General features: G+C 45.1%; 55 protein-coding genes and 1 tRNA gene (2 of these 56 running past the window's edge). 27 read left to right on the top strand and 29 right to left on the bottom strand.

The window, feature by feature from the left end; all coding sequences use genetic code 11:
- On the bottom strand, positions 1 to 245 hold the 5' end (the start) of the coding sequence (locus B5D42_RS09490) for a TerC family protein (protein WP_078831238.1). The gene continues 556 nt to the left of window position 1, outside the view; the window shows 245 of its 801 coding nt (coding positions 1-245); the start codon lies at positions 243 to 245; its stop codon lies beyond the left edge, outside the window.
- A 37-nt stretch (positions 246 to 282) separates the two neighbouring features.
- On the bottom strand, positions 283 to 1329 hold the full coding sequence (locus tag B5D42_RS09485) for a quinone-dependent dihydroorotate dehydrogenase (RefSeq protein ID WP_245825639.1): 1047 nt from the start codon (positions 1327 to 1329) through the stop codon (positions 283 to 285).
- A gap of 118 nt (positions 1330 to 1447) precedes the next feature.
- On the opposite strand from B5D42_RS09485, the gene B5D42_RS09480 reads away from it, so the two are divergent.
- Both B5D42_RS09480 and B5D42_RS09475 read left to right on the top strand, forming a co-directional pair.
- Entirely contained in the window at positions 1448 to 2623 is a 1176-nt protein-coding gene (locus tag B5D42_RS09480) for an acetyl-CoA C-acyltransferase (RefSeq protein ID WP_078831329.1), read from the top strand.
- Between the two features lie 91 nt (positions 2624 to 2714).
- Positions 2715 to 3551, top strand: a complete 837-nt coding sequence (locus B5D42_RS09475; RefSeq protein WP_078831237.1) for a universal stress protein — start codon at positions 2715 to 2717, stop codon at positions 3549 to 3551.
- 1 nt (position 3552) lies between these two features.
- Here B5D42_RS09475 and B5D42_RS09470 read toward each other — a convergent pair whose 3' ends face one another.
- Entirely contained in the window at positions 3553 to 5235 is a 1683-nt protein-coding gene (locus B5D42_RS09470) for an NAD+ synthase (protein ID WP_078831328.1), read from the bottom strand.
- 93 nt (positions 5236 to 5328) lie between these two features.
- On the opposite strand from B5D42_RS09470, the gene gldB reads away from it, so the two are divergent.
- The gene (gene gldB, locus B5D42_RS09465) at positions 5329 to 6330 is read left to right on the top strand and encodes a gliding motility lipoprotein GldB (protein WP_245825637.1); all 1002 of its coding nucleotides are present in this window, start codon (positions 5329 to 5331) and stop codon (positions 6328 to 6330) included.
- Here gldB and apaG read toward each other — a convergent pair.
- Positions 6327 to 6713: a Co2+/Mg2+ efflux facilitator ApaG/CorD gene (gene apaG, locus B5D42_RS09460; RefSeq protein ID WP_078831326.1), complete on the bottom strand. Its 387-nt coding sequence runs from the start codon at positions 6711 to 6713 to the stop codon at positions 6327 to 6329. The two genes, gldB and apaG, sit on opposite strands and share 4 nt — an antisense overlap.
- Positions 6714 to 6871: 158 nt before the next feature.
- Here apaG and B5D42_RS09455 point away from each other — a divergent pair, with 158 nt between their 5' ends.
- A complete protein-coding gene (locus B5D42_RS09455) occupies positions 6872 to 8326 on the top strand; it encodes an NADP-dependent isocitrate dehydrogenase (RefSeq protein WP_078831236.1) in 1455 nt (484 codons plus the stop codon).
- A 188-nt stretch (positions 8327 to 8514) separates the two neighbouring features.
- On the top strand, positions 8515 to 10194 hold the full coding sequence (locus tag B5D42_RS09450) for a pyruvate dehydrogenase complex dihydrolipoamide acetyltransferase (protein ID WP_078831234.1): 1680 nt from the start codon (positions 8515 to 8517) through the stop codon (positions 10192 to 10194).
- A gap of 69 nt (positions 10195 to 10263) precedes the next feature.
- Here the strand turns inward: B5D42_RS09450 and B5D42_RS09445 are convergent, their stop codons facing one another.
- From B5D42_RS09445 to B5D42_RS09430, 4 genes are all read right to left on the bottom strand, one after another.
- Complete coding sequence (locus B5D42_RS09445; protein WP_139367078.1) at positions 10264 to 12669, bottom strand: zinc-dependent metalloprotease; 2406 nt, start codon at positions 12667 to 12669, stop codon at positions 10264 to 10266.
- A 105-nt stretch (positions 12670 to 12774) separates the two neighbouring features.
- Positions 12775 to 13308: a hypothetical protein gene (locus B5D42_RS18300; protein WP_394333293.1), complete on the bottom strand. Its 534-nt coding sequence runs from the start codon at positions 13306 to 13308 to the stop codon at positions 12775 to 12777.
- Between the two features lie 124 nt (positions 13309 to 13432).
- Positions 13433 to 14287 carry an alpha/beta hydrolase gene (locus B5D42_RS09435; protein WP_176112958.1) on the bottom strand — a complete coding sequence of 285 codons (855 nt, stop codon included), beginning with the start codon at positions 14285 to 14287 and terminating at the stop codon, positions 13433 to 13435.
- A gap of 11 nt (positions 14288 to 14298) precedes the next feature.
- Positions 14299 to 16149, bottom strand: a complete 1851-nt coding sequence (locus B5D42_RS09430; RefSeq protein ID WP_078831230.1) for an outer membrane protein assembly factor BamB family protein — start codon at positions 16147 to 16149, stop codon at positions 14299 to 14301.
- Positions 16150 to 16251: 102 nt separating this feature from the next.
- Here B5D42_RS09430 and B5D42_RS09425 point away from each other — a divergent pair, with 102 nt between their 5' ends.
- The 5 genes from B5D42_RS09425 to B5D42_RS09405 all read left to right on the top strand — a co-directional run bounded on the left by B5D42_RS09425 (position 16252) and on the right by B5D42_RS09405 (position 19025).
- Positions 16252 to 16758, top strand: coding sequence for a GbsR/MarR family transcriptional regulator (locus tag B5D42_RS09425; RefSeq protein WP_078831229.1), 507 nt, complete (start codon positions 16252 to 16254; stop codon positions 16756 to 16758).
- Between the two features lie 99 nt (positions 16759 to 16857).
- The gene (locus tag B5D42_RS09420; protein WP_078831228.1) at positions 16858 to 17238 is read left to right on the top strand and encodes a hypothetical protein; all 381 of its coding nucleotides are present in this window, start codon (positions 16858 to 16860) and stop codon (positions 17236 to 17238) included.
- Positions 17239 to 17277: 39 nt separating this feature from the next.
- Entirely contained in the window at positions 17278 to 17658 is a 381-nt protein-coding gene (locus B5D42_RS09415) for a hypothetical protein (RefSeq protein ID WP_078831227.1), read from the top strand.
- Positions 17659 to 17664: 6 nt separating this feature from the next.
- Positions 17665 to 18609: a TIGR01777 family oxidoreductase gene (locus B5D42_RS09410; protein WP_078831226.1), complete on the top strand. Its 945-nt coding sequence runs from the start codon at positions 17665 to 17667 to the stop codon at positions 18607 to 18609.
- A gap of 50 nt (positions 18610 to 18659) precedes the next feature.
- Positions 18660 to 19025 carry a CoA-binding protein gene (locus B5D42_RS09405; RefSeq protein ID WP_078831225.1) on the top strand — a complete coding sequence of 122 codons (366 nt, stop codon included), beginning with the start codon at positions 18660 to 18662 and terminating at the stop codon, positions 19023 to 19025.
- A 509-nt stretch (positions 19026 to 19534) separates the two neighbouring features.
- Here the strand turns inward: B5D42_RS09405 and B5D42_RS09400 are convergent.
- On the bottom strand, positions 19535 to 19756 hold the full coding sequence (locus B5D42_RS09400) for a hypothetical protein (RefSeq protein ID WP_078831223.1): 222 nt from the start codon (positions 19754 to 19756) through the stop codon (positions 19535 to 19537).
- 179 nt (positions 19757 to 19935) lie between these two features.
- Between B5D42_RS09400 and B5D42_RS09395 the strand changes: the two genes are divergently transcribed.
- On the top strand, positions 19936 to 20592 hold the full coding sequence (locus B5D42_RS09395) for a hypothetical protein (RefSeq protein ID WP_078831222.1): 657 nt from the start codon (positions 19936 to 19938) through the stop codon (positions 20590 to 20592).
- A 239-nt stretch (positions 20593 to 20831) separates the two neighbouring features.
- Here the strand turns inward: B5D42_RS09395 and B5D42_RS09390 are convergent, their stop codons facing one another.
- Together B5D42_RS09390 and B5D42_RS09385 are read right to left on the bottom strand one after the other, a co-directional pair.
- On the bottom strand, positions 20832 to 21212 hold the full coding sequence (locus B5D42_RS09390; RefSeq protein ID WP_078831221.1) for a hypothetical protein: 381 nt from the start codon (positions 21210 to 21212) through the stop codon (positions 20832 to 20834).
- A gap of 315 nt (positions 21213 to 21527) precedes the next feature.
- Entirely contained in the window at positions 21528 to 22988 is a 1461-nt protein-coding gene (locus B5D42_RS09385; protein WP_078831220.1) for an alpha/beta hydrolase-fold protein, read from the bottom strand.
- Between the two features lie 674 nt (positions 22989 to 23662).
- Here B5D42_RS09385 and B5D42_RS09380 point away from each other — a divergent pair.
- Complete coding sequence (locus B5D42_RS09380) at positions 23663 to 24709, top strand: hypothetical protein (RefSeq protein WP_078831219.1); 1047 nt, start codon at positions 23663 to 23665, stop codon at positions 24707 to 24709.
- Between the two features lie 9 nt (positions 24710 to 24718).
- On the top strand, positions 24719 to 25480 hold the full coding sequence (locus tag B5D42_RS09375; protein ID WP_078831218.1) for a hypothetical protein: 762 nt from the start codon (positions 24719 to 24721) through the stop codon (positions 25478 to 25480).
- Positions 25481 to 25545: 65 nt separating this feature from the next.
- Here the strand turns inward: B5D42_RS09375 and B5D42_RS18295 are convergent, their stop codons facing one another.
- A complete protein-coding gene (locus B5D42_RS18295) occupies positions 25546 to 25923 on the bottom strand; it encodes a hypothetical protein (protein WP_245825633.1) in 378 nt (125 codons plus the stop codon).
- 314 nt (positions 25924 to 26237) lie between these two features.
- A complete protein-coding gene (locus B5D42_RS09365) occupies positions 26238 to 26609 on the bottom strand; it encodes a magnesium chelatase subunit ChlI family protein (protein WP_245825631.1) in 372 nt (123 codons plus the stop codon).
- Positions 26610 to 26722: 113 nt separating this feature from the next.
- Between B5D42_RS09365 and B5D42_RS09360 the strand changes: the two genes are divergently transcribed.
- Complete coding sequence (locus B5D42_RS09360) at positions 26723 to 27169, top strand: helix-turn-helix domain-containing protein (RefSeq protein WP_078831216.1); 447 nt, start codon at positions 26723 to 26725, stop codon at positions 27167 to 27169.
- Positions 27170 to 27246: 77 nt separating this feature from the next.
- On the opposite strand, the gene B5D42_RS09355 is transcribed toward B5D42_RS09360, so the two are convergent.
- From B5D42_RS09355 to B5D42_RS09345, 3 genes are all read right to left on the bottom strand, one after another.
- On the bottom strand, positions 27247 to 27555 hold the full coding sequence (locus tag B5D42_RS09355) for a hypothetical protein (RefSeq protein ID WP_078831215.1): 309 nt from the start codon (positions 27553 to 27555) through the stop codon (positions 27247 to 27249).
- Between the two features lie 66 nt (positions 27556 to 27621).
- Positions 27622 to 27697: transfer RNA gene (locus B5D42_RS09350), tRNA-Ile, on the bottom strand.
- 101 nt (positions 27698 to 27798) lie between these two features.
- Entirely contained in the window at positions 27799 to 28590 is a 792-nt protein-coding gene (locus B5D42_RS09345; RefSeq protein WP_078831214.1) for a DUF3825 domain-containing protein, read from the bottom strand.
- Positions 28591 to 28877: 287 nt separating this feature from the next.
- On the opposite strand from B5D42_RS09345, the gene B5D42_RS09340 reads away from it, so the two are divergent.
- Entirely contained in the window at positions 28878 to 29204 is a 327-nt protein-coding gene (locus tag B5D42_RS09340; protein ID WP_139367076.1) for a hypothetical protein, read from the top strand.
- A 15-nt stretch (positions 29205 to 29219) separates the two neighbouring features.
- On the opposite strand, the gene B5D42_RS09335 is transcribed toward B5D42_RS09340, so the two are convergent.
- Positions 29220 to 29735 (bottom strand): hypothetical protein, encoded by a 516-nt coding sequence (locus B5D42_RS09335; protein WP_139367075.1) that lies wholly within the window; start codon positions 29733 to 29735, stop codon positions 29220 to 29222.
- Between the two features lie 353 nt (positions 29736 to 30088).
- On the opposite strand from B5D42_RS09335, the gene B5D42_RS09330 reads away from it, so the two are divergent.
- The gene (locus B5D42_RS09330; protein WP_078831325.1) at positions 30089 to 30316 is read left to right on the top strand and encodes a helix-turn-helix domain-containing protein; all 228 of its coding nucleotides are present in this window, start codon (positions 30089 to 30091) and stop codon (positions 30314 to 30316) included.
- Here B5D42_RS09330 and B5D42_RS09325 read toward each other — a convergent pair.
- Genes B5D42_RS09325 through B5D42_RS09315 form a run of 3 tightly spaced genes read right to left on the bottom strand, consistent with a single transcriptional unit; the run spans position 30313 to position 34465 of the window.
- Positions 30313 to 30888 (bottom strand): hypothetical protein, encoded by a 576-nt coding sequence (locus B5D42_RS09325; protein ID WP_139367074.1) that lies wholly within the window; start codon positions 30886 to 30888, stop codon positions 30313 to 30315. The two genes, B5D42_RS09330 and B5D42_RS09325, sit on opposite strands and share 4 nt — an antisense overlap.
- A 17-nt stretch (positions 30889 to 30905) precedes the next feature.
- Positions 30906 to 33848, bottom strand: coding sequence for a type IV secretory system conjugative DNA transfer family protein (locus B5D42_RS09320; protein ID WP_078831210.1), 2943 nt, complete (start codon positions 33846 to 33848; stop codon positions 30906 to 30908).
- Positions 33848 to 34465, bottom strand: a complete 618-nt coding sequence (locus B5D42_RS09315; protein ID WP_078831209.1) for a hypothetical protein — start codon at positions 34463 to 34465, stop codon at positions 33848 to 33850. The genes B5D42_RS09320 and B5D42_RS09315 overlap by 1 nt, the downstream gene beginning before the upstream one ends.
- Before the next feature lie 327 nt (positions 34466 to 34792).
- Here B5D42_RS09315 and B5D42_RS09310 point away from each other — a divergent pair, with 327 nt between their 5' ends.
- Positions 34793 to 35944 carry a hypothetical protein gene (locus B5D42_RS09310; protein WP_078831208.1) on the top strand — a complete coding sequence of 384 codons (1152 nt, stop codon included), beginning with the start codon at positions 34793 to 34795 and terminating at the stop codon, positions 35942 to 35944.
- Positions 35945 to 36669: 725 nt separating this feature from the next.
- Here B5D42_RS09310 and B5D42_RS09305 read toward each other — a convergent pair.
- Together B5D42_RS09305 and B5D42_RS09300 are read right to left on the bottom strand one after the other, a co-directional pair.
- A complete protein-coding gene (locus tag B5D42_RS09305) occupies positions 36670 to 37134 on the bottom strand; it encodes a JAB domain-containing protein (RefSeq protein ID WP_078831205.1) in 465 nt (154 codons plus the stop codon).
- A 61-nt stretch (positions 37135 to 37195) separates the two neighbouring features.
- Positions 37196 to 38368, bottom strand: a complete 1173-nt coding sequence (locus B5D42_RS09300; RefSeq protein ID WP_078831204.1) for a type IV secretory system conjugative DNA transfer family protein — start codon at positions 38366 to 38368, stop codon at positions 37196 to 37198.
- Between the two features lie 156 nt (positions 38369 to 38524).
- On the opposite strand from B5D42_RS09300, the gene B5D42_RS09295 reads away from it, so the two are divergent.
- The 8 genes from B5D42_RS09295 to B5D42_RS09265 all read left to right on the top strand — a co-directional run bounded on the left by B5D42_RS09295 (position 38525) and on the right by B5D42_RS09265 (position 48417).
- A complete protein-coding gene (locus tag B5D42_RS09295) occupies positions 38525 to 39505 on the top strand; it encodes a hypothetical protein (protein ID WP_078831203.1) in 981 nt (326 codons plus the stop codon).
- Positions 39506 to 39607: 102 nt separating this feature from the next.
- The gene (locus B5D42_RS09290; RefSeq protein WP_078831202.1) at positions 39608 to 40543 is read left to right on the top strand and encodes a tyrosine-type recombinase/integrase; all 936 of its coding nucleotides are present in this window, start codon (positions 39608 to 39610) and stop codon (positions 40541 to 40543) included.
- A 140-nt stretch (positions 40544 to 40683) separates the two neighbouring features.
- Positions 40684 to 42441: an ATP-dependent nuclease gene (locus B5D42_RS09285; protein ID WP_078831201.1), complete on the top strand. Its 1758-nt coding sequence runs from the start codon at positions 40684 to 40686 to the stop codon at positions 42439 to 42441.
- Positions 42422 to 44137, top strand: a complete 1716-nt coding sequence (locus B5D42_RS09280) for a UvrD-helicase domain-containing protein (protein ID WP_078831200.1) — start codon at positions 42422 to 42424, stop codon at positions 44135 to 44137. Before B5D42_RS09285 ends, B5D42_RS09280 begins: the two co-directional genes overlap by 20 nt.
- A gap of 370 nt (positions 44138 to 44507) precedes the next feature.
- Positions 44508 to 45404, top strand: a complete 897-nt coding sequence (locus tag B5D42_RS09275; protein WP_078831199.1) for a tyrosine-type recombinase/integrase — start codon at positions 44508 to 44510, stop codon at positions 45402 to 45404.
- A gap of 184 nt (positions 45405 to 45588) precedes the next feature.
- A complete protein-coding gene (locus B5D42_RS18290; RefSeq protein ID WP_078831198.1) occupies positions 45589 to 45858 on the top strand; it encodes a helix-turn-helix domain-containing protein in 270 nt (89 codons plus the stop codon).
- 135 nt (positions 45859 to 45993) lie between these two features.
- Complete coding sequence (locus B5D42_RS17855) at positions 45994 to 46152, top strand: hypothetical protein (protein ID WP_176112957.1); 159 nt, start codon at positions 45994 to 45996, stop codon at positions 46150 to 46152.
- Positions 46153 to 46920: 768 nt separating this feature from the next.
- A complete protein-coding gene (locus tag B5D42_RS09265) occupies positions 46921 to 48417 on the top strand; it encodes a recombinase family protein (RefSeq protein WP_078831195.1) in 1497 nt (498 codons plus the stop codon).
- On the opposite strand, the gene B5D42_RS09260 is transcribed toward B5D42_RS09265, so the two are convergent.
- From B5D42_RS09260 to ubiE, 5 genes are all read right to left on the bottom strand, one after another.
- Entirely contained in the window at positions 48308 to 49447 is a 1140-nt protein-coding gene (locus B5D42_RS09260) for a YifB family Mg chelatase-like AAA ATPase (RefSeq protein ID WP_245825630.1), read from the bottom strand. The two genes, B5D42_RS09265 and B5D42_RS09260, sit on opposite strands and share 110 nt — an antisense overlap.
- A 454-nt stretch (positions 49448 to 49901) precedes the next feature.
- Entirely contained in the window at positions 49902 to 51215 is a 1314-nt protein-coding gene (locus B5D42_RS09255) for a MutS-related protein (protein ID WP_078831194.1), read from the bottom strand.
- Between the two features lie 59 nt (positions 51216 to 51274).
- Positions 51275 to 52630 carry a dihydroorotase gene (locus B5D42_RS09250; RefSeq protein WP_078831193.1) on the bottom strand — a complete coding sequence of 452 codons (1356 nt, stop codon included), beginning with the start codon at positions 52628 to 52630 and terminating at the stop codon, positions 51275 to 51277.
- Between the two features lie 59 nt (positions 52631 to 52689).
- The gene (gene porT / locus B5D42_RS09245) at positions 52690 to 53454 is read right to left on the bottom strand and encodes a type IX secretion/gliding motility protein PorT/SprT (protein ID WP_245825628.1); all 765 of its coding nucleotides are present in this window, start codon (positions 53452 to 53454) and stop codon (positions 52690 to 52692) included.
- A gap of 127 nt (positions 53455 to 53581) precedes the next feature.
- Positions 53582 to 54367, bottom strand: a complete 786-nt coding sequence (gene ubiE / locus B5D42_RS09240; RefSeq protein ID WP_245825627.1) for a bifunctional demethylmenaquinone methyltransferase/2-methoxy-6-polyprenyl-1,4-benzoquinol methylase UbiE — start codon at positions 54365 to 54367, stop codon at positions 53582 to 53584.
- Here ubiE and rsgA point away from each other — a divergent pair.
- On the top strand, positions 54366 to 55292 hold the full coding sequence (gene rsgA, locus B5D42_RS09235; RefSeq protein ID WP_078831191.1) for a ribosome small subunit-dependent GTPase A: 927 nt from the start codon (positions 54366 to 54368) through the stop codon (positions 55290 to 55292). The genes ubiE and rsgA overlap by 2 nt on opposite strands.
- On the opposite strand, the gene B5D42_RS09230 is transcribed toward rsgA, so the two are convergent.
- A complete protein-coding gene (locus tag B5D42_RS09230; protein ID WP_078831190.1) occupies positions 55293 to 55835 on the bottom strand; it encodes a gamma carbonic anhydrase family protein in 543 nt (180 codons plus the stop codon).
- Between the two features lie 58 nt (positions 55836 to 55893).
- Here B5D42_RS09230 and B5D42_RS09225 point away from each other — a divergent pair, with 58 nt between their 5' ends.
- Complete coding sequence (locus B5D42_RS09225; protein ID WP_078831189.1) at positions 55894 to 57108, top strand: aspartate aminotransferase family protein; 1215 nt, start codon at positions 55894 to 55896, stop codon at positions 57106 to 57108.
- Here B5D42_RS09225 and bshA read toward each other — a convergent pair.
- On the bottom strand, positions 57102 to 57671 hold the end of the coding sequence (gene bshA / locus B5D42_RS09220) for an N-acetyl-alpha-D-glucosaminyl L-malate synthase BshA (RefSeq protein WP_078831188.1). 585 nt of this gene lie beyond the right edge of the window; 570 of the gene's 1155 nt are visible here — the last part of the coding sequence; the start codon falls outside the window, past its right edge; its stop codon occupies positions 57102 to 57104. The genes B5D42_RS09225 and bshA overlap by 7 nt on opposite strands.

Here is a 57671-nt window from a genome sequence, read left to right as displayed (position 1 = left end):
TTCCCGAAAGCACTGAACAATGGCTTGCCTTTCTGGGATAACAACCAGCTAAGCCCGAAAAGTAAAATACTCCTGGTGATCATACCTGTGACCATCCAGGTGAACCTCGCCTTTTTCTGCAAAGACTTGGGCAAACGATTCATGATAATGCTCACGAAGATCACGTTATCGATTCCAAGTACTACTTCAAGAATAACCAGTACAATAAAACTAATAAGGCTTTCGGTGCTGAAAAGGGCTTCCATGGATTGATGTATATATTGGGAAAGTTAAAGGTTGTATTTATTGTGCAGCCAGATCACGGCAGATTTTTTTTACGATAGACGGGCCCTCATAAATAAAACCGGTCCATACCTGTACCAGTGATGCTCCCGCCTCCAGTTTTTCCCTTGCATCTGCGCCATTGAAAATACCGCCGCTTGCAATGATGGGAATCCGGCTGTCCAGTTGCTGCGCGAGATAGCTCACAACTTCAGTTGCTCTTTGCTGCACAGGTTTCCCGCTTAATCCTCCCGCACCGATCGCTTCAATTTTCGAAGCAGGTGTTTTCAGTCCTTCGCGGCTGATGGTGGTATTGGTAGCTACCAGTCCGTCAAGTCCTGCTTCCAGCGATAATGAAACAATATCATCCAGTTGTTCCCGGGTAAGGTCAGGCGCTATTTTCAGCAGTACCGGTTTGGCTTTTGCTTTGCCATGGTTGATCTCCTGCAGGTTGCCGAATATCTTCCGGAGGGAATCCTTTTCCTGCAATGCTCGCAGGCCAGGCGTATTGGGGGAGCTTACATTCACCACAAAATAATCCACACAGTCGTGCAATTCTTCAAAACAGGTATTGTAATCTTTCCAGGCATCTTCATTTTCGGTGATCTTGTTCTTACCGATATTACCACCTACCACCAGCGGAGAACCGCCGGAAGCTGCCAGCCTGCTGCGTAGTCTTGCGGCAATGGCTTTTACCCCGTTATTATTGAATCCCATCCGGTTGATCAGCGCTTTGTCTGCCGGCAAACGGAAAAGCCTTGGTTTGTCGTTACCCGGCTGCGGTAAGGGCGTCACCGTTCCGATCTCCACAAATCCGAACCCCAGTGTTTCAAGGGCATCGAGGTAAACGGCATTTTTATCGAACCCCGCGCCTAATCCTACCGGATTCTGGAACTGTAACCCGAAAAGTTCCTTTGCGAGCGAAGGGTGCCGGAATGAAAAACTGCGTTTCAGAAGATGACGGGCCGTTTTTGCACGTATACTGCCTCGCAGCAGGTCCATCGATAAGTAATGCGCGTCTTCCGGCGGGAAAAAGAACAGAAGTTCGCGGATAAGCGGATAGATCATAATAATGCGAAGATAAAGGGACTTGAAACCAGAAAACCGCAGTTCCCAACAAAAATATGGTTGCATAAACAACTATGTGTCAAAAAACCGTACATTTGAAACAGCAAAAATCTTTGTTATGCAGGAAGCATATATTGTTGCCGGGTACCGTACGGCTGTTACCAAAAGTAAGAAAGGTGGGTTTCGTTTTTATCGTCCGGACGACCTGGCGGTAGATGTGATCAAAGGGCTGGTGGCATCTGTTCCGCAACTCGATACAAAGCGTGTGGACGATGTGATCGTGGGTAACGCCGTACCGGAGGCTGAACAGGGATTACAGGTTGGCCGGATTATTTCTGCGCGGGCACTGGGTATCGATGTAGCAGGTTTTACCATTAACAGGTATTGCGGAAGCGGGCTGGAAAGCATTGCTATTGCTACAGCAAAGATCAGGAGCGGTATGGCTGAATGTATTATTGCCGGCGGAACAGAAAGCATGAGTCTTGTTCCCACCGCCGGGTGGAAAACGGTTCCGGCTTATTCCATCGCAAAAGATGAACCCGATTATTACCTGAGCATGGGTCTTACTGCAGAAGCGGTTGCCAATGAGTTCAAGGTGAGCCGTGCAGATCAGGATGAGTTCGCCTATCATTCTCACCGTAAAGCATTAACGGCAATAACAGAAGGGCATTTCAAATCAGGAATATTACCTGTTACGGTAGAAGAAACCTACGTGAACGAAAAAGGTAAAAAAGCCGTTCGCTCTTATGTAGTAGATACTGATGAAGGCGTACGTGCCGATACCAGCGTGGAAGCGCTCGGAAAACTGAAGCCTGTATTTGCGATGGGCGGAAGTGTAACGGCCGGAAATTCTTCACAGACCAGTGATGGCGCTGCTTTTGTGATTGTGATGAGTGAAAGGATGGTGGTAGAACTGGGACTCAAACCTATGGCGAGGCTGGTAAACTGTGCTTCTGCGGGCGTACATCCGCGGATCATGGGTATCGGACCGGTTGCCGCAGTTCCCAAAGTTCTGAAACAGGCAAATATGAGCCTTGCAGATATTGACCTGATAGAGCTGAATGAAGCATTTGCTTCACAATCGCTTACCGTGATCCGCGAGCTGGGCCTGGATCCGGCGATCGTTAATATCAACGGGGGCGCCATTGCACTCGGCCACCCGCTGGGCTGTACCGGCTGCAAACTCACTGTTCAGATCATAAATGATATGAAGCGGCTGAATAAGAAATATGGCATGGTAACTGCCTGTATCGGCGGTGGTCAGGGCATTGCCGGTATCATCGAGAATCTCTGAGCCGGTTTCGTTGTGGTACGATAATTTAAACGATACATTAAATTAACGGTTGCAAATAGGTAACTGCATTTTGTTTCAGTAAATTCATCATATGAATACCATACTCGTACCTACAGATTTTTCTCCTACAGCAAAAAATGCTGCAGTATATGCCATGCAACTGGCTGCCGACCTTGGTGTTGGCAAAATCATTTTTTATCATTCGTACCAGGCACCGGTAAGTATAGATCCGGTGGTACCTGCTGTGCAGTTATTCGATATAGATTCCCTGAAAGAAGCAAGTGAAGAAGGCTTAAGGCATTTCATGAACGAGATGGCAGCGGCGGCTCCCGGCAACGGTATTGTGTTCGATTCGATCAGCGAGTACAACATGCTTACAGATGGCATCAACGATGCAGTGGAAAGAACCGGAGCCGGCTGGGTAGTAATGGGTATTACCGGCGGCGGCGCGCTGGAGGAAACCCTGATCGGAAGCAATGCCGTAAATGTTGCAAAACAGACTCCCGTGCCGGTGATCATTGTTCCGGCAGGTGCTGCCTATAAGAAGATCACCAGGATACTGCTGGCCTGCGATTTCAAAAAGGTACTGGATACCATGCCCGTTCAGCCGATACGCAACCTTCTGAATGATACTGGTGCCAAACTGATGGTATTGCATATCGACAGCGCGCACAGGGATTACAACAGCGAACTCGCCGGTGAGATCCAGGTACTCGATGCATTACTGAAAGATTATTATCCCGAATATCATTTCATCGATCATGATGATTTCACCGAAGGCATGAATGCATTCGCGCTGGAACATCAGGCAGATATCATCATTACCATACCTAAAAAACATGGCTGGTTCGAAGGTCTGTTCAGAAGAAGCCATACCAGGAAACTGGCTTTCCATACCAGCATCCCGTTAATGGTGATCCACGAATAACCTATACCAGGTACTTGCCAACGATCGGCATTCTTCTCCCTACACCAAACGCTTTTGGTGAAATGCGGATGATAGGGCAGAACTGGTTGCGTTTGTATTCATTGCTGTTCACCATTTTCAAAGTGCGATCTGTCAGCGCAGCATCATAACCCATCATTTTGATCTCTGCGGGACCCATTCTTCTTTCGATATACTGGTAAAGCACCTGGTCGAGCATGTTATAATCAGGCAGGCTGTCGCTGTCTTTCTGGCCAGGTCTTAATTCCGCACTCGGTGGTTTGGTAATGATATGTGCCGGAATACGTTCCTCATTCCTGTTGATATAAGCTGCCAGTTCATAGACCTGCAGTTTGTAACAGTCGCCCAGTACGCCCAGGCCACCGGCCATGTCGCCGTACAATGTGCCATACCCCGTAGCCAGCTCGCTTTTATTGGAAGTATTGAGCAGGATATAATTGAACTTGTTGGCAATGGCCATGAGCAGGTTACCGCGGCTGCGGCTTTGTATATTTTCTTCCGCCAGTGAAAAAGGCAAACCGTTAAATAATGGTTCAAGTGTGTGAAGGAAGGAATTGTATACTTCGTCGATCCTGATAATGTCGTAAGGATTGCCAAGGTTCTTGCTCAGCTGCACTGCATCGTCAACAGAGTGTTCTGTAGAATAGGGCGATGGCATCAGTATTGCACGTACCTGTTCCCTGCCCAGTGCATCACAGGCCAGTGCCAGCGTTACTGCTGAATCGATCCCGCCGGATGAACCCAGGATCGCTTTCTGAAAGCCCATCTTCGAAAAATAATCTTTAATGCCGGAGATCAGCGCCTCGTATACCTGTGCAATATTCAGTGCCGGTTCAAGTGTGACCGGGGCAAGTTCTTTATCGGGCACGCGGCTTGCAGGTTCAAGAACCGGCGCATCCATCGTGCCGTCTTCAAGTACCGTTACAGTTGCTGCTGCTTCCCGGAACATCGGTAATGCAGCGCAGAGGTTAGCGTGTTTGTCGAAGATCAGCGAAGCGCCGTCAAATACGATTTCCGTCTGGCTGCCTACCGCATTGCAATAGAACATCGGAATGCCGTATTTCTGTACATTGGCTTTGATCACTGATTTGCGGTCTTCGTCGTGTGTGTAATCAAATGGCGAAGCGCTGAGGTTGAGCATGATATCGGGTTGCTGTTCCATCAGTATATCCATGGGGCAGATGCGGTACAGCGGGTTGTCGCCCATATTCCAGATGTCTTCACAAATAGTGACAGCGAGTTTTTTTCCTTTGAACGGAACAATATTCCATTCGAAAGCCGGTTCGAAATAACGGTACTCATCGAACACATCGTAAGTAGGCAGAAGTGTTTTATGGATCTCGGCTTTGATCTCCTGTTCGTATAAAAAGAATGCGGCATTGAAGAGGCTTTTTCCTTTGTGGCCTTTATTTCTTGCAGGGCTTCCGATCAGCACGCCAATGGTATCCGCATGCATCCTGATGGTATCGATCGCTTTGTAGCACTGGTCGATAAAATCATCGAACTCAACAAAATCCCTTGCAGGATAACCACAGACAGACATTTCACTGAAAAGGATCAGGTCTGAACCTTCCGCTTTCGCCGATTCGATGGCAGCGATGATCTTTGCGGTATTGCTTTCGAAGTTTCCGATATGATAATTCTGCTGTGCTAATGTGATCTTCATACTGTAAAGTTCCTGAACTTTTGGGATATTTTTTGACAGCAATTGCATTGCGGTAAAAACTGTTTGAAGCATCTTTGTTCAAACAGAAAACAAATGCGTTTCGCTTTCCTGGTGATCATACCGCTGCTGATGCTCGGCGGCTGCAAAAGCAACCCGAATACCCCGGATGTATCTGCCGTGCAGGTAAACCTGGAAGTACAGCGGTTCGAAAAAGCTTTTTTTGCCTGGGATACCCTGCATCCGGATGCAGCTGCGAAACAGCTCAATGCACAATTTCCGGGGTTTACGCAGGATTTCCTGTTTAATATCATGGGCACTACGCCGGATAACGCGTACAGGGATATCGCCAGTTTTCTGAACAGCTACAAGTCACTGGCAGCAGATGCTGAGAAAAGGTTCGCAGATCTGTCGGGCGTTGAAAAAGAACTGAAGGCCGGTCTGCAGCATGTTAAATATTATTTCCCTGCGTATAAAACACCGAACAAGCTGATCACATTTGTGGGCCCGGTTAACAGTTATGCCAATATCATCACGGCAGATGCACTTGCCGTGGGATTGCAGCTTTATATGGGAAAAGACTATCCGCTCTACCTCACACCACAGGGCCAGGAACTGTATCCATTGTTTATTTCAAGACGATTTGAGCCACAATACATAGCTGCGAATTGTATCCGGAATATCGTGGATGATATGTATCCCGACAGGTCTGCCGGCAAACCCCTGGTAGAGCAGATGATTGAAGCGGGAAAAAGAGCTTACCTGCTCGAAAGGCTGATGCCTGCTACACCCGACAGTATCCGGATGGGTTATACCGGTCAGCAACTGGAAGGATGCTACAGCAGTGAGAAACAGATCTGGGTATTTTTTGTACAGAACAACCTGCTTTACAGCAACGATCCCAATGCAACACGTGATTACCTCACAGACGGACCAAATACCCCTGCATTCGGAACAACATCACCCGGAAATATAGGTTTGTTTACCGGCAGGCAGATTGTAAGGAAATGGATGGAAAACCATGAGAAAACATCGCTCGACAGCCTCATGAGAATGCCGCCCGGCCGCCTGTTCAGCGAAGCGAAATACAAGCCCTAATTCATTTTGGCGGGAACGATCATGTCGAAGGCGGGAATATTCACGGAAAAAAGACGTTTGTTGTATTCGTTCTGCATCTGGTAAGTACCGTGCATGCGGCCCAGTTCGGTGCGTAAATTACAGCCGCTTACATACTGGTAGGATTCGCCCGGATTCAGAACCGGCTGAACGCCTACAACGCCTTCGCCTTCCACTTCGCGGTGCTCGCCGTTGCTGTCGAAGATAAACCAGTGTCGACGTAAGAGTTGAACGGTAAAATTATTGTGATTCTCGATGGTAATACGGTAAGCGAACATGAACTCGCTGTTCAGGGGATTGCTGTAATCTGCCTGGTAAAAGGTCTCAACACTGATCTCAACGCCTTCAGAAATTTTAGATACCATAGGCATGGGGTTGCTTTGGGTAAAAATAAGGAAATGCGGGATAAGAAAGAGGTTAAAAAGGTAGGAACGGTAAGGATTCCGGTAGAAAAAAGCTTATTCTTTTAACACGGATATGTTGGCGGCAAAGCGTAATTTTGCAGCACTTTAAACAATTGGATATGACCAAAATAGCCGTAGCAAAAGGAGATGGGATTGGCCCAGAAATCATGGATGCCGTTCTAGACATTTTCAAAGCCGCCAAAGTGCCGCTTACCTATGAATTTGTGGATATGGGTAAATGGGTGTTCGACAAGGGATACAGTAATGGTATGACCCCCGAAGCCCAGGCCACCATCGAATCACTGGGAATTCTTTTCAAAGGCCCCATGGAAACCCCGAAAGGGAAAGGCGTAAAAAGCGTGAATGTTACGGCGCGTAAAACCTGGAACACTTATGCCAATAAAAGAACCTTCCAGACATTGCATGGTGTGGATACCGTGTTCAGTAAAGCAGGTATTCCTATCGATATCACAATCGTAAGGGAAAACATTGAAGATACCTATGGTGGTGTTGAACATATGCTCACGCACGATGTGGCACTGAGCCGCAGGTTCATTACCCGCCCGGGAAGCGAACAGGTGATCCGTTATGCATTTGAAATGGCACGCAAGAAAAAAGCGACCCGCATTACCTGCGGACACAAAGCCAATATCATGAAGATCACCGACGGGCTTTTCCTTGAAGTGTTCTATGAAGTAGCAAAAGATTATCCGGACCTGAAAGCAGACGATGTGATCGTGGACGACCTGTGTATGAAACTGGTAAGCCGCCCCGATCTTTTTGACGTAGTGGTACTGACCAACCTGCAGGGAGATATTGTAAGCGATCTTTGTGCAGGACTGGTGGGAGGTCTCGGCTTTGCGCCATCGGCCAATATCGGGGATCATATCTCTATTTTTGAAGCAGTACACGGAACAGCTCCGGATATTGCGGGAAAAAATATTGCCAACCCTACCGCATTGCTGTTAAGCGGCTTCGGGATGCTGCGTCATCTCGGACTGATGGAAGCAGCAGCTATGATCGAAAATGCTTTATTGTACACCCTGGAAAGCGGGGTGCATACAGGCGATTTCGGGAGTAAGGCAACGCCATCACTGAATACAACAGAATTTGCAGCAGCGATCATTGCCAACTTCGGCAAGCAACCGGCAAACAATCCGAAGCCGCTGCTGGAAGACAAGGAAGTGACACCAACCATCTTTAAACTCGAAAAGAACCCGATGCTGGAAAGTAAAGAGCACGGGGTTGAATACATCAACGGTGTGGACATGTTCATCGAAAGCAACGAGCAGCCGAATGTCGTTGCGGAAAAATGCCTGCAGCATACCCTGGAACTCTTCAAACTGGTAACCATCAGCAACCGGGGAACGCAGGTATGGCCCAAAGGCTCTTCTTTCACCAACCTGGTGAACCAGTATGCGTGCCGTTTTGAAAGTGTGGGAGATGTGCCGCTGACACAGACCGATATCATCGAACTGTACAAGCGCCTCGCGAAGGATTTCAAGATCTGTTCAACAGAACTCCTGAATACCTGGGGTGATAAAAAGGCGTACAGCCTGGCACAGGGACAATAACAGGATACGATAATATCATATATGAAGAGGGGTTTCCGCAAAGGGAGCCCCTCTGTTGTTTGGGAGAGCCCTGCGAAAACGGTTTCGGAGGCAGAAACCGGAATATCCCGTCTTAAATCACACAAATCCATGCTCGAATGCGGGTTTTATCTTAATTTCACGGCTCAATTTAAAAGAGCAATCGAACTATGGCTGAAGTGATATTAATGCCCCGACTTAGCGATACCATGACAGAAGGTGTAATTGCCGCCTGGCATAAAAAGGTAGGCGATACCGTGAAGAAAGGCGATCTACTGGCAGAAATTGAAACAGATAAAGCGACGATGGAGCTGGAAAGCTACCAGGACGGCGTTTTGTTACATATCGGAACACAGAATGGCGGCAAATTACAGGTGAACGACCTGCTGGCCATTCTGGGTAAGCAGGGCGAAGATGTATCTGCGCTCATAGCACAGCATAGTGGCGGCGCAGCAGCACCGGCCCCTGAAGCAGCAGCACCGGCAAAAGAAGAGAAACCGGCAGAAAAGCCAGCTGAAAAACCAGCAGAAGCGGCACCGGCTGCCAAACCAGCGGCAGATGTGGCTTCCATGGAAGAAGTAGTGCTGATGCCACGTTTAAGTGATACCATGACCGAAGGTGTTATAGCCGGCTGGCATAAAAATATTGGCGATGCCGTAAAGAAAGGTGAAGTGCTGGCAGATATCGAAACGGATAAAGCCACTATGGAACTGGAAAGCTATAAAGACGGTATCCTTTTATACCAGGGTGCCAAAGCCGGTGAAAAGATCCAGGTGAACGACCTGCTTTGCATCATCGGTAAAGAAGGCCTGGATGTGAATGCGATCGTAGCAGCTGTTAAAAACGGCGGATCTGCAACTCCTGAAGCCGCCGCAGCTCCAAAAGCAGAAGAAGCACCTAAACAGGAAGCCGCAGCACCACAGGCTGCACCAGCCCAGGCACAACCCGCACAGGAAGTTGTGAACGAAGGCAGGATCTTTGCTTCTCCGCTGGCAAAGAAAATGGCTTCAGAAAAAGGCATCGATCTTAAATATGTAAAAGGCTCTGGTGATAACGGAAGGATCACCAAAGTGGATATCGATAATTACAAACCTTCAGCAGCGCCGGCAGCGGCATCTGCACCAGCCACGCAGGCAAAAGCAGCAACTGCTTCTGCACCCGTTGGACAGGTAAGCTTTGAAGACGTTCCTGTTTCGCAGATGCGTAAAACCATTGCAAAACGCCTGGGAGAAAGCCTGTTCACAGCACCGCATTTCTATCTCACTATGGTGATCGATATGGATGCAGCTGTTGCAGCCCGTACCAGGATCAACGAATCTGCACCGATCAAGATCAGCTTCAACGATATGGTGATCAAGGCAACTGCCACTGCGCTGAAACAACATCCGCAGATCAACAGCAGCTGGCTGGGAGAGCAGATCCGCCACAACCATCATATCAATATCGGCGTAGCCGTTGCGGTGGAAGATGGTCTGCTGGTGCCTGTAGTCCGTTTTGCAGATAATAAATCACTCAGCCAGATCGGAACAGAAGTGAAAGATTTCGCTAAAAAAGCGAAAGACAAAAAACTGCAGCCTGCAGATTGGGAAGGAAGTACTTTCACTATTTCAAACCTGGGTATGTTCGGTATTGATGAATTCACTGCCATCATCAACCAGCCTAATGCCTGTATCCTTGCAGTAGGTGGTATTTCCCAGGTACCTGTTGTGAAGAACGGTCAGATCGTTCCCGGCAATATCATGAAGGTAACGCTGAGCTGCGACCACCGCGTAGTAGATGGTGCAACAGGAGCTGCATTCCTGCAAACACTGAAATCACTGCTGGAAGAACCTTTAAGAATGCTGGTATAATCCGGAAACATATAAATAAGAAACGGTCCCCGGGTATTTCGGGGACCGTTTTATTTAGCGGTATCTGAATCAATAATCATCACAACCGATAGGAGCGCCGGGTGGCAGGTCTTTGTGTTGTGGTAAAGTAATGTCCTTCGGTTTTTCTATTCTTTCGATAGCGTAGCTGTAATGCGCTTTTAAAGTCGGTGTTGTTTTGAGTCTTGCAGCAGCATATTGTTTTAATTGCTGCAGTCTGTCGAAGCAGATCGTCTTTACTGCATAACCTGCATTCTCGCTCTGGCTCAGGCCGATCAGCCAGGTTAATACCATTTGCTGAAGCTGAAGCTGAACCTGCCCTTTCAGGCCCTGCTGCAGGGATGATTTCCAGGTTCTCGCAATCAATGTATCGAGCAGGTCGCCGAAACCGATAGTGCCTGCACGGGCCTTGAACTGTTCCAGCCTGTTGGCCCGTTCTGCGTTGAACAGGAATTCAAGTTCGTAATCAGCAAGTGCTTCCGCAGCAGCCAGCGGGTCAAAACTCATACCCGTACGTTTGGAGAACAACTCACCCACATTATAATACATCGGCGGTCGTGGCGGGATCAGGCGGATGATCCTGTCGGGAATTGTGAGTACATCGGGCGATAGACAATCCATTGCAGCCTGGAGGGCTTTTTGTTGAACACTGTTGGAAAGAACCTGTGGCTGCGCCTGCTCATCGCCCCGCACACTATAACTGTAATTCATCCCGCCGATAAGTTTGCAGATGGCTTCGAGCTGGTAACGGTGGTAATTATAAACGGGGACCAGCACATCTTCCAGTTTGGAAAGCGGTGTATTTACGGGAATGGCTTTTTCCGAAAAACGATCCAGTGCTTTCTGTCTTACGTTCAGCACATGTTTCAGTTCGTCTACGGCATCTTTACCATTATCCCAAAGGTGGGCATACGGATGCATTCCGCCTGCAGCGCGCGAGTCGGCATCGGCAATAAAGAGAAGTCCCGCTTTGGTATTGGCTTCGAGCAGCTCTTGCAAAGCTTTCTTCTCTGATGCAGGTGTAAACTGGCTGTAACCGTACATGATGGCGCGCTTGTCCCATTCGCCGATCTGGCTGGTATAAGGAGCCGAAATATCGATATCTCCTTTACCTGTCAGCTGAACAACAGGATGCGGGTAATCCATCACAGAAGCCCGGTTATTGAAACTGGAAGCATAATTATGCTGAAGCCCGAGCGTATGCCCGATCTCATGTGCCGAGAGTTGCCGTAACCGCTGCAAGGCTGCTTCTTTGATAACTGTGGGCGCAGGCATACCAGTTTCATAGGGCGAGATCAGTCCTGTGAAAATGAGGTAATCCTGTCTCACCCTTAATGAACCAAGGGTTACCTGGCCTTTGATGATCTCACCGGTGCGTGGATCTGTAACGGAAGCGCCATAGCTCCAGCCGCGGCTCGACCTGTGTACCCAGTTGATCATATTATAACGGATATCCATCGCATCGGCAGAATCGGGGAGGATCTTTACAATAAAAGCATCCTTGTAACCCGCGGCTTCAAAAGCCTGGTTCCACCAGCGGGCGCCATCGAGCAGTGCGGATCGGATCGGCTCGGGCGTGCCATTGTCGAGATAATATACGATCGGTTTCACAGCTTCGCTGATGGATGCTGAAGGATCTTTCTTTTCCAGGCGGTGGCGGGCAATGAACATTTGCTGGATCTGTTCGGAGAAAGGGCTGCTGTAATCGAAATAAGATATCCCGAAATACCCGCTCCTGATATCATAAGCGCGTGGCGTGTATTTGTTATCCGGCAGCTGTACAAATGAATGATGTACACGCAGCGTAATAGCTTCTGCCGAAGGGGTAACAGTGGTCACAAACCTGCCTGCATCGCTGCCACCGGTAAAAGTAATGGTAGCTTCGAATTCGCTGTTGAGCGGAAAATTCCTGGTATTGGCGAGGTAAACAGCAGAACGCTGCTCATTGAACGCATAAGTTCCCTGGCGCATCCCCCTGATGCGGTCTGCTATGCCATGTGCATCACGTACAAAAAATGAAGTTGCATCCACCAGCACTTTATCACCTTCTTCTTCATCAACGGTAAAGCCGGCAATGGCAGATTGTGCAAAGGATTCCCGCACAGCCCGCTGTTCGTTGGCATCTGCGGAAACAGCGCGGTAATTGTAATTGGGCTGTATGAGCATCAGCTTGCGGCCAACCCTGGTGAAATAGACGATCCTGCTGCTGCCGATCTGGCCGCGGTCAAGACCAACATCGTTGGAACCAAGTCCGGAAGGAAGTGAATTGACGTACAGAAACTCTTTATCCAGTTTGTCTACCAATAACCAGATCTTTCCGTTCTGATGGTCCCACCAGAAAGTAAAGAAGCCGTCGTAGCGTTTCATGTTTTTCGTTTTCTCCGTGATCTTCGAAGCAGGCTGGGCGCTTAATGCCAGCGAAAGGCAACAACAGATGGCTGCAAGAAAATGTCGCATAAGTTTTGGTTGAGCAGGTAAATAAATAGACGGGAAATAAAAAACTCCTGTTCTCATTTGATTCAAATAATAACAGGAGTTATAAAATATAATTAGCGGAAACTACTAAGCTTCAGCTGGCTTGTCGCTTGCTGGCATTTCAGGGAACAACACAGGTGCTTCAACAGGAGCTGGTGCCGGCGCTGGTGCTGCTACAGGCTTTTTAGCCACTGGTTTTTTAGGAGCTACTTTTTTCGCAACTGGCTTAGCTGCTGGTTTTGCGGCCTTTTTTGCAACCGCTTTTTTGGGCGCTGCTTTTTTAGGCGCAGGTTTCGCTGCTGTCTTTTTTGCTGTTGCTTTTTTAGGCGCTGCCTTCTTTGCAACTACTTTTTTAGCGGCTGCTTTTTTCGCAACTGCCTTTTTAGGTGCTGCTTTTTTTGCTGCTGGTTTTGCGGACTTCTTAGCAGCAACTTTTTTCGGAGCGGCTTTTTTCGCAACTACTTTTTTAGCGGCTGTTTTTTTTGCAACTGCTTTTTTAGGTGCTGCTTTTTTTGCTGCAGGTTTTACTGCTTTTTTCGCAGCCGCTTTCTTAGGCGCTGCTTTTTTAGCTGCTGGTTTTGCTGCTTTTTTAGGAGCAGGTTTGGCAGCTTTTTTTTTCATTGCTTTTGCCATGATGTGGTTAGTTAGTGTGTGTTGTATTTGATGAGATACGAAAGTTAGAAAATTATTTGATAAATAATATCATTTGAATTATTTAACCCTATTTTTTATCGATCTATTTTGATCAGCGGAAACCCTGCCTGGACAACCATTGTACCACTGCCGAAGGCCACTGGCCGGTAAACGGATCCGTGGCAGCCATGCCAAAGCCATGTCCGCCACGGTCATAGATCAGCATTGCCGCACGCACTTTGTTCTTCTTCAGGGCTTCATAGAAGAGAATGCTGTTCTGTGGCGGTACGCTTGCATCATCATCGGCATGGATGAGCAGGGTTGGCGGGGTTTGGGCTGTAACTCTTTTTTCAGCTGATAAGCGTTCGATCAAAGCACTATCTGGTTTTGCACTGCCTGTAACCATTTCACGGCTTCTTTTATGTGCGAAGAGATCGGTAAGTGTGATAACGGGATAAACCAGCACCAGGAAAGCCGGAGCCTGCCGACCATCGTCGCGGATAGTGCCGGTAGTGGCGGCAAGGTGCCCCCCGGCAGAAAACCCCATAACCCCGGTCCTGGCCGGATCGATATGCCATTCCGCCGCTTTCTCCCTGATAATACGGAGTGCTGTGGTGGCGTCGTTATACTGGGCAGGGAAATGATGCCCCTGCTGCTGTACATTGTTGAGCCGGTAACGTAACACAAAAGCATCAATCCCGTTTGCATTGAAAAAACGGGCCGGCAAAATACCTTCTTTTTCCCAGGCAAGATGGGTGTAGGCACCGCCCGGACAAATCAGTACAGCCGTCTTTCCGCCCTTTGTGGTGTCGTTGGGCGCGGGATAATAATCCATAAAGGGGGCAATGGTATCAAAGCCCTTATGCATAATATCTTCCCGTTGCTGCGGGTAAAGAAAGATTCTCTGTTGCGCATGCAGCATTGCCGAAGCGAGCAGGAGGCAGGTGAGTAAGCAGGTTTTGAACATCGGGAAAAGTTTTAGTTTACTTCCAGGAGGCATACTTTACCATCCATAGTGGATGCAATAACACTTCTGGAGGAAATCACATTTACTGTATTGACCATAGAATTGTCGATCTTATAGGCCCAGCTTTTTTCACGGGTTCTTGTATTCACGGAATAAACACGGCCGTTCTTGGTACCGAAGATGAGCTGGCCGTCTTTTTCCGTAAGCATGGATGGCGCATGCTCGTAGCCGAATCCGCAGTTCAGTTTCCAGGCGGCCTGTGGCAGCGTGCGGGAAGTGGGAAATGCCACGATGCTGTCGTTCATACTTTTTCCATAAATCCATTTGCCGTCGGCCGATATACCCGTTGACTCGCGTAAAGCGCCTTCTTTGCTGCGCCAGAGCGTGCTGCCGGTTTTGAAATCGATTGCCGATAATACACGATCGGGAGCCGCCACATAGATCACACCGTCATGGATCAGCGGGATGCAGGATGCCGGCGATAGGTTTTTTACGGTAGAACCATTGCTCCATTTCCAGTTCAGTTTACCTGTAACGGCGTCGAGCGAATAGAGATAAGTATCCCAGGCACCGAAAATAACATGACCATCATGGATTACCGGCGTGCTTACCATCGGTCCGCCAAGACTGTCGAACCGCCATTTTTCCCTGCCGGTCTGCAGATCGATGGCCCTGAATGCATGATCACTGGCACCTATGTATACAGTGTTGTTGCTGATCAGCGGCGAACCCAATACTGCCGCGCCTGCTTTGAACGACCATAATAATTTCCCTTTCACCGCATCGAGACAATACACATTCCCATCGCCTGAACCTAATACTACTTTGTTCTCACTCACGGCAGGCGAAGAGTAAATGGCGCCCCGGGTCTGGTACGACCATTGTTTTTTACCGTTGCTGATATTCAGTGCATCGATACGGCCGATACTGTTCCCGAAAACAACCAGTTTACCAGCCACCGCGGGCGTTGAGATCACGTTGGCATCTGAGCTGAATGTCCACTTCGGTTTAACGGCAGGAAAGCTGTCGTTAAGCGTGTATACAGGATGAGTGGCCGGACGGGGCATTGAGGCATAATCATGTTTCTGCAGCTTCACCTTTGCCCAGGGCAGCAGTGTGTTTACCCCGGGCCTCCTTTCGGAAAAAATGAGCGAGTCTGTTCTGACATCCACGAGGTTATAACCACCGGTCTCGGCTTTTGCACGCAGATTGGAGCGGCCCATTACACCCGGAATTCCCTCAAAATTCAATACATGATTATTATGTCCATGGCCGCAGAGCACGGCAAGTGTGTTTTGTTTTTTCAGGCGGTCTGTTATTTCATACCAGTTATCAAGACCGTTATCGAGCGGGTAATGGTTGAGGAAGATAACAGGCTGTGAAGGGTCAGTTTTTTTGAGTTCAGCATCGAGCCAATTCACTGCATCGCGGGGAATATGACCATCGCTCATGCGCACAAATGGCCCGGAAGCGCAACCGAGGAAACTGATGCCATTGTATTCGAAGCGGAATTTATCATAACCGAAAACCCTGGCGAAAGTAACCCCGCCGCTTTCGCTCCAGCCGCTGTCGTGGTTGCCCGGAATAATATAATAAGGCACTTTCAGCTGATCGAGGATCTCTTTGGCCATCCTGATCTCTTCGTCTGTACCCAGTTCGGTTATATCACCGGTGATCACAACAAAAGCGATATCGGTCATCTGGTTGATGTCTGCAACCGTGCGGCGCAGATCCTCGGAAGGAATATTGTTTCTGTCGTTGATGTGCGTGTCGGAGATAAAAGCAAAGCGAAAGGGTTTCCACTGTGCGTTGGTGCCGGAGAAAAGAAGCACCGCCAGGAGGAGGAAGGATATTTTTTTCATGTCCGAAAGGTAAGTAATCCGGCAAAGCATACAAATGAAGAATAGATCAGCTTATATTTTCAATTATTTTTGAAAGTTCGGAAACATTATTATCTTTGTGTCATGAAGCTGACAGAAGCCAAAAGTGAATTTATCCAGAGCTGGGGTGTACTGGGAAGCCAGTGGGGAATCAACCGTACCATGGCACAATTGCATGCGGTGCTGCTTGTGGCGAATGAAGCGATGAGTACGGATGAACTGATGGAAGAATTACAGGTGAGCCGTGGAAATGTGAACATGAATATCCGGGAACTGATGGACTGGGGCCTGGTGACCAAACATATTGTACCCGGGGAGCGGAAAGAATTTTTTTCGGCAGATAAAGACATCTGGCGTGTGGCAACGAAGATCATGTATCAGCGGAAGAAGCGGGAACTGGATCCGATGGTGGAAGTGCTGAACAGGCTGAGCGAAGTGGAAGGCGATAAGCGGGATAAAGATGTAAAAGCATTTACGGATACGGTGAACGATATCCGCAAATTTGCCGGTCACGCAGAAAAAACATTAACTGTTGTGATCAAAGCCGAAGAGAACTGGTTCTGGGGAAGTTTTATGAAGATGTTCAAATAAGAGCAGCGCCTCATTTCAACAATGAGGCTTTTTAAGGGTTTTATATTTCAATAATTATTGAAAATTCTATAAATATTAATAACACCAAAAACGAATCTTATGAACTACATTATCATTACCTATGTTGCGTACCTGTTCATCAGTATTGTACTTACAATCTGGGTGGCCCGAACCCTGTTCCGGAACGGAAAAATCTTTCTGGTCGATATCTTCCATGGCAACCGCGAGCTGGCGGATAGTGTCAATAATCTGCTGCTGGTCGGCTTCTATCTCGTGAACATCGGTTATGCTGTTTATATCCTTACGGAAACAGATCAGATCAGCAGCGCCCGGTTATTACTGGAAGTGCTGAGCCGTAAAGTAGGCTTTATTACTTTACTGCTGGGCGGCATGCATTTCTTTAATCTTTTCATCTTTTTCAAACTGAGAAAAAGAGCGCAGGAAGAGAATACCCACCAGCTGAGAACCCTGGCGCACTGATCCGGCAATGCGCTATTGTAAACGATTAAAAACTTTTATATGAAAAAGATCCGTTTGATAAAACAGCTGGATGTAATGGGTCAGATCATACTGATCGCTGCTTTTGTTCTGCTCGGTTTTATCAGTATAAGAAATGGAATAACAGGATATTTTATTGTTGGCGGATGGCAGGTACTGAGCAGCCTTGTGCATATCGGCATGGGCTGGTTCAGCAGTAATAAGTACAGGAAATGGTATTATGGATTGCTGGTGTGGGTGGTGGTTTTCTTTATGGTTGCATTGGTCATACCCAAGACATTAATGTTGCCTTACCTGTATTTCATATTGTTCTTTTCTCCGGGTATGGCTTTGTTTTATCTTTTCATTTGTCATCGTGAAACGTTTGTAATGATGGCGCGGCCCATGGATCAGTTAAAATAAATATTTATGAAAAAGAAGATCGTAATAGCAGGCGGAACAGGATTTATTGGTCAGCAACTTGCATTATGGTACACGCCCGAATATGAAGTGGTCGTATTGAGCAGAGAAGTAAACGGACAAAACAATTCCTATAACTGTCTTAATAAAATGAACGGATCAATACGTATTGTACATTGGAACGGAGCGGATATTGATAAATGGTCTGAAGAACTGGAAGATGCAGAAATGCTGATCAATCTTTCCGGGAAGAGCGTTAACTGCAGGTACACTGAAAAAAATAAAAAGGCGATACTGGATAGCCGGATCAGAAGCACACAAGTGCTTGGACGGGCTATTTCCTTACTGAACAAACCTCCTCAGTTATGGATCAATGCAGCGTCGGCTACTATTTATCGTCATGCAATAGATGCTGCACAGGATGAACAAAGCGAACTGCTGCAAAATGATTTCAGTGTGCAGGTATGTAAAGAATGGGAGAAGGCATTTTTTGCAGCAGATACACCTGTAACACGTAAGGTCTGTCTTCGCATGGCGATCGTACTAGGAAACGGCGGGGTCATGGTACCATATACAAATCTTGTAAAAGCAGGTCTTGGAGGGAAGCAGGGTAGTGGCAAACAAATGTTTAGCTGGATACATATGACTGATCTTTGCCGCCTTATTGATTTTATACGTGATCATTCCAGGCTGGAGGGTATATTGAATGCCAGCGCACCAATGCCTGTGCGTAACGAAGTTTTTATGCAAACGCTTCGCAAGATTTGTAAGGTCCGTATAGGATTTCCTATGTATAGATGGATGGTACATCTGGGAGCACGCATTATCGGAACTGAGCCGGAGCTTATGCTTAAAAGCCGCTGGGTAATTCCTGCTAGATTGTGTGATGCCGGGTTTGTATTTAGATACGGCAATATAGATAAGGCACTCGATGATATTATCAGAAAGCGTTAAATTTAAAAGACCGGCACTGCCGGTCTTTTAAATCTGCGTATCTTTAAGATGTGAAAGCAAAAAAGACCATAGTACTCGGCGCATCTGAAAATCCGGAACGTTACAGCTATCTGGCAGTGAACAAATTACGGGCGTACCAGCATCCGGTTATTGCTATTGGTAACAGAGCTGGTCAGGTTGGTGATACACCTATTATTACCGAACATCCGGCCGTGGAAGATGCTGACACGGTTACGCTTTATCTTAACCCGCAACGACAAAAGCCTTACTACGATTATATTATCGGCTTGCATCCTGAACGGATCATCTTTAATCCCGGTACTGAAAATGACGAATTGGCTGCGCTTGCCAAAGCCAACGGTATTGAACCCGTGGAAGCATGTACGCTTGTATTACTTTCTACGGGACAATATTAGTGCTGTTGTTGGTGGCCTGACACGGTGTTCGAGAGAATTTATAAATTTACCAACTTTAGAAATAGCAAGTGATGCTTCCTTCAGGAAGACATGGAATACGGTTGTAAAATCGGTATAGTTAACCATTAACCAAAAGATCTTACCAGTCTTTGCAGAGGCGCCTCTTTGGGTTCGGTGCCCAGCGAAGCGCAGGCAATCAAAATGATGCGTAGCACAATTTGATAGAGACCAAAGCAGCGCTGGCGCAAAGGCGAGGCCCAGCGGCCTGAGCGACAAATGCAGCACCTGCCTGGAAAGTTGGAGTTGATAAGCATCTTTAAGAATGGTAAGTGCGTGCTGCGCTGAGTCCCCTGTGGGAGACATCAGCGGGAGAAGAAAGACGAGGTCAGCAGCCTGAGCTACCGGAAGCAATGAACTTGAAATGGCGTAGAGAATCCAAATATCTTACACTGTGGTGAGGCGACCAACAACGGCGAAGACGAATAACGATCCTTCAATAATAATATTCCCTATCCTTCTTCCTCAACTCCGGCCTTCTTTTTAAACCAGCGGCTGAAAATTACACCGGCAATAAGTGCCGGGATAAAAGTAGCAATGAGCCTGGGTATCGAAAATATATTTTCTCCCGGGAAGAATTTATCGTAGACTTCCCTGGATATTATTGCTGCAATAACATATACAACAACAACCCATCCCTGCCATTTAAATATTTGCCCGAAACTGTGTTTCATATAATCAAGATAAGATTATTTCCTGACATGAAAATTCGGCGGAAGGTAGTTATTAGGAATTTTAATATAATCATTGTGTCTCATATATAATTAGCATAAAACCTATAAATTAGATTTTAGCAGCTGTAGTAGTTGTGAACAGCCGCTACATTTTAATTCTGATCATCAAACTGACTATTATGAAAAATTATGTTGTTGTGCTGTTTTGTTATCTCTTGTCTTTTAAATCGAATGCCCAGAACACATTTCCATCCACAGGAAATGTAGGTATCGGTACCAGTAGCCCGGCTGCTCCGCTGGAGGTATATGGAAATGGCATACGTGTTAATACATCCGGCACCAAGATAAGCGGTTTTGCCAATGTGATCAATGCGGGAAGCTGGGATATGCTGGCTTATTCGGACGATGGAGCTCAGGTAGTACTGGGAGGTTATCGCTCTGCCCAGTTTACAAGACTGGGTTTATTTACGACTGGGCTTGAAAGATTGCATATTGATTCAGATGGGAATGTTGGGATAGGTACTTTATTTCCGACGGAGAAGCTTTCAGTTAACGGAAACCTGCGGGTTCGTAAAGTAATCGTAACGCAAACCGCATGGAGTGATTATGTATTTCACAAGAACTACAGGTTACGGCCATTACAGGAAGTAGAGCAATTCATAAAAGATAATGGTCACCTGCCCGATGTGCCCGCCGAAAAAGAAGTAATAAATGATGGCCTGAACCTCGGTGATAACCAGGCAGTTTTGCTTCGCAAGATTGAAGAACTAACGCTGTATATCATCGAGATGAAGAAAGAGATAGAGATACTGAAGCGTAAGAAACAGAATGGTTAATTTATCACCTGATTTTGTATTTTGTTGTATGCAAGACGCACAATTAATAACCGAAACTGACTCGTGCGAAGGCTGCCCGGCCTCTGTTGCCGGTCGCAGCAGATTCCTGGAAGCAACGCGAACACTGGTTCGCGATATTCCGTCAGTCCCGTATTTAAAATGAATAAGAATTTTAATAAAAGAGCACCATAGTTGATTTCGAAGTGAAGCCGCTACTCACAGGCAGCGGCTTCGCTTTTTTATTTACCATCTGTAAGCGGATCCCAGCAATTCATCGGCGTAGCATAATCATAGATAACACCGTTCAATACATAGAACGATTGACCGTAAGTGCTTCCATAGTAAGAAGTAATGATACCATTCGGGAAAGGCGTTGTTAATGAAAGGTCTGCCCAGACAGATTTTCCGATCGTGATCTCGTCGTCGGCATTGCGCAGGTAGATATAAATAAACTGGCCGCAATACCAGTTGTCGAAAGTCTGCCCGGTTTTGATATCGCGGTAATATCCGTCAAATGCCCGGTGCGAACTGCCTGAAATTTTTGATGCTCCAGCAAGGCATGTTGCCATCAGAACAACAAATACGAAAATGCTGCCGAAAGGTTTTGTTGTGTGTTTCATGGTTTGGTATTTAGAATGAAAAAATATCGTTCAGATACATTCATCTTTTTTGAACCACGGTTCATCGATGTTCTTGGGTTACATCTTTGAGTTCAATTGCTGGGGATACAAAACCAAAGGCGAGGGGTTACAGCAGTAAAATATGAAAACAGGGGCACATTTGCAAGCTCTATTCAGTTTTATACAGATCTTACACAAAATGGCAGTTGTTCTATCTCAATCGTAATTAATCAATGTCAGGATCGGATTCCGGTGGTAGGTGAAATCGGTTTGTGTAAATAAAAAACGAGATGCCCGGATCTCGTTTTATTTACTTTACTTTCCATCCATTTCTTTATGCATTCTTTCTATGAAGCCGGGTGATGTCCATACATTGAAATGGTTGGCACCTGGAATAATTTCTATTACTGCATCTGCACCGGCCTTTTGGGCTTTTAGCTTGAAAGCCTCCACGGATTTGTTTAAATAAAAATTATCATCGGCCCCGGCGAATACATGGATCTTTCCACTAAGCTCTTTTTTATATTTCTTCCAGTTCTTTTCGATCCAAAGACCCATGTCGTACATTTTCCATTCCTCAACTACCTTAGGGTCTACTGTACCTGTTTGTCTGTTGAAAAGTAATTTAGGCTTCCCTGTTCTGGCATCGAGTTTTCCGAACTCTGCTTCGAAAGCCTGGTTCTGACCGCCGTCTACTTCAAACATTTCCTGCTTAACCCATTCGCGGATCGTCGATTCAAATCTTCCGTTTGTGAGAAAGAATCCGCGTTCGCTTCCCTGTTCATCGGTATATATATTTGCATTCTTTGCATAGATATTTGTTCCGATAAAACTTGAAAAGTCTACCGGATCAGGAGATACGGCCCAACCACCGCCGAACGCTTTTGGATAAGCTGTAAATAACCAGAGAGAAGGGTAACCACCTGAACTTTGCCCGATAACAAAGGTTTTCTCCGGACTTTCTGTACCACGGAAGTTTTTTCTGATGTAAGGGAGCAGTTCTTCCACCAGTGCTTTTCCCCACGGGCCATTTACCCGCGAGTCTACAAACGAATGCAATCCCCAGCGTGTTTGTGTTTCGGAATTCAGATATACGAATATTTTTGGCGCACCTTTATCGAACCCATAACGCTTACGCGGATTCGGACCCATTACATCTAAATGCGAACCACCCCATCCCGGAATAACATATACAACGGGGAATCTTGTTTCGGGGTTTGAAAGATATTCTTTCGGTAATACAACAGAGGCTTGCAGGAACACATCTTTGTTATGGAAAGAAGACAACAGATCGCTTTTAAGATTTATTAATTTCAGTGTGTCTGATTCTTTGAAACGCGGTTGTCCGATCAATGAATTGATGTTAATATGGACATTCGTTTCGCCTTTTTCATTAACATAAAACAAGATATCTTTTCGAGAGTAGGCATTGCCCGGATTAAATGTACCTCGTGTATCAATATCTGCATCGATCACCGCAGCGGCTTTGTAATAGCCGGGTTTCATTTGCGAAGGCTTTACTGAATATGCTTCCGCATTATCATCCAATACAATTGTTTGCAGGGCTTGCCAATTTGCTACCTGTGTAGCGAACAAAGGTTGTTTGTAATTAACCTGATCGGGCACACCGCGGGCAGTATCTGTAGTTGTATAAACATACAAGCGGCCCGTGAAAGTCTTGTGAATACTTGTATCGATGTGTACCTTGAATTTTACCTGTGCGAAGCAAGACACAGAAACAGCGATTAAGAATGCTGCGAATAATAGTTTTTTCATAAGTACTATAAAATACGCCGAAATCCGGAAATGTTACAGCCCTTTTTTATTTAAGCCGTACAATCGGTTAGGAGTAATGATGAGCGGGAGTGAAGCGTATTTCGGAGGAGTAATGTTTAATGAAAGTGTCTCCTTTCGGGAGGCTCATGTTTCGAAAGCCTATTTTGACTGTTCAATTTTTTAAGTATGCATTAGATTTCAGTGAAATGTTATTTCATACTATGTTGTCCCTTCATTCATGCAAGATTGGTGGGCCTTTAATGTTAATTTGAAAGGCATTACAAATAGCGCAATTGCGAATTTTTTCCAATTGCAATATTGAGGGAAGGGCTTCGTTTGAAGGAGGAGAAATAGATAGTCTTGCCGGTCGCCTGTAGCTGAATATTTGGTTTATTTAAAATACTGTATCTGTACGGCCTGCATGTGCTGATATAGTGCTAAAGCTCCATACTGCCACAAGGAGAAGTGTTTTTATAGGATGCATTGGCTATTACGATTGTATTAAGACGTTCATGTATTCTAAATATAAAATATATATTATGTGATAGCAAGCAATAATTTCATTGCCCAGTGTACATTTAATATGTTCCATAATACCTCACTTGCTTCGTGGTGCTTTATTTATATGAACATTTAAATATTTTTTAATATATTGTAGTAATCAAAACTACATTATGAAAAAGTTTTTTCCTATTATGTTAGTGATATTATCGCTAATATATTGGTCATGTAAAAAATCCATTGATGTTAATCATCAAGAGGAGGTAACGGAGACGTCCTTAAATAATATCGAATCAACCTCACCTTCTATTACACAAGCGAAAACTATTTTTGAGTCTCTCATCAGTTCCGCCGCAGTTCAAAAATATAGAAAGGCACCTGTCTGGGATAAAGCTTATACAGCCACTAACAAAACCGGGTCATTTGTAATTGTGCCGCTCAAATATGAGAAACCATATTCGTTTGAAACTAACTTCGGCGATAATTCCAGGATGACACTTGAAAAACAAAGTAAACTGGTAATTTATATCGATCAGGCGAATACACCACACATTGAAGTAGTGACGAAATTTCCAAGTAAGGCGTTTCTTGACTATTCATCCCCAAAATTCTCTGGATTTTTGACTAAGGATAATTGGGATGGCAGCAGGATTCAAACAATAAAATATGAAAATGGCAGGGCTTTTGTTAAGAGTACTGATAGTCATTCAGGGAATTCCGTTACAGTTCGTACAAACACTCAAACATGTTGGTACATCGCACATTATGAATGTTTTGAAACTACCACTCCTGATGTTTTTAGTTGTGAACTGACTGATGTTGAACCCTTGGGCTGCGAAGGGGAAAAATATGACGAACTTATTGATGGCGTTGGCGGTGGAGACATTGATGTAACTGATGCAAGTTTGGAGACAACAAAAGTTTGGCCCGTAAAAAAACAAACAGGATCGATTGCATGGACGGTCTGGTCGACAGATGTAATCAAAGGCAGTCACCCGGCGGGATCAGTTGCAAAGATTACTGGGGTAAAAAGTCATAATACTTCATTTGAAGGACAAGTCGGCATGTTTCATACTGAAACGGGCAATAGCGTATCAATAACGCAGCAAAATACGCTTATCACTTTGTCGGTTACCGCATATGTAACGATTCAAAACTTTGGTTCAGGAGCCCCGTTCACAGGTAATGCGACTGGAAATGCATCGGCGCTTTTTCCATAAATAAATTATATGAATAAAATTTTATTATATATTATTTGTTTACTCGTTTCGGTATTCGTCAACGGACAGGCTAAACCATCTGGTGTACTCATGCAATCAATTGATGCATTCGATGAAAAAACGAACAAGTATGTGCCTTATTTACCAGGTAGCACTGGACATCGCTTATTCTATTATCGTGATAGTCTGGTAATATTCCAAGTTCCTCATTTTACTTTTTCTTCTACCGATACTAGTTCGCTGGCAGGTACCGAAAAACTATTGTATGTGGTTTTTATTGATCTCCGTTCACTGTCATTTTATGAGTACCCAGAGTTCTCTGCCCAAAGCAGATTTACTAAAAAATATAAACAAGCAGATTCGATGCCTATTAAATATAGCTGGAATTTCTACTCTTTTGCCGAAACACAAAAATTCGATTCGGTGCATTGGGTAGCTGACACTATAATTAACAATATAAAATACAGACGTTTACAAGCGCTCTATTCACAAGACTATCAAAATTCACCCACTACAGTTCAGAAGCAGCGTCACATTATGCAGTTACTTACCTCATGCGCGCAAAAAGGTTCAATATTTCACATGTCGCGATCATTGGAAAAGCGTTATAACGCCGGCTGCCCTTTTGAAATTGCAATTGATCGAATAGTATCCCCAAAGGGTGTTTTCAAAATTGAATTACAATATATGCGGCCGCTAACAAAGCATGAGAATGAGATTTTCGATATTTGGGAAAAAAATGCCCGGTTATATCCTGTAAAGAACAAATAAGATGTACTTAACTTTTGGAAAGTTCTGAAACTTTCCAAAAGTTATAGTTGCCAACCTCTTTGAAATTAAACTGTGTAATCATGCCATTTATATTTCCGGTCGATAGGCCTGGAATGATAATTAAGAAAAGCCTGTTTATTACCAAAAATATCGAGAACATAATTGCGTTCCAGTTTGGTAGGCTTATCAGAACAAAGTGCGTGAAAGGATGAGAATTTCCAGTCGCTGATATCTTTCACAAATCCATGGTGTACAGGATTTGCATGTATATAATGAACAAGTGCACAAAATGAAAGATCATTCTCTATATCATTTGTTTTAAAATTCGGCATGAATAAACTTCCTTTTCTGGCGTAAATTTTATTGTAAGACTGTGTGTAACTGCTGCATAGGTTTGCAAATGATTTACTGATTTTCCTGTACATAGAATCAACTTGGTTCATTTCACTCATTTTATTATAAGCATTGGATGTTGACAATACTTGACAGATTGACTGCTCATCGTGTATTCTAACGAGCAAATGAAAATGATTCGGCATAAGGCAATAGGCATATATGCTTAAATACTCGGTTAGATATTTGCTTGTTTTTTCCAGAAAAAAATAATAATTCTTTTCTTCACGAAATAAATTTTCATCACCATTTGCATGGTTGTAAATGTGGTAAAACTTTGATGGATGTAACATTGATGATTTTATTTCCTATCAACTTCAGAATCAACTTTTGGAAAGTTTCGGAACTTTCCAAAAGTTAAAAACTACCCCGCCCAGCCTTCCCGATCCAGGCTCCGGTAATGAATGGCTTCGGCAAGATGTTCGGGTTGTATATCTGCGTTGCCTGCCAGATCGGCGATGGTTCTGCTCACTTTAAGTATCCGGTCGTAGGCGCGCGCACTGAGGTTTAGTTTTTCCATAGCGCGCTTTAACAGATTTTCTCCCACATTACTGATGCGGCAGATCTCGCGTAATTGTTTGCTGCTCATTTGAGCATTCACGAATATGCCTTCTACAGATTTATATCGCTCTGCCTGTATTTCCCGGGCTTTGATCACACGTTCACGGATAACTTCAGACGGTTCGCCCTGGCTCCGGCTGCTGAGTTCACTGAAGGCAACAGGAGTAACTTCCACATGCAGGTCGATGCGATCGAGCAGGGGGCCGGATACTTTGTTGAGGTATTTCTGTACTGCGCCCGGCGGACAGGTACAGTCTTTGTCCGGGTGATTATAAAAGCCGCAGGCACATGGTTTTGTCGATAATGTCCAAGCATGTTGTCACTGTGCAAAAGCCTCATTATCAAGGCTATCCCGAAAAACCAAAAACGCTTGGGGAACACATCAAGAAACGGCGCATGGACTTGAATCTGTCGCAGGCCGCTGCAGCACGGGCAATACAGGTGTCCGAAGACTGCCTGTGTTACTGGGAAAATGGACGGAATGAGCCTCGGCTATACCAATATCCGGCGATCATTGCGTTTCTCGGGTACTACCCATTCCATCACGAGACGGAGACGTTTGGCGGGAAGATCAGGCGGTATAAGTACGAACATGGATTAAGCAATGAGAAATTTGCAAAACTGCTGAAGGTTGACGAAGGAACGGTTGCAAATTGGGAACGAAACAAACGGGTACCATTGGCACAAGGAATGAAAAAAGTGCTTTTCGTTATTGAAAAAGCCACCGTTATTTAACGGTGGCTTTTTGTATTTGGTAAAAAAACTGCTTGCTGTTAACAGCAAGCAGTTTCGCAGAACTACAATCACATCGGTTATGATGTAACTGCTTTCTTAACCACGGGCAGATTATACCAGTACCTTCTGCCGTCAGCCTTTGTTACAAGAACACTAAACGTCTTGCCAGTTTTTGTTGCAGCTTTCTTAGCTAACTCCAAAACCGCAGATGTTTCTACCTTGCCGCTATAATTATATTCAGCGGTAGGCAAGTGATAGACCGTAGTTTCTCCACTTAATTGAATAGTGCGCCAAAACCCTTCTTTTTCCATTGCCTTATGGAGTGTATCGTAATCTTCGCTTGTTTTTGCGTTGTGGAGTTCCACACGCGTTGTAAAAAGTGCCATATATAAAGTTTTTTATGTTAAAAAATTGTCAGTTAAACCAAAAGAGGTTTATTTTACACAAAAGAATGGAGGGTACGGGGATTGAACCCGTATTAACCGATTATAAGTCGGCCGTCCTCACCGCAAGTTAGACGAGCCCCCCATATTTTTGAATCTCAGATTGTATGTAATGATAGCCGCCGCAAGCGGCTATCGTTTTGTCAACATTATGTACGACGAATTATATCCCATGTGTTTTATTATTTAGGGTTTTAACCAGTTACTTTGTGGAGCGACTATTAACCGTGCATTGTTGTACGCCATTCCTTTTGTTAAACAAGCCCCTGCACGGTAGGTGGTGCTGTTGATGTATTCAACAACGAGGGCTAAGTCTGCAACATCATGTCTCGTTAGATACAGCGGAAGGAGTAATTGAATTTCCTCTTTATACCATTGTGGAATACCCAACTTGTAGTTAATCTTCGCCATTTTCGTAACCTCTTCGATAGCCCCGTTAAGTTGATTTCTGATTTCACGGTCAGAGGCACTTTTTAACGGTTCGGGAAAACGAATTTTGTTATCGTCCAGGATATGGTCAATGTTTTTAATAATGGTGCTTTTCGGATTAAACAGAAGTCGCTCCGGTTTATCAAAATAGTTCGCCCTCTGTGGAATATTGTCCGAATAATAAGACAAGAATTCCCGATCACTTTCTTTCAGAAATGCTTTAAAGAAATATGGGGACTGTTTGTTGAAGGATTTGTTTTCCTCAAAGAAAGCGAATATTTCCTCGTAGTGCTTAGTAACTAAGCCAGTATTGAAACAGGCAAACTGATTATTGGCAGTGAAAACAATTTTCTTTTCACCGTCTAATTTTTGGTAGGTGTGTTCTAAATAATTGCGGAGAATTGGGAACGAAAATCTTGCAGAGTTGTTGCCTTCCGATTGTTCCTTACTAGGATCTGAATAATCCCATGATTCATTAATTGCCAGAGAAGATAAATACCTTAAATTATCTTCAAACCTTGTAAAAAGGGCGAACGAAAAAATTTCCATCTAACTATTTTTATAATTTTTGCTTTGTAATCCATCTCTTAAAATGAAAGCCACCCAATAATGGAATGGCTTTCGTTAATTTTTTTACACCGTCGAATCTTAAAAAATCTAACTCTCAAATCTTTATCACAAAAAAAATAACGAAACCTAAATATCTGTTCTAATCTTTATCTATGTCTTTTGGACTACTAAGTCCGATATAAAGGTAGTATTTTTTTAATTCTCCAAATAATTTTTGGTTGAGAGAAAGTGCGTGAATTATAATTAATTGATTTTAAACGTACTGTGTGCCAAGGAATGCCTTAGAGCAAGTGTTTATATCAAACGAAGTTTTTGTACATTCAGATATGGAAAAGTTCAGCGCGGAATCTACTGGAGACAAAGCCCTGCGGGTATACCGTGGTGTATTAATACACAAGGTTACCGGACAGCAGAAAATCAAACACGTTAACGCTGAATCCATCGATACAGCCATTTTGAAACTCACAAAAAATACTAGCCTATCATTTATCTGCGTAAGTGTATGTATGAGTGATTACTCGCAAAAAAAACTTTTATCCGGCATTCAGGAAAAGCAACAAATGGAAAAATCAGCCGCGATACCTCATTTGTAACACATAGCTAAACTATCAGTATCCCTTTTTTGCTTTCAGTTCCTTGATTTGGGGTTTCAATATCTCAAACTCTCGTGCGTCTAACAGCACGTCGATCTTCTTGAAGATTTCTTTATACTGCTCATTCAATGCGCTCCCGAGCGCGTTATACACGTTCGGGTCGTTATAAAACTCATTACCGACTGTCGTAGACGTGAACTTCTTATTTGCGGTCGTGATGTTGATATTGGTAATGGCAGGAATCGGTACAGACTTTACCCATATCTTTTCTTTGGATAACGGTTCGTAGCCGATCAGGTTGATCTTGCCGATCAGTGATACCGTCCCTTCGTAGTAGTAATAGGTGACCGGAGCCTGTAAGCTGAACTTGTTGGTATAGGAATGCCATGAGCCGTCTCGGGCGGTGAACTGCGGGACGATCTCTACATCAATGGCGATATCCGCGTCCTTCCGATCATCAAAGACCATGTCGTCAAAACTGTCATACGGCCCTTTCACGCGGAAGCCTTTGTCTATGAGCAGTTCTTCCATATCTCTGCCGATATGCGTACGAAAGTTGGAAAACAACTCGGTTCTCCCGTATGCGAAGGTACTTGCGTAGTTCGGACGTACCAGGTCAACCAAGATGTTCGCGCTCCCGGGTTTGGTCGGTGCACCGGTCTTGTAATCATAGTTGAAGGTTTGGAGAGAGATTGTTGTTTGCTTGGGTGCGCTACAGCTAAATACCGCACTCACGCATACCGTCAAGAAGATACGGAGCGTACTGCTCCGTGCATGGCAGGATTTCATAAACGTAGGTTTGATTGAAAGGAAGGTACAGGAAATTTCTTATTGACTGCATGTATGCAGTCATATATTTTTTGCAGATACCTCATTTTGTGGTGATGAATAAGATCAGGAATGAGGAGGTGTTACGCAAGTTTGGGCTGCGAATCAAGCAGTTGCGGCAAGAGCGCGGCATGTCTCAGGATGATCTTGCCATAGCCTGCGATGTGGAGAAAACGCAGATTTATCGCATCGAGGGCGGAAAGATAAACACCACAATCAGTACGCTTCATGCGCTTGCCGAGGCGTTTGAACTCTCGTTAGAGCAACTATTGCATGATGTCTAAGCTGCTGGGTTCTTTTTAGTCCGCTCTTTATCAGTAATATCCCACGTATAAAATATGATGGCGGTTGAGACGATCAGAAATCCGTATGCCCATGCAAGCGAGCATTTCTCGAAATAGAACAGCCAAATTGCGATTCCACAAATCAATAGATAGATTACATATCGAAGGTAGACGTGGCGTTGTGCCTTTGAGAAGATACTGTTGACTACGGAACAAAGGACATACCATGTGCCGAAGAAATACCAAAATGGCAACAGCTCAAACGTCGTGGAATTGAACATCTGTGCAATGAAGAATAGCGCGAGAATATTCGGGAAATGATGGATGAGCCGCCGTTCCTCCTCCGCGTCCGCACGTTTGTATGCAAGCCAGTCGTGGGAGACGATTGTTATCGTTATAAGCGTAAACAACAGATGGAACAGGGAAGACCATCTAAAAGCGTCCGCCAAATCCACCGGAGTGTCCTGTGTCGCAATATCCTTAACGTAATTTATCAGACCGACAGCTATCACAGCCCCATATAAGCCATCCATAAATGCGCCCATTTTTACAGTATATCTCGGTTGCTTCATACTCAATTATTGAATGATTATTTGCCTTTAATAATTCTTGATACGGTGCGATTCTTTTGATTTAGCTGCTCCTGCGTGCTTTGTTCATACGATACCGATACTCGATACCCCTTGATGGTTTGTTGCTGTTCGGTCACCTTCATCTCGACAATCGGTATATGATGATCGACAGCAGCAACATCCGTCACGATAATCTTTTTTCGTTCAGCTTCGATACAGTGTTCTTGTATCTGCTGCTCCAGTTGCCGCAGCATGTGCGGGTTATTACTGCATGCGATCACGGTGGTGTATCCCGCAGCCAGGCATTTCTTGATGTTGTGCAGTTCCCATGAAGGTTTTGTTGTGACGGATATTTCCACCGCAATACGGAGTTTGTCTCGCACAAGCGATACATCGACCTGTCCCGCACCCTTCAAGACCGGCAGTTCTATGTCAGCCTTAAAGCCGCGATCTTCCGCAATCTTCTTTATCCTGTTCTGCCAATAGCGATGAAGTTTAAAATCTTCGCGTTCTGCAAGGCGGGATTTTGTTTCTTCTTCTTGTGTTGGTGAAATAGGTTTAGGCTGCTCGACAATCGGAGACGGCGGTACTGGTATGGATGGAGTACGCTCTTGTGCCGCATCAACGGTTGTTGTCGGTTCTTTTGCGACGGGACTATCCGCTTTCTTTGCGTATGTTTCTCTCGATGCCGCAATAACCTTGTCTGTGCAGTTATACGCGCTCGTTTCCGCAACAGGCACCACACGTACGTTGCAATCGTCCTGCGCCCGTCCGATACGCATGATCGCTTCGCCCCGTTCAAGGTTCTGCATGTCTTCCACTGCAAACGAAGAGAATCCGCCCGCGAGTTTCTTCGCATCGTTATCCCCAATACGGAAGCATATCCGCGTTCCTGCGTTTGCCACAAGGCTGTTTGCAAGCTCCGCGTTATGCCCTGATACCTGTTCCATATCCTGATGGGCAACGATAAGTCCTAACCCGTATTTGCGTGCGCCGGTGAGAATGTTGGAGAGTGACGGGGTGATGAAGTGGTGGAACTCGTCGATATAGAGGTAGAACGGCGTACGTTGCTCTTTTGCGGTCGCTTGCCGTGCCATTGCCGCTTGTTGGATTTTGGCAACGATACATGCGCCGAGTAGATATCCGTTTTCTTCACCGATCAATCCCTGCGCGAGCTTCACCAAGATGATCTTCTTCGTGTTCATCAAGCCCTCGATGTTGATGCTGGTCTTTTGCGATACCATGTTGCGGATCAGCTTCGGACGGAGGAAACCATCAAGGCGGGTTAGGATGGAGCCGAGCGAGCCGCCTTTGAGGAGCGGAAACTCGTGTTTCCAGTAGTACACAATCGCGTCGTCCTGTACCGTTTTAAGGAACGTCTCGCGATACTGTTTCTCTATGAGGAATCGGCGCAGATCGACCAACGTACCGCCCTCCGTGCTTTCAAGAAACGCGAGGATGGCATTTGCCAAGACACTGTTCATCTGGTCGCCCCATGAGGTTGCAAACCGCTTGAACAATGCAACGAGGTCGCTCGCAAGCAACTGCTTTTCTAGTTCGCTGTGCGCATGTAGCAGATTGAACCCTACGGGGTACTCAGCATCCGATGGATCAAGGATAACTACGTCCTTTATGCGGCGTTCAGGGATATAGGGCAATATGTGGTCGATCAGATCTCCATGCGGGTCTAATACCGCAAATCCATTGCCTGCAGCAATGTCTTGGCAGATAAGCGAATGAAAGAGTGTTGACTTTCCCGTGCCGGTCGCGCCGATGAGGTGGACGTGCTGGCTGCGCATCTCGTCAGAGAGATATACCGGTGTTTCTATCCCGTTATGCTCATTGATGCCGATACAGTAGGTGCCGGACTGCACCGGCGGCGCTTTGGTGGTCTTGGTGTACTGGAACAGCTTTCGAGATCGTACCGATTGTCCGGGCAGATGTGCAATGCTTGCGAGTTCGCGGACGTTCAAGAGCATGCCCAGGCGGTGCGAGGTGCGCGAGAGTATGTCGGATATGCGCGTGTCGTAGTCGTATGTTTCAGAGCCGAGCGGCGCGAGTGCATTTGCGGGAGACGATGTTCCCGACACAAGCGCGACAGACACCTGCTCGAAGAGCAGTCCGGCACGGGCGACGGTCGCAGCTTGGGTGCAAACCCGCACCGTTGCCGCGACAAGCGGACGTTCAATCTTCTTTTGTGCAAGCGCGGGCATCTCCGGCGCATCGACAAAAAACGATTCTTTTCCGTTGATGGTGACTGAACGCATGATGCTGTCCTCCCAAAAGTTTCCCGCTCCGGCAAACAACACTTGGATGATGGCTTGTTCTCCGTGTTGCAGCAGATCAAGGGTTGCACACAATCCGGCATACCAATCGTGATCGCCACCTATTGCAAGCGGGCGCATAAATTCGTGCTGCAATCCGTAGTCTCCCGTGTATGTCGGACAATCAAGCAAGTCGAGATTGTCTTCTTCCTTCTGTATGACTTCGGGAAGATATACCGAGAGATGCGAGCGAATGATGTCGCAATCATCAGCCGGTACGACCAACTGGATGCGGATATGCTCGTGCGTTGCGATCAATTCAAACGATACCTGTCCGGTCAGGCGACTGAGCGCCGCAAACACCTGCTCCATACGCTCCGGCTTCATGGATGCGTTCTGCTTCCATGAGAGCGCAATAGCCCGCATCTCAAAGTCTTCCAAGGGAAACGCGGCAACCGGCGGCATCTCCGGTGCGGGGATGCTCGGCTTGGGTGTCGGTGCACGGAATACGTCCGCGATCCGGCTTAACAGCGTATGCCGCACGCCATCGTCAATGTACGGCATTGGGGTGCGGTGCATGAAGAACGGGTAATACTCGCATTCAAGATGCACGGGCAGGTCAAAGGTGAGCCACCCTCTCCCGCGTAATTCCCAATCGTAGAACTGCTTGATATGTTGCTCTTGTCGCCGTTCCATCAGGATAGAGTGGTTGGAATGAGTTCGGAGGCTGTCGGCTGTCGTAGTCCGCGCTGTTCGGTTGCGTTTGCGATGGCTTTCATCACCGCCTTTTTCATACTCTCGACAAACATCGCTTCGCTATCCACGCGGAAGAAGGAACGCGTGGGAAGTACCCCGAATACTTTCCGCAAGAACATATCCGCAAACTCCTCGTCTGCTGGTCGCAGCCAGTATGAGATGAAGAAATTCTTTCCGAATGGTGCCGCACAGACGTAAAATACATGGTCTTGGCTCGCGACCTGGAGATATGCCCGTTGCGCGTCGAATAGACCGCCGTCCGTAAGTGTCACCACCTTAGCGGACACCTTCGGAAACTCACGATCTTGGATAATAGTCGTCAGATCAGCGTAAAAGTCATTGGCAGACAATCGGAAGTCCTCAAAGTGGTGGGATTGATGGGAATGGATTGCGTCGAGCTGTTTCGCAGGATTTGGCTTTGTAAGCCTCCGTATCATAAACAGTGCAAGAACAATCGCTAATACGCTCAAAAAGAACGACTTATTGTCGTTGTAGAAGTAGCTATCACATGAGGAAAAGAGCACGCAGCACGAAGCCGCAAGGACGGTATTTCGCATAGCAGGAGGTTTTGGTGCTGCTGATTACGAAGAAAAAATGGAAAGCACAAGGGGGAAAACACCCTAAATGAATACTTGACAAAAAAACAGGAATATGCTACAATGTATCTAAAGGATGTAATGTATTGGTTACCAGAGAATCTATTTGGGTTTTGTGGTAACCAATACACCTTAAAATGACAATGCGACAACTTGCCATTGCGACTATAATCTTTCACCTCTTGTTGATTATCTGCTTTTTTCTTTTAAATCTGGTTCCTATTTTAGTACTGCAATTACTTATAGGAGCCTGCCTGGGATGCGACACCGTGTGGATTATATGTTGGCTTGATAAAGAAAAACCCTGAAAAGGGTTTTTATCTTTATGGTATGTTCAATTTTTACTTTTTTTCATTGCTCATCGACAAAATGCTGTCTGGTGTTCTACCAGTCGCTTCTTGCTTTGTAACCTTTTTAAGCGCAATTTTAGTCCTCTCAAAAGAGTTGTCGAGTAATCGAAAAAAAATAATAGCATGGTGCATTTGTACCGTAAGTATCATCAGCTTCGGATTAAGTATGGTGAAGGAAACTAAATCTTCCGATGCGCATAAAAAGGAGGTTAAAGAGATAATGGACGGAATAGAGACGGCAGATGTACGGATCACAGAAACACTAAAAAGGCTAGATTCAGTGAACAAGCTTACAGCAGAGATTTTTACTAATAGCCAAGCAATAGAAAATTATGGGAACAGTATACTTGCTCAACAAAAAGAAACACAAAGTAATTTTGAAAGAACTGCAAATCCATTATTTCCTGCGATGATGCGATTACGGTTTAGTGTTCCTATGAGTTTGCCCCAGCTAGCCGAACTCAATTACCTCGTATTGCTCTGTGGAAATGATACGTCATTATTGAGACCACAAAAATATTTCGGAACAGTGGATAAAAAAGGAGAGCAAATTACTAGCATAAGTTTTTTAAACGGCAGGGATCTGCTAGCTGATGGAAACGCAGATTGGCTATATTATAAAATGTACTACGGAACAATATCTTTTCACGACAGCGATAGCAAGCCAAGTGATGTGCAAAGGGATGATATCCCAAAAATATCTTTCTCTTCTCTGATGGGATATCGCTCTCAATCTCATTCGTTTGCGATAAGAGCAAATTTTGAATACAACGTTTATGAAATAGAGATTGAGGCGTTGGGCGTGAAACCAGACTACGCATTTGGAAGCGCTAAGAAAGGGTTCAGTTATAGCGACCTGCTTCAAAGTACGGTGGCTTTAGAATCGCCATTTTTGAAAATTGCAAATGTTGGGAGCTTGGAAATTGAGACACTCACTGGAGTAAATAGAAGATGTCGAATTTACTTTCGTAAAAATGAGCAACATCCGGTAATACAGTTTGATCGGCGTTTGGGAACTTATGATTCTTCCTATGTGCTTTGGCACAAAATAGCACGAAGCGAGTTTTTATCTCAGCCACCTAAACGTTAGATTCGAGTCCCTCTAAGCCTACAATATTTATAGCGTTGCACTAAATGCCTTAATCGCAACTCCATCAATAAGTAATTTATATAAAAGTAGAATCTCGGAAGGTTAATAAAATCCTCCACATCAAGTACAGGATAAAACTCGTTAGCAAACACTTTTGCATCCTTAGTACCTAGTCTAAATGCAATCATGGTTCCAACGTTTCCCAATACGGCATGTCGGGTGTCTTCTGTAAGCTGGTCAAGGTATTGATGCGTTAAAAACATGCCGAGTTTTGAGATTGTTCGTGAGGAATAAATAAAACCCGAACTTAGTCGGGTTTGTGAGCTATTTTGACGATAGATTCATCCACTGGGGTGTACTGGTAGTCATAACAGTGGTACGTGACTTGTGACCCGGAAATATCTGCGGCAGTTATCAGAGAGAAGTCGAAGCCTTCGCTAAGAAGTGTTTGACGTTTTACTCGTACAGGTCGTTTGCTATTTTGAACCAACCAATACAGTATTGTCCGGTTTTTGCGGAGAAGATAGTTTACTGACCGCATTCGTTTCGTAACACGAAAAGACCGTCGAGCATGGTGCTGACTTCTACATCCGTCACTACAAAACTTTTTGTCGATTCTGCCACGCATTTGCTTGTTGCAAACAAGACACATTCCGGTGGTGTCCAATGCTAGTTCTGCTTTCATGATATTTATTTTTATAAAGAACAATGAATGTGATTCCGGTTTATACTCTTCCTTCATCAGCAAATGAATAGTAGTCATCCGCTGAAATAATAAGGTGATCGGTAACCCGTATGTCGAATAACGCCCCTGCTTGTTTGAGCTTCTCGGTGATCTGTTCATCAGCCCGGCTTGGCGTATGACCACCGCTTGGGTGGTTGTGAGCTACGATCATGGCAGTTGCACACGTCTTGATTGCAACACCAAGTATCAGCCTGGGATCTGCAACCGTTCCAGTTAAACCGCCGCGAGAGGCTTCATAAACGCCAAGAACTCTATTTGCGCTGTTCAGTAAAAGCACTTTAAATTCTTCGTATAGATCGATTACATCGTCATTCCAGTACCTACGCAAGTATTCATACGCTTGCTGTGAGTTAGTAATGATTGGACGTTCTGATTTTTTTACTGATTGACTATACGAGACAGTGATTTCGACTAAGGGAAATGTTGTAAGGGGAAATGTGGTCATAGTGATTGTTTTTGATGGTGAATAATTAAGATCAAAAACGAACTACTAGCTAACAGGGGCGTTATGGTTCGCCAGAGATTGCGCTAAACGCTTTGGAGGCAACACCATCAATAAGCAATTTGATATAGAAGTAATATCGAGGGAGGTTGATAAAATCCTTCACCGCAAATACAGGAAAGAACTCATCCTTAAATACGCGCGCATCCTTCAATCCCAGGCGAAACGTTACCATGGTGCCGACGTTGCCCAAGATTGCATTTTTCGTGTCTTCAGTGAGCTGATCGAGGTACTGATGGCAGAGGAAAAGCCCCAGTTTATACTTTCTACATTCAGAGAGCATTTCTGCAAATGAGGGACTGATAAATACATGGGCTTCGTCAAAGTAGGCGTAGAATAGACTTCTCTTTGATTCTGGAAGTTGTGCTTTTCGCATAACGGCCATCTGAATACTTGAAGTAATCATACTTCCTAATATTTCTGCCGCTTGTTCTCCGATAATCCCTTTCGACAAATTAACTATGAGGATTTTTCGATTTTCGACAATATCTGGTATTGAGATACTTCCGGTACGTTGTCCCATGATCTTCTGCACTGCACGATTGGCGATAAGAGAACCGGCTTTATTGAGAACTGGAGCGATAGCAGATTGCTGCTGCGACGGCGAATAGTTGTTGAATATATTGATCCAATAATTGAGCGTTCCGGTATTGTTGACGCGTTTAAGCACTGCATCACGGAACTTCTTGTTCGTCAGAAACGGTTGAATATCGAGTAGCGTTGTTTTAGGACATTCTAATAGAGCAAGAATGCAATGTCTGATAATAAACTCCAAGTTATCGCCCCAACTTTCTCGCCATTTACGACGGAGAATAGAAACAATTTCAGACGCAAGGAGATTCTGTTGCTCTATTGATCTGTTTTCCAAAGGATTAAAGGGAAGCGGTGCGTTGGCCCCTGCATTGAGATATATCAGGTCATGCTTTCGACTTACCGGAATTTGCTTAATTATTTGTTCGGCTGCATCGCCATGCGGATCAATAACCGCAACACCGGCAGTTCCATTTCTTATGTCTTGTAACGCCATGTATACAAGTAAATGGCTTTTGCCCATGCCAGTCTTTCCTAAGCATAAAATATGCTCTAAGCGGTCCGCCGCCTTGATTCCGAATAAGATGTTTTTACTGCGCCAATTCGTGTGTCCAATATAAGTTAGTTCGGGATGATTTATGTTCATTCCTAAATCCTATCGAATCAACTTTCTGATTTATAGAATGACGCATTTGCTCTAAGTAAGGGATGAGAGCAACCAATTGGAGAAATTTCCATTGACACCGAATTTATTCGAGTATTGATGCAAAGACGATATTATCTTTAATTCAAATTAGTTTTTATGGATTTCAAATTTTGGAGTGCATCCAATCATGATGCGCTTAAAGAACTAAGACCAGATTTCGGTCTACGCAAATGGGATGATTTATCAGATGAAGAAAAAAAACGACTGTGGAAGCATCTAATTGATCACTTTTTCAACAAAAACGGTCAATACGATTATCATTTTTACGGGGACTATCCTGAAAAAACACTAAAGCAGAAACGAATTGAGAACTCCATTGCATATTTCAATCACACCTACAAGGCACAGAGCTTTGGAAGAAGGTATTTAGATAATGGGACACTAAATGCTGCTTGTGCTGATTTCTACGAAATCTGGATAACAAAAACTCAAAATATCGTACTAGAGTTGCTTTCGACCTATTTATTTATGTCGATATTCGAAAGGCGCGAAGCGCTCGTTTTTCAAGGAGATAATGAATCGAAAGATAGTTTTGATAAAAGAAGTGAAGAAAATAAGTATGTCACTTATGATGAAATTTCAAAAGATCTCAACGAAGTATTTACCGATTTTGGACTAAATGTTGAAGTGACCCGACAAGGAATTATTCCTAAACAGGATGTAAAGATTCAAGAGGAAATCGTCAAACCGGTATTAAATGCGCTCGCAAATCCAAAATGGAAAGCTGTTTCTTCAATTCTCGTTGACGCATTTACAGAGTATCGTAAGGGTACTCCAGATTCCTACAGTATTGCGGTTACTCATACAGTATCGGCTGTACAGGCTTTTTTACAGATACTTGTAAACGGTGCAGTTGGAAGTGGTGATATATCGAAATTGTTAGTACAGGCTCAAAAACAAAAGCTAATACCATCGGATTTATTTACACAAGAAATATTCAAGAGGATAGAGTCATTTCTTATGAGTGAGCGACAACATACAGGTGTTGCGCATCCTAAAACTGCATACGCGAGCGAAAGAAATACGAGACTTGTCCTCAATCTTGCAATGGTCTTTTTCCAACATTGCATTTTATAGCCGCAGCACAATATGTATTATTCGTATAGGATGATTAGATTGTATTTTAGGTACGGGAAACCATTCTTGGTTGCCTAATGAGGAGTGGAGTACGCTTCTTTTATGCGAAAAGACATCGATGCTTTATTTACTGATTTTCTTCAAGAATGGGAATTTATCCGAAAAACTCAAAGAGAAACTCTTAGAGGGTATGAACAGGGGTTTAAAGTGTTTCGAACTTTAATGCCAAACGTTACGCTTCAAACACTTTCGCCATCGACAGTTACTCAATTCTTTAAAGAACTCGAACGCCGAAAACGAATACTAGGGAACGGAAAAGCATTCACTGGTATTAAAAAATCTACGGTAATCACTTACTGGAGCAAACTCCATACTTATTTTGAGTGGTTGGTGAGGAACAAACACATCACTGAAAATCCGTTCCGGTATTTACGCAAGCCCAGGGTAATTTATGACGACGTCAAATTCTTAAAAAAATGGCAGGTGGAACGTATTCTCTCGGCATTACACAACCCGCCGACGACTAAACCATTAATTGTTAAACGCAATCTCGCAATATTTTATGTATTGCTGTTTTGCGGACTTCGGAGAGAAGAGCTTGCATTGCTACAACTTAGAGATATTGATATAGAACGCAAATTGCTGACGGTTAGAGCAGAAACGTCAAAAATACCGCGCACAAGACATATTCCGTTACATTCATCAGTCTGTATGTATTTAAAAGAGTACTTAAAAGAACGGGTACATAAACAATCACAATATGTCTTCATTTCCAATTTGCGTGATGACGGTATCAGTCTCGCGGGCCTGATCTCACTGGTACAGGTTATTAGAAAACGAAGCGGAGTACGATTTCATTTACACCAATTCCGTCATACGTTTGCAGTCAATTTTCTGTATGCCAGTAACGACATCGTGAAACTTCAAAGACTTATGGGGCATACCAATATAACCATGACAATGGCGTATTTGAGATGTTTGCCTTCTTATAAGACTAGAGCTGATTTAGAGAATATGAGAATCGATGAGTTTGTCTAGGCCTAAAGGGTGTTGGAGATTATTTCTCAGTACTATAAGATTATTCTATGAGCGTCTTTTGCAGATTCCAACATCTTGCTTAATTTACATATCTCCCCCCAGATATTTAACTAGCCAAGTTATCAATTAATTTATTTTGTATGCGTATAGCCTATATAGACATTCAAAATTTCAGGGGAATTAAAAAAGGCCATATAAAATTCGATGGTCATAGTGTTTTGATTGGTGACAATAATACAGGAAAATCAACTGTATTTGAAGCAATTGACTTGGTACTTGGACCAGATAGGCTTTCGCGAGTTCCTGTTGTTGACGAACATGATTTCTACAACGGAATTTACTTGAACGAGGGACAACCAGTACCGATTACGATAGAAGTCTTAGTAATTGATCTAACTGATGAGCAAAAGCGAAGGTTCTTTAATAACCTTGAATTCTGGGATTTTGCAAATGATAAATTGATAATCGAATCAGAACTGGATGCTACAAATCGAACTCACGTTAAAGAATGTTTACGACTTCGATTTATTGGAAAGTATGATGAAACCGAAGACGATTTTAATGGCGAGACACATTTCTGTTGGCCGGAGCGTGAAGATAGTCAATTCAGCAAATTTGGAAAATTTGATAAACGAGAATGCGGATTTTTATATTTAAGAGCACTTCGGACTGGGGCGCGAGCGCTTAGTTTGGAACGTGGAACTCTACTGGATATTATTTTGCGTATTCGTGAGCAACGCCCACAAATGTGGGAGGATGTTCTTTCAAAACTTCGGGAAGACTCGACAGCAGACGACACAGCGACAGAGGTAAAAGATATATTAACGGGTATTCAAGAAGCCTTGAAGAAATTTGTGCCGGTGGAATGGGGAGCAGAACCCCATTTAAGAGTTACTGACTTGACACGCGAGCATTTACGTAAAACCCTGACAGTATTTATGTCTACCGGAACTAGCGGGTACCATGCGCCATATAATCATCAGGGAACTGGGACTGTAAATACAATGGTACTGGCATTGTTAAGTATGATTGCCGAAGCAAAGAAGACTGTCATTTTCGCAATGGAGGAACCGGAAATTGCTATACCTCCTTACACGCAGAAACGCATAGTAGACCATATAAGAAAACATTCAACGCAAGCAATATTTACTAGCCATTCACCCTTTGTCTTAGAGGAATTTTCGACAAGCAATATTTTGCTATTAAAGAGAGACGGAGATGGAGAGCTCGCATGCCATAGTGTGAAATTACCTTCTATAATAAAACCGAAAGCGTATAGTCGTGAGTTCCGCACAAGATTTTCTGAAGCACTACTAGCTAGCCGTGTACTTTTATGTGAAGGCGATACCGAGGTTTCTTCGTATAGTCAAGCTGCACGAAGACTAAATGATCTCCAACCTTCTTTATTTGATTCGCTCGAGGGATTAGGAATTGCAATTTTCGATGCTGAATCAGAATCGAACATCCCTGCTTTTGGTGATTATTTCCGTAGCCTCGGCAAAACTGTATTCGCCGTTTATGACAAACAAGATGCGGAAAATTCTGCGAAATGTAGCTCGGCGGTAACACACCCCTTTGAATCCACTTATAAAGGATTTGAAAAACTCGTTTTAGAAGAAACTGCACCGGAGGCAATTAAGGCGTTTGCATTAGATCTTGCCTCTTCGTGGCCTCAACATTTAGATGATGTAAAACCAGTGGAGGGCATGACAGACGAACAATACAAAAACTCACTTTTTGATTACTTTAAAAAATACAAAGGATCAAAATCGTGCGCCGCGCTTCTTATTAGCTGCACCGTCGATCAAATGCCGAAATCCGTGAAAAACAACCTGCAGCAGATAGGCGCGATTTGTAACCCTTCCAACACAACAACTGATGGAGATGCTACAAATTGATGAAAAACGAAGATCGATTCTAGCAACTACGGGGCATTTGTTAGTTGAGGGAGGACCAGGTTCAGGCAAAACAACGATCTCTTTGTTAAAGGCGGGAGAGTTAGCCTTAGCAAAGACACTCCTCCCGTCTCAAAAAGTACTTTTTCTCAGCTTCGCCCGAGCCACAATTTCACGCATAATCGAACACGCCGGAACACTTATTGAAAAAGAAGCCATAAAATCGTTAGAAATAAATACGTATCATGGTTTTACGTGGGAGCTTATAAAATCTTATGGATATTTAGCTTCACAACAGCGGTGTTTAACGCTTGTCACTCCGCCAGAAGCTGCCGCATTAAGCGCTCATATTACTGAAGATAAGAAGAGAGAATTTGAAGTCGCATTGTTCAAAGAGCACGGACGCCTATGCTTCGATTTGTTTGCTCCAATTGCTGGAGAAATACTTGCATCGGAAAAGATTGCCTCTCTGGTCTCTAATAAATACCCTTTGATTATTGTTGACGAATTTCAAGATACTAATATTGATGAGTGGAATATTATTAAACTAATAGGGAAGCAAAGTACTATAGTAGCTCTCGCTGATCCTCGACAAAGGATTTACGATTTTCGAGGATCAAGTATTACTCGTATCCCTGAATTTATAAGTGAATTTAGTTGCACTAAAGTTGATTTAGGATATGAAAACTTTAGAAGCGGAGGAACTGATATAGCGCAGTTTGGCGATGATTTGCTTACAGGCCGCAATAAAAATACAACCTACAATAAAGTAATCATAAACAAATACTCAAAGAATTGGCAAGATTCTTATGCTGCATTGAGATACGAAGTCCTGAGAAGCATTGATAGGTTAAAGAAGGGTAATGTAAAAAATTGGTCAATTGCTATATTGGTCAAATCTGGAAGAGTATCGTTGGCTGTCTCACGTGCCCTGTCTACAAGAGTAGGAGGTATCCCTGCAATTTCTCATGAAGTTTTAATCGATCCATCTGGACCTTCATTAGCAGCAAAAGTCATAGCGTTCCTGCTCGAACCGATAGCAAGCACCGAATCGTGCAGAAAGTCATTGTTGCTCGGAATTATCCAACATCTGCGTGGGCGAAAAAATGGCAAGCCTTCTCAGGCTGATCTTACACTTGCTACAGCTTTAGAAAAATATCATAGCAGCGGAGTAATAAGGGGATCTACGCGGGTACAACTTGCTGGAGAACTTTTAGAAGTCGTTGAAAAACGACAATTGATAAATTTCACCGGAACGCCTGCAGATGATTGGCTGTTAATCAGGAAACTCTTTGAAAATTGTAGTAACCCGACATTGAAAAACATTTTCGAGGATGCCCTGTATGTCAGATTACTCAACAAAGGCGCATTGTTGAATGAATCCCTTTCTGAACGGTGGCGCAACAATGGGAGTTACCAGGGCGCGTCTGGTGTAATAGAGTCCGCCTTATTGCAAGAGCATTTTTCAATGTCAAATAGAAAATGGAATGGAATTTTTATTATGACAATCCACAAATCGAAAGGCAAAGAATTTGACGAGGTAATAATTTGGGAGGATGAGTTCAAACGACTGGTTCCTAATAATGCAAATGAAACCGATATAGACCGTACAAAACTTGCATTAAGGGTGGCAGTAACTCGTGCGAAACGTCAAACGACAATTTTAACTCCTATAAGTGACCCTTGCGTTCTTTTATAACCTCTTTCAATGGTCCTAGAATAGCCTGTTCTCCGGAAATTGTGGTATAGTTTTGAGGTACGATTTTTACCAATTTGCTATCTAAAACACTTTCATTTTGACAGGAAATGGGTGTTATAAACAGATACTAATTTCCAATTTCAGGTTTTGACCGGTTTAACGATTTTAAATTGTTAAATAAGGTTTACTGAAATGAATGGATATATCTGTTTTATACCCTTAAACAGATACTTGTCTAAGTATAAAGATATGTTGTTCTGGAAGTCGCAATTACTAAAAAATGCGCTATAACAATACATCTTTTAAAGAACAGGCATATTTAGCAAGTAGTTAATCGTCAAATCATCTTGAAAGGATATGGACATTATTTATGGATATTGAACGTGCAACTACTTTGTTCTTGGATTCACAGAGGTACTTCAAAAATGCGACTCAAACTTCACTGACCAGTAGCCGGCAAGAAATTCGCCATTTTACAAGATCGGTTGGAATTGTAAAGGTCTCCGATATTTCGGCACATAATCTAGGTGACTATATCATCAATGGGCTTCGAGAACGTAATTGGAAAATGACTACAGTTTTGACGAAACGACATACACTCAATCCATTTTTCGATTGGTGTGTACAACAAGGCCATCTCAATAGTAACCCGCTCGAATTGATACCCAAACCACGGGTAGAGTATCACTTGATGCCATCTCTTACTCGTCAACAAGCGAGTCATCTTCTTACTGTCGTTTACAACTGCTATCATCGAACTGATTTCAGTCGTTATCGAAGCTATGCGATGATAGCGACTTGCATTTTCGCTGGTGTTAGAAGGTCTGAATTATTTCAGCTTAAAGTTGAAGAAGTGGATTTCGGTAGACAAGCCATTATTATTACCCAAGGGAAAGGAAGAAAAGATCGCATAATTCCCTTGAATGAGAGTTTGTCAACGATTCTAAAGGAGTATATTAATCAGCGAAAGAAAATCCATCCCACTGTGCCGGAGTTGTTCTGTCAAAATTCAGGCAAGGCTAAGTATTGTGGTTATGCCTTTAAATTCATTATTAATCGCTTCGTAAAAATTTCTGCGATACCATTTACTTTGAATACGCTGCGACACACCTTTGCTACGCTTCTTTTGGAAAGTGGAGCTGATCTTCACGCGATTTCAAAAATGATGGGACACGCCAACATCGAGACTACACGAAGATATCTTAATGTATGCGTAGAGCATTTACGCGGACAAATTGGTAAACATCCAGTAAGTATCGAAAAATAGCTAAAGAAATGGAATAGAGATTATATTCTTGTTACTCTAATATTTTAAGCACCAGTTCATCTTAAATTGATATTTCTGATAAACGCTTAATAAAAAAGAAATAAATACTAATTCAAAAAAATAACATTTTTAGAGCTATCGGGACATTCTTCAAATCGGTATCGAACAAAGATATTCTGTAGTCATGGATGAAGTATCAATACTTGTTCCAAATAGATTACGGAGACTTCGTAAACAGTTTGGCTATACCAAGCGCGACGTTGCGGAGTTCTTAGGGCTAAAAAATTCTTCTGACATTGCGAAATGGGAAGAAGGGGTAAAACTCCCGCGGGGAGGCAACCTTCTCAAACTATGCGCACTGTATCGAACAAGTAGTAACGAACTGTATTACGATTTGATTAACGAATACAAAAAGCAAATCACCTTAAAGGAATACAAACGGTTCGATACATAAATGCGGAAGAACGACTTGGCTTCGTATCTATCATTATCACTAACATAGACACACGAAATGATTTCGACCGAAGATCGACAATTTGCACATGAACTCGCCAATGCGCTCAATGACAAACACTCAATGGCAAACTATATGCGGTTTGTGCGTGATGTTCCGCGAGACGTCCTCACAACTGCCCGAGACAGGGCGCTCGGAGTGAGGGACGAAGATGTACTGGTAAGTCGCGGTGCGATTTTTACCGGCATTATCAATGAATACCTCAACGATATTCATGCGGGTGCTGGGCATTAGCATCGGCACGAGGCGGAACGGCTTCGCGGTCATCGCTGACAATGTATTGGAAGTAGCGCATGTGCGTTCTCGGCGTGACCGATGGTCACCAAAGAAGTTACAAAGCCTCCTGACGCTCTACACGCGATACATCAGGCGGCATCATATAACGAACATCGTTGTTAAAACGCCCAAACATTCCCATTTTACCGCAGCACTTAAACAACTGATCAAAGCACTGGAAACGTATGCGAAGGAACGAGGTTGTCTTGTTCAGCTTACCACCATAGAACACATCAAATCACAAGAACCTTCAATAAAAAATAGAAATCACCTCCGCGAATTTGTTGTCGCTACATATCCTAAACTCGTAGATAAAAAGGATAAAGATATTAAGAATCGGCAACCGTATTACATGAAAATGTTTGAGGCAACGATCGTAGCGCACCTCGAAAGTTCGCGAGCACGGACGGAATAGAAAAACGGCTTCAAGAGAAGCCGTTTTGTATTTCAGGATGTGGCTCGCGGACGTTCGGCGTTCGTTCGTTTCGCGGTAATTATCAAGAAAAAATAAAGTCCATTACAGGGGATAAAAAGGGCTAAAATTTTATACCTACTTTAATGCTTCTTCTCATCTATTGGGACACCCTTATGTGAGCAGTCAGTTACCATAATACTGATACAAATAATCCTTTAAACTAAATATCAACTCATGAAAACACAGCCCATGCTTTGCAGCATTCAAGACAATCCGTATTTTGTTTCATCCCCCCGTAAATCCTGTCAGCTATGAACGAGAAAAAACAGGTCGGCATTTGGATTCGCGTATCAACCGATATGCAGGTAAAGGACGAAAGCCCTGAACACCATGAAAAACGCGCCCGCTACTACGCGGAATCGCGCGATTGGGAGGTTGTCACCGTGTACCGCCTCGATGCAATCAGCGGGAAAACGGTGATTGACCAACCGGAAGCAAAACGCATGCTCGCAGACGTGAGAAGCGGGCGCATTAGCGGCCTCATCTTCTCCAAACTCGCGCGGCTTGCCCGCAACACAAAGGAACTATTAGAGTTCGCGGACATTTTCCGGGAGTACAGCGCAGACCTTATCTCGCTTGCCGAAGCCATCGACACATCAACACCTGCCGGACGCTTATTCTTCACCATTATTGCCGCTATGGCGCAGTGGGAGCGTGAGGAGATCAGCAGCAGGGTTGCCGCATCGGTGCCGATCAGGGCGCAGCTTGGCAAGTCCCTCGGCGGCGCGGCACCATTCGGGTACCGCTGGGATAACAAAGAACTGAAGATTGACGAAGCGGAAGCCCCGATCCGTGTCCTCATGTTCGAGACATTCCGTACCGTTCGCCGCATCCAAACCACCGCGAACATCCTCAATGAAAAAGGGTATTGCACGAGAAGCGGCGATAAGTTTTCGGATAATACCGTAAACCGCCTCTTGCGTGATCCGATGGCAAAGGGAGAACGCCGCGCTAACTACACCAAAAGCCCAGGAAAGGGTAAACAGTGGCAGTACAAGCCGGCAGACGAATGGGTCATTATACCGTGTCCGGCGATTGTGTCCGTGGAACTCTGGGAGGAATGCAATGCAATCCTCACCGAACAGGAGCGCAAGCGCACCAAAACCGGACGGCAGGCGATCCATCTCCTCACCGGCTACCTACATTGTGCGTGTGGCGGTAAAATGGCAATCAGGCACGCGCATCGGAACTATATCTGTCCGGCGTGCAAAAACCGGATTGATGCCACGACCATTGACCACATCCTCCACGAGCAGTTGAAAGGACGCATTGCGTCCCTTGACCCGACACAGTACCGCACGGAAAAAGACGCGGAACTGGCGAACGCAGAGCGACTGTATGCAGTTACCACCACGGAACGGGAACGGCTCGCCAAACGGCGGACAAACCTCGTTTCCATGCGCGCAGACGGCGACATCGACAAGGCTGCATTCCATGAGGAATACAAGCCACTAGAAGCCCGTCTTGCACAACTGGACAACGAACTGCCCGCGCTTGAAGCGGCAATGTCCTATGCTCGTGTACAGCGGCAATCCGCGGAAACGGTGCTTGAAGATGCCAAGACGCTCTATGAGCAATGGGAAGAACTTCCCTTTGAACAGAAACGCGGCATTGTTGAAACCATTGTCCGTCAGATCGTTATTGGTACAGATACCGTTGAGATTGCGTTCGACTATGCCCCCGCCCCTTTAGGAAATCCCGGAAATTATCTACGCAACCACATGGGTTCATGGAAGCCACCAGCATAAAGCTGGCGGGAAATTCGAGTGACATACGCGCTCTTGAAATCGTGACCTTCCTTTCTTCAATGGGCTGACGCATCACTTCGAGAACAGTCCTTTTAAATTCCGGTAATTCATCGAGGAACAATACGCCATGATGCGCAAGCGAGATCTCGCCGGGTTGCGGTGTTCCGCCGCCGCCAACCAATGCCACATCGCTGATGGTATGGTGCGGAGCGCGAAAAGGTCTTTTGCTGATCAGCGCACTGTTCTCCGGCAGTTTGCCGGCAACGCTGTGTATTTTAGTGGTTTCAAGCGCTTCATGTAAACTCAGTGGCGGCAGTATGGTTGGTAACCGCTTGGCCAACATGGTTTTTCCGGCACCCGGCGGACCAATTAATATCACATTGTGACCTCCTGCTGCTGCAATCTCCAGAGCGCGTTTGATATTTTCCTGCCCTTTTACATCGTTAAAGTCAACATCGAATTCATACTGACTGCTGAAGAATTCATCACGTGTATTAACTGTAACTGGACTAAGTGATTTTTCATCAGCAAAGAACCCGATCAGTTCAGAAATATGCTCCACACCATACACTGCCAGGTTGTTTACAATCGCAGCTTCTCTTGCATTTGCTTTCGGCAGGATCAATCCCTTAAAACCTTCTTTCCTGGCCTGGATAGCAATCGGTAATGCGCCCTTGATAGGTTTGACAATTCCATCCAGGCTCAGTTCGCCCATGATCACATAGTCCTTCAGCGAATCAGGATTGTCAAGTTGTTCACTGGCGCCAAGAATACCCATGGCGATGGGAAGGTCAAATGCCGAGCCGGTCTTTTTGATATCGGCCGGCGCAAGGTTCACTACCAGCTTCGTGCGCGGCATATGGAACCCGTTCGATTTAATCGCACTCTCTGTTCGCTGCAGGCTCTCCCGGACAGCATTATCAGGCAGGCCAACAATGGTATAATGCTGACCCGCACTCACATTCACTTCAACCGTAATAGTGATGGCTTCCACGCCATAGACAGCGCTGCCAAAAGTTTTTACAAGCATAATCTCTGTATAAATTCTGCGGCACTTTATTGCATAACAGGCCACATGCAGAGCGAAAATACATCCGGGAAATAGCAAAAAATTAAAAAGGGTATTTGTACTTAATCGCACGGCAACTTTTGGAAAGTTCCGGAACTTTCCAAAAGTTAAGCTTGTATAATGATTTTGTATCTGTATAAGAAGGTGGATATTGGTCAGGCGCCCCGCTGGTCGGATGAATTTAATAAATCTACCAGCCTTTGCAGAGGCGCCTCTTTGGGTTCGGTACGTAGGTAATTGAGATGAATGCGCAGCGCATTCCGATAGGAGTTAAAGGAGCGGCGGCGCAAAACTGAAGTCCAGCGGCCTGAGCGACAGATGCCGGAACCTGCCTGAAAGTTGGAATTGATAAACATCTTTGAAAAATGCAAGAGACGAACTTTTGGAAAGTTCCGGAACTTTCCAAAAGTTAAGGTTATAATTTCTCCAGCATATCCACCACACCTTCTCGCTTCAAAATCAAATAGCCAAGCCGGTCATTGCTGATCCCTTCTTTCAATTGATAACTGAACACCAGCTGGTCTTCCGCCACACTGGTTTCAAAATAACGGAAGGAGATATTGGGGTACTGGCGCAGGCCTTCACCGATTTCGTATAAGTGGGTGGAGAGTACAAAGAGTGCGTTCTTCATTTTGTGCAGGCCTTCAATTACCACGGTACTGCACTTCATGGCATCCTGTACATTGGTGCCTTTGAAGAGTTCGTCTATCAGGATCAGCCAGTTGCGGCCGTCGCTGATCTTTTCAATGGTGCTGCGGATGCGTTGCACTTCGTTGAAAAAATAACTTTCACCTTTTACGATATTGTCTACCACCTGTATGTTGCTTAACAGGCCATCGAAAAGACTCAGGCGCATACTTGTGGCCGGCACGGCCATGCCAATGTGTGCGAGGTAAACACCAAGTCCAACGGCTTTGATGAACGTGCTTTTTCCCGCCATATTTGCACCTGTGAGGAAAAGGAAATTCTTTGCAGGATCCAGGGTTACATCATACGCCACAGGCACCGTTAACAGCGGATGGTACAATGCCGTTGCATTTACATAGGGCTGTGCTGCCTGTTCTATTTCCGGGAAAATATAATGGTGCTTTCTGCAGGCGATGGCCAAACTCAGGTAGGCATCGAGGCGGCTGTAGATATCCATCAGCTCCATGGCCTGCTGCTTGTAATGATTGCGCAGGTAAACACCGAAACGCAGGATATCCTGCGGCTTAAGCTCGTCTTTTTTGCTGTGCAGCATTTCCTGTATCACGGGTCTTGCCAGCAGGGTTTCTATGCGTGTTGATTGCTCCTGTATCAGCTTACTGGCGGGCTCCTGCTGCAGTAGTGTTACCACCTGCTGCATACCTTTTACAAAATCTACCGTATGTGTTACCGTATAACGTGTGAGCGAAAAATCAGGACCGTTCAGCAGCTTATAGACTGCACTGTTAAATGCATTCGGGTGCGATGGGTAAGTGTTGATCTGGCTTTCGTAGAACTTGTCTATCACCATCATGGTACCGTTGGTGACGGTTACCGGCCATTGATCAATTACAGCGATCAGCTGGCGGATGCTATGCTGCGTATCCTGTATAGCGCTCACGCTGCTCAATGGCCTGCCCAGCAGGTAACGCAGGTATTCGCGCCCGCCATTGGTCTGGGTATGGTTGAGGTGATGGAAGACAGATAGCTCTTCTTCGCTCTGGAATATGGATAGGTCGTTGAGTGTTGTTTTGTCCGCCTGCATGCCGTATCGTGTTTTACACCAGCCCGTTATAATGGTCCTGGTGAATACTAAGCTACTGTTTATCTGTTAAAACGCAGCCGCATTCCCTGCTTAGATTCATCGAACACCCCATTTCCATAAACCATATGACCACTTACAAAAGTATTGGTTACGGTTGCCGGCATGGTAAAGCCTTCCAGCGGGCTCCAGCCGCATTTGTAATAGATATTTTCCTTGCTGATGGTCCAGGGCCGGTTCATGTTTACCAGCACCAGGTCTGCATGGTATCCTTCACGGATAAAGCCCCTGTCTTTGATCTCGAAACAGGTGGCCACGGCATGGCTCATCTTGTTCACCACTTTTTCTATGCTGATGCGGCCCTGCTGTACATAATGCAGCATCAGCCCGAGTGAATGCTGCACTAACGGAAGCCCTGCATGCGCATGTTCATAATCTTCCTGTTTTTCTTCCCAGGTATGCGGCGCATGATCGGTGGCTATCACATCGAGCCTGTCGTCGAGCAATGCTTCCCATAATGCTTCGCGGTTATAAGGAGCTTTGATGGCCGGGTTGCATTTGATCTGGTTGCCGAGCCTGCCATAATCTTCGCTGCTGAAATGCAAGTGGTGCACGCATACTTCGTTGGTAATACGTTTGTCACCCAGCGGCAGCATATTGCTGAACAACTGCAATTCCTTTGCCGTGGAGATATGCAGGATATGCAAACGGCTGTTGTATTTTTTGGCGTACTGGATGGCTTTGAAGGAGGATTCAAAACACTCTTCTTCGTTTCTGATGACCGGGTGATCGGATGGTTCGAGTTTGCCCTTTTGTTGTTTAAGCGCTGCAAGGTTCGCTTTGATCATACTTTCCTCTTCGCAATGCGTGGCAATAAGGAGTTCGCTGCCTGCGAAGACCTTATCCAGCAGCAGCGGATTGTCTACCAGCAGGTTCCCGGTGGATGATCCCATGAAGATCTTCACGCCGCAGATATCCTGTTTCCTGTCGTTCGTTCTCAGTACTTCGTCCAGATTATCGTTGGATGTGCCCATGTAAAATGAATAATTCGCCAGGGCTGTATTGGCTGCGATCTCGTATTTCTGTTCGAGCAATTCATGTGTAAATGCCGGCGGATTGGTATTCGGCATTTCCATAAAGCTGGTTACGCCACCCGCTACTGCTGCTCTTGCTTCGGTATAGATATTGGCCTTGTGCGTGAGTCCGGGCTCGCGGAAATGCACCTGGTCGTCTATTACGCCCGGCAGGAGGTGCAGGCCCTCTGCATCGATCTCTATGGCTTTTGCTTTTGTATCTATGGATCCGCCAATGCGGGCAATACGGCCTTCTTCGATCAATACGTCGCCGTGTACCTGTTTGTCTTCATTTACGATACAGGCATTTTTGATGATATAACGCTGGTGCTGGTTGTCTGACATAACTGTGCTGAATTGAGCCTGCAATTTATCGAATACGCACGACTCTCAGCCAGACAATACTAATCTTCCAGGTGGATGGAGAAAACGATCATGCGCGACTGGATCTTGTCGAAGATATTGGAGTATTTCAGCGACGGGTCGAGCTGGTGGATATTGGTAATACCGTTACTGATCTTGATCTCCGGCGAAACAGTTACGAATGGAAGGAAGAAATTGAAGCCGATGCCCGCTTCATAACCCAGGTCGTAACGTTTGAGTTTCAGGATATCATCTGCATTCCGTGCGGCCGAATTGCTGGAAAGGTCCATGTCGAATTTCATACCTGCCATCAGGTAAGTCCTGAAATTACCGATCCGGTCGGAGTTGAACTTGAACTGGAAGGGAAAGCTCACCAATGTGGCCGGCAGTACCTGTTTCTGGTACAGCGCTTCACCGGGCTTGGAACTGCCAAGTGTATATGCAATATATTTCGAGCCGCCGATCACCAGCTGCGGGTTGGCCCTGAACTGGAAATGATCGTTCAGCCTTAATGTGGCCAGCAGGCCCATGGCAATGCCGCCGCTGCTCACGGGTTCGGCGCTCATGATACTGTCGCTCTGGAGAAATTTGGGTGATTTACTGACCTGTAAATAAGAGGTATTATAACCCAGCGTTAACCCGAAATAATAGGGCAGGTTATCGTGGTTCATGCGGTAAATTTCTTTCTGCGCCCTGGCTGCTTTAACAAAAACCAGCAATGCCGTTACAAATACCAGCTGCTTCAACAATATGGAATATCTCGGATTGGTCAATGTAAAATGATCTTTGGTTGTCTGTCTAGTCAATAAAAACAATGAGTAGAGATTCGATCATTCAGTGGGTTGGGATGTATTAAATATGACGCAATATAATATGCATTTGCCAGTTCCGGCTTTTTAACCCTGATTTTAACAGGATTTAGGAACATTCCGGCTATTTGCCTGATTTTTCACCCACATAAATCGTACAAATGCCCATGGTGAGTCTTTTCAGGTAAATATTGCTGAAGCCGGTGTGCTGCATGATAGCGAGAAATGCCTGCCCTTCGGAGAATGCTTTCACACTTTCATTCAGGTAACTGTATGCTTCCCTGTTTTTGGAGAACAGTCTGCCGAAGGCCGGCGTTACCACATTCATATAAAAATTATACAGCCCCTTGAACAGGAAATTGGTGGGTTTGGAAAATTCGAGCACTACCAGCCGGCCACCGGGTTTCAGTACCCGCAACATTTCTGAAAGTCCTTGTTCCAGGTGCTGGAAATTACGCACGCCGAATGCTACGGTTACTGCGTCGAAATGGTTGTCGGGGAAATGGATTATTTCACTGTCGCCCTGCTGCAGTATGATCTGCTGGCTGAGGCCCAGTTTCTCTATCTTTTTCCGGCCCAGCTCCAGCATGCCGGCCGAAATATCGATACCGGTGATCTTTTCCGGTTTCAGCTGCTGCCATGTCATGATGGCCACATCGCCGGTTCCGGTAGCTACATCCAGCACATGCGCCGGTTTAAGGGCTGCCAGCTGCGCGATGGCTTTTTTGCGCCAGCGTACATCAATCCCCACACTCAGGAAACGGTTCAGGAAATCGTAACGGAATGCAATGCTGTTGAACATTTCCGCCACCTGTTGCTTTTTCTCCAGTTCACTTTCCTGGTAAGGGACCACTTTGTCGTGTGCAAATTTCGCCATGGCGCAAAGATAGTCACTATCTTCGTATGGCATGAAAGCACGTATCTATAAGTCTACAGGTAGCTGGTATATAGCCAAAGCGGAGGATGGAGTTACCTATAATGCGCGGATCAAAGGCATTTTCAAGCTGGAGGGGATCACTTCCACCAACCCTATTGCCGTGGGCGATGAAGTGGATATGGATATTGAAGCCGTTCAGGAAGAATCCGCCATCATCACGCATATTTATGACCGCCGCAATTACGTGGCACGTGTATCGCCGCATAATAAAAGGCAGCATCATATTGTTGCATCCAATCTCGATCAGAGTATACTCGTTGCCACTTTGAAAGATCCGAAGACTTCGCAGGGTTTTATGGACAGGTTCCTGATTTCCTGCGAAGCCTACCACATTCCCGCCATTATCGTATTCAATAAAGCAGATATCTACCGGAAAAAAGAGCTGGAACGTTTTGAACACCTGCGCGGGATCTATGAAGCCATCGGCTATAAAGTGATCCTTGCCAGCGTGCAGGAAGGAACCGGGCTGGATGAGATCAAGGCATTGCTGAAAGACAAAATCACTTTGCTCAGCGGGCATAGCGGTGTGGGTAAATCAACATTTATCAATGCCGTTTTTCCGCAGTTTAACCTGCGTACACAGGAAGTAAGCGGCTGGAGCGGTAAAGGCATGCATACCACCACTTTTGCAGAAATGTTCGACCTGGACGGAGGCGGCCAGATCATTGATACTCCTGGTGTGCGTGAGTTCGGACTGGTTGATATCACCAAACAGGAATTGTCGCACTATTATCCGGAAATGAGAGCTTTGCTCAACGGGTGCCAGTTCAACAACTGCATGCATATTGAAGAGCCAGGCTGCGCGGTGAAGAAAGGCGTTGCAGAAGGAATTGTGTCGGAAGACCGGTATGTCAGCTATCTCGGTATTCTCGATACGATGAACGATAAGGAATACTGATTATGATCCCTGTTTACCTGCTTCATTATAATCTTCGAACCAGGACGCATATTTCACATAATTATTGGCAATACGATCTATCTCACCGCTGATCAGTTCCGGTGAAACATCTTTCACTTTTTTGGCAGGCACGCCCGCATAAATGGTTCCGGCTTCTACCACAGTACCTTCCAGTACAACGGCTCCTGCGGCGATGATGGCATTGCTGTGAATCTCGCACCTGTCCATCACGATCGAACCCATCCCGATGAGTACGTTATCATGAACGGTACAACCATGCACCAGCGCATTATGCCCGATCGACACATTATTACCGATAATGGTAGGGTTTTTCTGGTACGTGCAATGGATCACGGCGCCATCCTGCACATTTACCTTGTCACCCATTTTGATATAATGCACATCACCTCTTACAACTGCATTGAACCAGATACTGCATTCGGCGCCCATCACCACATCGCCTACAATGGTAGCGTTGGGTGCAATGAAACAGTTTTCTCCGAATTGAGGTGCTTTGCCGAGAACTGATAGGATGGTTGCCATAAAGTATTACATTTCAGTGATCAAAGTTCTAATTTTAGGGTCAGGAAAGCTAATAAAAATGAGCGGAATTTCTAACAGGCAGCTTTTTCTCAGTCATGTGGCACAAACCTCTCCCGCACCCATTGGCATTGAAATGGCCCGGGCGGAAGGCATACATCTCTGGGATGTGAACGGTAAACAGTATGTAGACCTGATCTCGGGTTTCAGTGTCTGCAACATCGGCCACAGCCATCCGGCAGTGATCAAAGCAGTACAGGAGCAGACTGAAGCATACATGCACGTAATCGTTTACGGAGAATTTGTTCAGTCGCCGCAGGTACGCTATGCAAAACTGCTGACGGATCATCTTCCCTCATCGCTCAATTGTGTATACTTTACCAACAGCGGAGCCGAAGCAACGGAAGGGGCGATGAAACTCGCCAAAAGAGTAACTGGCCGCACTAATATGATCGCTTTCAACAATGCCTATCATGGAAGCACGCAGGGTGCGCTGAGCGTAATGGGCGGCGAATACTGGCGTAATGCTTTTCGGCCGCTGCTGCCGGGTATTGGTCATTATGATTATAACAGCGATGAAGTATTGGACGCGATCGATGAAACAACAGCCTGTGTATTGATGGAGCCGGTGCAGGCAGAAAGCGGCATTCTGGCACCCGAGGCAAAATGGCTGGAAGCCGTGCGGAAAAAATGTACTGAAAAAGGTGCTTTGCTGATCTTCGATGAGATCCAGGCGGGCTTTGGCAGAACAGGGTCGCTCTGGGCTTTTGAACAATATGATGTGGTGCCGGATATTTTGCTGCTTGGCAAAGCGCTTGGTGGCGGTATGCCTTTAGGCGCTTTTATTGCAGATCATGCATTGATGAACCAGCTCACCAGTGAACCCGTTCTCGGTCATATCACCACATTCGGCGGCCATCCCGTTTGCTGTGCCGCAGGGATGGCTGCTTTTAAAGTGCTGCTGGAAAGTAATATGATCGGTGATATAAAGGAAAAACAGCAATTGCTGTTAAATTCGATCGCGCATCCGGCTATCAGGGAGATCAGGAGCAAAGGTTTGTGGATGTCGCTGCAGTTCGCAACACCCGAACTGAACCAGGCCATTGTTCATCGTTGTGTACAGAATGGCCTGGTTACAGACTGGTTCCTTTTTGCGCCCGACAGGCTGAGGATCGCGCCGCCGCTTATTATCACTTCTGAAGCGTTTGCTGAAATTTGTTCCGTAATCCACAGATCTATAGAAGAAGTGCTGGATAAAACGGATATGCATCAATAGCTGGTTTCAGGCCCGCATCTTTCTTTTCTGCAGAACCTGCTGTACAGCTGCTCGTATACCGGTATAATATTACTGATATCAAATTTGCAGGCATGCTGGTAAGCCGCTTCTTTCATGGTCTGCAGCTTCTCATCATTGCTGAGCAGTTCAATGGCATAACGGCTCATGGTTTCCACATCGCCAACATTGGCCATATAACCTGTTTCGCCCTGGATATTGATCTCGGTTAAGCCGCCTGCATTGGTGCTGATCACAACGGATCTTGCTGCCATGGCTTCAAGTGCTGCCAGACCGAAGCTTTCATAGTCGGACGGTAATAAGAATACATCGCTTACGGCAAGTATATCTTCCATCTGCTCCTGTTTGCCGAGGAAACGGATATCGTCGTCTACGCCCAGCTCTCTCGCAAGTTCTTCGGTAGCGGGCCTTTCAGGGCCATCGCCCACCATGAGTAATTTTGCGGGCATTGCTTTTTTCACTGCGGCAAAAACGCGGATCACATCGTCCACACGTTTTACTTTCCTGAAGTTGGAAGCGTGCATCAATATTTTTTCGCCATTCGG

The organism is Sediminibacterium ginsengisoli (genome assembly GCF_900167075.1).
GTDB classification, from domain to species: Bacteria; Bacteroidota; Bacteroidia; order Chitinophagales; family Chitinophagaceae; genus Sediminibacterium; species Sediminibacterium ginsengisoli.
The sequence above is the reverse complement of the archived record's forward strand: the minus strand, read 5'-3'. Positions and strand labels throughout refer to the sequence as shown.

Bases quoted from the DNA above. Each gene is read 5' to 3' on its own strand.
- B5D42_RS09485 (WP_245825639.1), bottom strand. From the start codon at position 1,329: ATGATCTATCCGCTTATCCGCGAACTTCTGTTCTTTTTCCCGCCGGAA.
- B5D42_RS09480 (WP_078831329.1), top strand. From the start codon at position 1,448: ATGCAGGAAGCATATATTGTTGCCGGGTACCGTACGGCTGTTACCAAA.
- B5D42_RS09475 (WP_078831237.1), top strand. From the start codon at position 2,715: ATGAATACCATACTCGTACCTACAGATTTTTCTCCTACAGCAAAAAAT.
- B5D42_RS09470 (WP_078831328.1), bottom strand. From the start codon at position 5,235: ATGAAGATCACATTAGCACAGCAGAATTATCATATCGGAAACTTCGAA.
- gldB (WP_245825637.1), top strand. From the start codon at position 5,329: ATGCGTTTCGCTTTCCTGGTGATCATACCGCTGCTGATGCTCGGCGGC.
- apaG (WP_078831326.1), bottom strand. From the start codon at position 6,713: ATGGTATCTAAAATTTCTGAAGGCGTTGAGATCAGTGTTGAGACCTTT.
- B5D42_RS09455 (WP_078831236.1), top strand. From the start codon at position 6,872: ATGACCAAAATAGCCGTAGCAAAAGGAGATGGGATTGGCCCAGAAATC.
- B5D42_RS09450 (WP_078831234.1), top strand. From the start codon at position 8,515: ATGGCTGAAGTGATATTAATGCCCCGACTTAGCGATACCATGACAGAA.
- B5D42_RS09445 (WP_139367078.1), bottom strand. From the start codon at position 12,669: ATGCGACATTTTCTTGCAGCCATCTGTTGTTGCCTTTCGCTGGCATTA.
- B5D42_RS18300 (WP_394333293.1), bottom strand. From the start codon at position 13,308: ATGAAAAAAAAAGCTGCCAAACCTGCTCCTAAAAAAGCAGCAAAACCA.
- B5D42_RS09435 (WP_176112958.1), bottom strand. From the start codon at position 14,287: ATGTTCAAAACCTGCTTACTCACCTGCCTCCTGCTCGCTTCGGCAATG.
- B5D42_RS09430 (WP_078831230.1), bottom strand. From the start codon at position 16,149: ATGAAAAAAATATCCTTCCTCCTCCTGGCGGTGCTTCTTTTCTCCGGC.
- B5D42_RS09425 (WP_078831229.1), top strand. From the start codon at position 16,252: ATGAAGCTGACAGAAGCCAAAAGTGAATTTATCCAGAGCTGGGGTGTA.
- B5D42_RS09420 (WP_078831228.1), top strand. From the start codon at position 16,858: ATGAACTACATTATCATTACCTATGTTGCGTACCTGTTCATCAGTATT.
- B5D42_RS09415 (WP_078831227.1), top strand. From the start codon at position 17,278: ATGAAAAAGATCCGTTTGATAAAACAGCTGGATGTAATGGGTCAGATC.
- B5D42_RS09410 (WP_078831226.1), top strand. From the start codon at position 17,665: ATGAAAAAGAAGATCGTAATAGCAGGCGGAACAGGATTTATTGGTCAG.
- B5D42_RS09400 (WP_078831223.1), bottom strand. From the start codon at position 19,756: ATGAAACACAGTTTCGGGCAAATATTTAAATGGCAGGGATGGGTTGTT.
- B5D42_RS09395 (WP_078831222.1), top strand. From the start codon at position 19,936: ATGAAAAATTATGTTGTTGTGCTGTTTTGTTATCTCTTGTCTTTTAAA.
- B5D42_RS09390 (WP_078831221.1), bottom strand. From the start codon at position 21,212: ATGAAACACACAACAAAACCTTTCGGCAGCATTTTCGTATTTGTTGTT.
- B5D42_RS09385 (WP_078831220.1), bottom strand. From the start codon at position 22,988: ATGAAAAAACTATTATTCGCAGCATTCTTAATCGCTGTTTCTGTGTCT.
- B5D42_RS09380 (WP_078831219.1), top strand. From the start codon at position 23,663: ATGAAAAAGTTTTTTCCTATTATGTTAGTGATATTATCGCTAATATAT.
- B5D42_RS09375 (WP_078831218.1), top strand. From the start codon at position 24,719: ATGAATAAAATTTTATTATATATTATTTGTTTACTCGTTTCGGTATTC.
- B5D42_RS18295 (WP_245825633.1), bottom strand. From the start codon at position 25,923: ATGAACCAAGTTGATTCTATGTACAGGAAAATCAGTAAATCATTTGCA.
- B5D42_RS09360 (WP_078831216.1), top strand. From the start codon at position 26,723: ATGGTTTTGTCGATAATGTCCAAGCATGTTGTCACTGTGCAAAAGCCT.
- B5D42_RS09355 (WP_078831215.1), bottom strand. From the start codon at position 27,555: ATGGCACTTTTTACAACGCGTGTGGAACTCCACAACGCAAAAACAAGC.
- B5D42_RS09345 (WP_078831214.1), bottom strand. From the start codon at position 28,590: ATGGAAATTTTTTCGTTCGCCCTTTTTACAAGGTTTGAAGATAATTTA.
- B5D42_RS09335 (WP_139367075.1), bottom strand. From the start codon at position 29,735: ATGGAAGAACTGCTCATAGACAAAGGCTTCCGCGTGAAAGGGCCGTAT.
- B5D42_RS09330 (WP_078831325.1), top strand. From the start codon at position 30,089: ATGAATAAGATCAGGAATGAGGAGGTGTTACGCAAGTTTGGGCTGCGA.
- B5D42_RS09325 (WP_139367074.1), bottom strand. From the start codon at position 30,888: ATGAAGCAACCGAGATATACTGTAAAAATGGGCGCATTTATGGATGGC.
- B5D42_RS09320 (WP_078831210.1), bottom strand. From the start codon at position 33,848: ATGGAACGGCGACAAGAGCAACATATCAAGCAGTTCTACGATTGGGAA.
- B5D42_RS09315 (WP_078831209.1), bottom strand. From the start codon at position 34,465: ATGCGAAATACCGTCCTTGCGGCTTCGTGCTGCGTGCTCTTTTCCTCA.
- B5D42_RS09305 (WP_078831205.1), bottom strand. From the start codon at position 37,134: ATGACCACATTTCCCCTTACAACATTTCCCTTAGTCGAAATCACTGTC.
- B5D42_RS09300 (WP_078831204.1), bottom strand. From the start codon at position 38,368: ATGAACATAAATCATCCCGAACTAACTTATATTGGACACACGAATTGG.
- B5D42_RS09295 (WP_078831203.1), top strand. From the start codon at position 38,525: ATGGATTTCAAATTTTGGAGTGCATCCAATCATGATGCGCTTAAAGAA.
- B5D42_RS09290 (WP_078831202.1), top strand. From the start codon at position 39,608: ATGCGAAAAGACATCGATGCTTTATTTACTGATTTTCTTCAAGAATGG.
- B5D42_RS09285 (WP_078831201.1), top strand. From the start codon at position 40,684: ATGCGTATAGCCTATATAGACATTCAAAATTTCAGGGGAATTAAAAAA.
- B5D42_RS09280 (WP_078831200.1), top strand. From the start codon at position 42,422: ATGGAGATGCTACAAATTGATGAAAAACGAAGATCGATTCTAGCAACT.
- B5D42_RS09275 (WP_078831199.1), top strand. From the start codon at position 44,508: ATGGATATTGAACGTGCAACTACTTTGTTCTTGGATTCACAGAGGTAC.
- B5D42_RS18290 (WP_078831198.1), top strand. From the start codon at position 45,589: ATGGATGAAGTATCAATACTTGTTCCAAATAGATTACGGAGACTTCGT.
- B5D42_RS17855 (WP_176112957.1), top strand. From the start codon at position 45,994: ATGCGGTTTGTGCGTGATGTTCCGCGAGACGTCCTCACAACTGCCCGA.
- B5D42_RS09265 (WP_078831195.1), top strand. From the start codon at position 46,921: ATGAACGAGAAAAAACAGGTCGGCATTTGGATTCGCGTATCAACCGAT.
- B5D42_RS09260 (WP_245825630.1), bottom strand. From the start codon at position 49,447: ATGCTTGTAAAAACTTTTGGCAGCGCTGTCTATGGCGTGGAAGCCATC.
- B5D42_RS09255 (WP_078831194.1), bottom strand. From the start codon at position 51,215: ATGCAGGCGGACAAAACAACACTCAACGACCTATCCATATTCCAGAGC.
- B5D42_RS09250 (WP_078831193.1), bottom strand. From the start codon at position 52,630: ATGTCAGACAACCAGCACCAGCGTTATATCATCAAAAATGCCTGTATC.
- rsgA (WP_078831191.1), top strand. From the start codon at position 54,366: ATGAAAGCACGTATCTATAAGTCTACAGGTAGCTGGTATATAGCCAAA.
- ubiE (WP_245825627.1), bottom strand. From the start codon at position 54,367: ATGCCATACGAAGATAGTGACTATCTTTGCGCCATGGCGAAATTTGCA.
- B5D42_RS09230 (WP_078831190.1), bottom strand. From the start codon at position 55,835: ATGGCAACCATCCTATCAGTTCTCGGCAAAGCACCTCAATTCGGAGAA.
- B5D42_RS09225 (WP_078831189.1), top strand. From the start codon at position 55,894: ATGAGCGGAATTTCTAACAGGCAGCTTTTTCTCAGTCATGTGGCACAA.